Here is a 57,671-nt window from a genome sequence, read left to right on the forward strand (position 1 = left end):
CAGAAGCTGGCTATTGACCTCTTAAAGCAACAAAAAGACACACAGGAAGTTCAGCTTAAAACGTTGCTGCTCAAAAAAGAACGCCTGGTGTTAAAAGCACCACAGGATGGCAAGGTTACTTCGATTAGTACCAAAGTCGGCGAAAATGTGGCGCAAGGGGCTCCTGTGATTACCCTGGAAACCAATGATTTATATTACGATCTCTATGTGAATGAAGAACAAGCGGGGAAATTCAAGGCCAATCAAGAAATTAAAACTCATATCTCTGGTCTCAATAAGGACCTGAAAGGTACGGTACGCTATGTAACTGCCGCACCACAATTCGCTAATGTGAAGATGTCCCGTGAAAAAGGAGAAGCAGATACCGCTACATTCCAGGTACGTGTATATGTAACAAGAGAAGCAGCTTTGCTACCAGGCATGACAGTTGAGGTGAATACAAATGAAATCTCTTCGTGATGAATGGTCGTATCTGGTTCACTCCAAGTATCCGATCATAGCTATCATCTTCCCGTTGATTGCCGTACTGGGGTATTCACTGTTGCTCCCAAGCAGCCAAATTAACGACGCTAACGTGGTAGTGGTGGATCAAGATAACACAGCTTACAGCCGTGAGTTCATTCAGAAAATAGATGCTTCCCCGTATATGAACGTAGCTGAGATTGTTTCGTATACGGACAACCCTGAACAGTATTTTTATCATGAGCAATATTTGGCTGTTATTTCCCTGCCGCATGGTTTAGAGGATAATCACAATCGTTCCCTTTCCAGCCGCGTGGGTCTCATTCTCGATAATACCAATGTTCAATCTATTACTTCGATTCGTACAGCTATGCAGGAAATTAGCGTTTCCGAGAATATGGAACTGTCTGTTCCAGCTATGTTGAAAACCGGGATGAACGCAGAACAGGCCCAAGGGGCCCTCAATGGTATCGCCTTGGAAGTGCGTTCCCTGTTTAATCCAACGAATGACTATCAGAATACGACGATACTTGCATTCACTTGTATGTTCTCTTTTATGATACTCAATATAAATAGCTTACCTCTGGTCGCTAGACTCCGGGTTTCCAAAAGGCTGGCTGCTGAGCTGCAAAATCCGTTCAACATACTACTGCGTATGCTTCCTTATACGCTGTTTTCGACGGCTGGCTTAATCTTCTCTCTCGGGATGCTTAAAGTGTTTGGAGGAGGCCGTTTCGAGGCCAATCCAATTCTCTTTATAATTCCGGTTGTCCTGTATGTATTCGGTACCGTTTGTATCAATGTCCTGGTTGCATGGGGCGCTGCACATCCAGGAATAGCCATCGGCAGAATGGTGATGATACTCATGCCTGCTTTTGTTTTATCAGGGGCTGTTCTTTCCAGATCACTGTTTCCACCTTTAGCGATTCAAATCGGTGATTTCTTCCCCTTTGTATGGATGTACAAATTCCTTCGTACCATGGGTCTGCGTGGTGCACCTTTGCAAGAGATGCTTCCCGAACTCGGTTCTCTGTTACTATATGTGGGTGTACTCTCCATGCTGGTTATCGCCAGAGCACTGTGGGAAAAACAAAAGCTGGGCAAGCAAACTGCTGGCAATGCTTCTGAAAAGGGATCACCACATCCTGTTGTTCCAGCAAGCTCAACTGGCGGCGGGTTATCTATGCAAGGGGCACCATCCGCACCTATGCATGAGCCTATAAAAGGATAGAGTCTCGTCTATAAAATAAAAAAGGGTTAAGTGCCGTCTAACGAGCCTTAACCCTTTTTCAATAATCAGGATTTTGCGAAATCCTCAATAATATTAAATTCTCATTGTTATCAGAATAGAATTCACTTATATGCCAGACCTAATTGATAAGCGTGCTCCAGTAATCCTTCAATGTATTCTTTCGATTCGGACAAAGTATCATAGAAGAACTCCACCTTGGACTCTCTTACTCTTGCGTAACCAGCAATGGCTTTATTCAAATAATTAGTAACCAAATCGTGATATTCATACTTGATCAGATGTTCTTTCGTCCCTCCCGCCAAGCACATCCACAGAACCTGCTTTGTCGTGAACTCCTGAAGTAAACCTATGTTCCACACTTTATCCAGGTATCCTTTTAGCATGGACGGGACACTATACCACCATAATGGAAACACAAAGACTAGAGCATCCGCAGCCACTATTCTATCCATCTCTTTCCGTGTTTCAGGAGCATATTGTTTATGGGGCGTATTCCAATCCAGCTCATCTGCAGCGCTGTACACCGGATTGTATCCATCCCGATCCAAGTCCAAAATATCTACCTCGTGCTTATTCTCTTTCAATCCCTCTACAAAACGATTCATGACCGCAAGAGTAAGTGAATCTTCTCTAGGATGCGTGACGACCAATAGAACTTTCATGTATCCGTAACCTTCTTTCTCCTCATAATTGTTGAACCCTGTCTACAGATGCTATTATGGATGTTATACATTAAAGTGTGAAGTACGCACTTCAATGTACTGTAGGTACTTTAAGGTTCCTTAGTGCCTTTTGTACTACAGGTCGGAGAGGGGGAAAGTCTATGGAAGACAAAGCCAAAACCTATATGCTCGGGATCGATGCAACTTTGGAGGTCATCAGTGGAAAGTGGAAAGGCATTATCCTACATCATTTAACCAGCGGCAGAAAACGTACATACGAACTTCGTCAACTCATTCCGAAAATCACCCAAAAAGTGCTCACCCAACAGCTTAGAGAGCTTGAAAAGGATGGAATCATCCACCGCATCATTTATAACCAAGTTCCCCCCAAAGTGGAATATGAGCTTAGTGAATATGGATGGGATTTTAAAGATCTGCTTGATCGTTTTTGCTTATGGGGAGAAGATCATTTGGATAGGATCTATGGAGATAAAACAAAGGTACTGGAAGAGTATTCTGTGAAGGAAAAAAACGCCAAACAAGCACCACCTCTTTAAGGAGGCGTGCTTGTTTGAAATACTATAGCTGTGCACCTTGTTTATTCACCAGTCTCCGCAAATTTCCGAATACGAGCCCCAACTTCATCCCGTACACGCTGGAACACGCTCCATTTCTCTTCTTCTGTTCCTTGTGCTTTAGCCGGATCATCAAACCCCCAATGTTCACGACGAACGTGCGGAGGTGTGATAGGACATTTATCAGCAGCATCTCCGCACAAGGTCACAACGAAATCCGCGCTGTTCAGCAAAGCAGGATCTATAATATCTGAAGTTTGACCGGAGATATCGATCCCTATTTCATTCATCGCTTGCACCGCTTTAGGGTTAAGGCCGTGTGCTTCAATGCCCGCACTGTATACATTCCAACGGTCTCCCAAGTATTTTTTGGCCCAGCCTTCTGCCATTTGACTGCGACAAGAATTACCAGTGCACAAAAAGTAAATTTTCTTCTTTTCCATCATTACCGTCTCCTTCAATGTTCAATTATGAAATGATTAACCACAGATATAAGCCCAGTAGGGTCATAAAAAGTGTAGGAATAGTTAAGATGATACCCGTTTTAAAATAAGTCCCCCAAGAAATTTTCACGTTTTTCGAACGAAGCACATGCAGCCACAATAATGTGGCTAACGAACCGATTGGGGTTATCTTCGGCCCGAGATCCGACCCAATGACGTTAGCATAAATCAGTGCCTCTTTGACCATACCTGTTGTATGGGTGGCATCTATAGCAAGCGCATTAATCATGACTGTAGGCATGTTATTCATGACCGACGAGATAATCGCCGCAATAAAACCCATGCCCATGGTGGCCACAAACATACCTTGATTGGCAACCGCTTGAATCACATGGGCCAGCAGATCCATCAAACCGGCATTACGTAGACCATACACCACAACATACATTCCAATGGAGAAAAATACGATAGCCCATGGAGCGCCCTTAATGATTTCTTTCATCGGCACTGCAGGGCTTCTACGCGCCATCAATAAGAAAAAGATAGCAATAATACCGGCCACCACCGAAACGGGAATATTAAAAAATTCGCATGCAAAGTAGCCAACGAACAAAACCGCGAGAACGATCCAGGACATACGGAACATCTTTGGATCTTTAATCGCTTCCGCAGGCCTGATTAATTGTGTCGCATCAAACGTTTTAGGAATCCTTTTACGAAAAAAGAGATACAGTACTCCTATACTGGCTGCTAAAGAAAATAAATTAGGTATAATCATGCGACTCGCATATTCCATAAAGGTGATCCCAAAGAAATCGGCTGACACAATATTAACCAAGTTGCTGACCACAAGCGGAAGCGACGTCGTGTCTGAAATAAAACCGCTCGCTATGATAAAAGGAAACACCATTTTCTCATCCAATTTAAGTGCCCGAACCATCGCCAGTACAATCGGTGTCAGTATTAAGGCGGCACCGTCATTCGCAAAAAAAGCAGCAACAACGGCGCCAAGAATGGTCACATAAACAAACATCCGGGTTCCGCTTCCTTGCGCAGCTCGTGCCATGTGAAGCGCCGCCCATTCGAAGAAGCCTATTTTATCAAGCACCAACGAAATCAGAATAATGGCTACAAAAGCCAGTGTCGCATTCCAGACAATATGAGTAACTTCCCAAACATCATGCAAATCGACGACACCCACCAGCAAGGCGAGTATGGCACCGCCGCAGGCAGACCATCCGATGGACAAATTTTTAGGCTGCCAGATCACCAACACTAAAGTGGCTAAAAATATAATGCATGCCAACAAAATCAATGTTTTAAACCCCCATTACATTACCTTATAAACATATACTTATATTAAAAACACCGTTTATCCCCAAGGATATAAACGGAGTAGCCTTTAGGATGAACAAGCTGAGGAATCCGGTCCACAAGATGCGATCGGCTCCTCTTTATTCAGCCCTTTTAAAATCTGCTTAGAGTCTGGCATACTCTCAAGAACAGCTTGAATATGCGGCTTATCGTCTACATTTAAGGAATAGTATACCCACTGACTTCGTCGTTCTTCTTTTACAATCCCTTGCGACTTTAATTTTCTCAAATGTTGGCTAATTGCTGGCTGCGACATATCAAAGATATCTACAAATTCGCAAACACACCATTCTCTTTCTCTTAGCAGGGAAAGCATGGCCAAGCGGTTTTTATCTCCCAGTAGCTTTAAATGATCGGCTACATAACCAAGTTGCTCCAAAGTGTGACCCCCTTCCGGTTATATAACTACATGCTTATATGCTAATGGAGTTCAATCTTAATATCAAGAACCGAATAATACTTATTCGTTTACCAATTGCAGAATCCAGTCTTTTATATCCACAATTCGCAGTGTTTTGGGGCGTGTATTCGTTTCGGAAATAATTAATGGGACAAGGGAATCCTTTTCGTGCAGCGATCCATGAGCACCTCCACCGATGTGGGTGGGAGAACTTTCACCGACGAGTTCATATCCGGGTTGGACCGTGACGACAACATATCTTCCTTCATGTGAATTCATTGCCCCGTGTAACCTCGCCAAAACGTCTGGATATTTTCCATATTTGATCCGGTTGTTGTTTATCGTAATATCCACTAGATTTGTTTGACCCGATAATGTCCATGATTGTCCATATTCATCGGTCAATTTCCCACCGGGACGATAAGAAAACAGGCCACCATTTTTCCCCTTTGTAACATGAATATGGTTTGTACCATCTTTCATAGCGATAATGTCGAGCTTGTTCTCCTTTTGTAAAGACTTCACCACATCGGATAGCTCTACGTTATCGTTTATTGCATAGATATAGGCCATCCGTTCATTAGCGGCAATCACGATTTGGTCATCGTTTCTTACTGGTTGATTTAATTTTGCAATCCGGTAATGATTCAAAAGCGACTTTAAATCAACCGTTGCTACCTGTCGATCATTATAAATAGCGCTTTGCGCACTGTCACCCATGACAATCCATGTCGCATTGTTTACAGCCTGTTCCCACGAACCATATGCATTCAACACAGTTTGCAGTGCTTGATCCGCTTTTTCGATTCCCTCCAGTTGAGTCGGGCCCTTTCTATGCGCCAAATTATCATTCTCTGGAAAGTATGTGATGGTTACGTCTGGAAGTTTCTTCTGGCTTATTAGAAAAGCGGTATCTTTTGCGGAAAATTCGTCGTTCATCCCAAATTTTTTCCACAAAGGAGTATTCCAGCTATTTTTCGGATTCAATTGTGCCAAAGCTGCATAAGATAACCATTTAGGCCCTGTTACTATCATTTTTTCTGGCACCCTGCTGCTATTCGCTATGAAGTCAGGCACTTTTAAGGCATGTTTCGTTTTCCCTCTGAAGACAATAGCATTGATGGACGCGGATTCTTTTCCTTTGTCAGCCAATTCCTCATGTATGGTTTTCGTTTTTTTATTCAAATGAACTTGGTTTAATTGGTAAATTGCGTCTAAGAATACTTGCAGTTGGTCTATCTTCAAGGCTTCTTTGGCACCATTGCCGTAGAGAATCATGCGTTTCTTTTGGTCGCTGTACCAAACGAGTCCGGGCACATGATGTTGGTCGGCATACGTTCCCGTTAATAATGTACTGTCGATTGTCACAGACATCGTGGGAAATGAACTCACTACTTGCGGGAAATATTGCCCTTGATGAAGGAGATATTGCATCGCGGGTGCACGGCCTTCTTGAATCGCATCTTGCAAAGGCTTATCCATTAATGAATCAATCAAGATCACAATGACAGGTTTTTTGCCCATTTGATTTACTATGATAGGTGACTTCACACTTTGTTGTTTTAGCTGTTGACTGGAGTCCGCTCTACAGCCCAAGATCATCAACAATAAACTTAGCACTAGTGCTATGGTAACTTTATTTTTCATGCCCATGTATGTGTCCCTTTCTTAGAAAAACTTGATCCTCTTATTTTTTTCTTGTACTAAAAATATTATTCCTGTATTGGATCATCGGGACAAAGGTATTTCATACAAGCAATTAAAGTTACGCCTCCATGAATTTTTTGGATCTAATAGGCCAAATTTAAGATCAAACCATTCAGGGAGGGAGCATAACCATGGCTACTACAAACATAAACGAATACTCTATGCATTACATGGATTCTGGTGAAGGAATGGCCATCCTATTCATTCACCCTCCAGTACTCACAAGCTTAAATTTTACATACCAATTCCAAGAGTTATCATCCGATTTTCGAACTATAGCTTTTGATATCAGAGGACACGGTAAAAGTCAGCCTTCCGAACAAACGGTTACTTATCCTCTCATCGCCCTGGATATTAAACATTTGATGGACCGGATGAGCTTAGATAAAGTATTTTTGTGTGGATATTCTACCGGAGGCTCGATAGTACTTGAGTTCCTCTTGACTTATCCAGATCGGGCATGGGGAGGAATTGTTATCAGTGGAATGTCGGAAGTAAACGAATGGCGACTAAGAAACAAAATTTCTTTGGGCATTGCTCTTTCCAAAATCGGCGCAGTCGGTACGCTTGCCCTTTCTATTGCTTGGTCACAAACGAAACAGCTATCTTTGTTCCGTAAGTTATTCAACGATGCGAAGCAGGGAAATCCCAGGAATGTCGAACAATATTACCGTTACAGCTTGAAGTACAACTGCACCTCTCGGCTCAAGGAAATCCAGCTTCCTGTCCTGCTCGTTTATGGTGAAGAAGATAAGCACTTTCATCCCTATGCCAAAATATTGCATCAACAATTACCAAATAGTGAGCTGGTTTTCCTTAAGAAAGCTGATCATCGCCTTCCTACGAAGGCCGTCAGATTATTGAATGAACTGATCAAGCAGTTCGTAGATCGCTTTTAACCACTGAGGCCAACCCTACGAATAAATCCATATACACCTATGCATCCACTCTAAAAATATAGTTTTATCCCATGTGAATATACATTTTATACTAAAATCATATATAGTTTAAGAAGGATAGAAATGTTTCTGCTACTAAATCCGAAGGGGTGTAAAAAAGAAATGCTAAAGCGTATTCAAAATCTTTTCGTTATCCCTAACTACCCATTGTTCATGATCTGCATGTTATTGCAAGGCATGGCTATATCCATCAGCGCACCTTTCTTAGCTGTATATTTTACAAGTACACTTGGCGTATCTGTGGGAACCTTTGGTGTGTTTACAGCGGTGACTTTGATTTGTGGCATATGGATAAGCTCTCTGATTGCCAAACGTTCTGATACCGGATTAGATCGTAAACAAATTTTGGTGATTTGTACGTTATTTAATGCCGTAGCATTTGCAGGATATCTTGTAATCCAAAATTTTTATGTACTTTTTGTTTATATGACGATCTTTACGGCCATTGGTGCTCCTGGGATGCCGCAGTTATTTGCCAGTGCACGTGAAGCAGTAGATCGCAGTAAATCTGCGGATCACGCCTTTGCTAATTCAACGCTTCGGTCTATGTTTTCTCTTGGCTTTATTACCGGGCCGCTTTTTGGTTCCTTTTTGATTGCACATACGGGCTTTAAGGGTATCTTTATGGGAACGACCTCTATTTTTGTTCTTATTGCTGTTCTTTTATTCTTTTTTATCCAGCAGCCTCCCGCTCAGCTTAAACATAAGAATCAACTTTCACTTCATCACATTACATTACATAAAAATATTGAGATTCTGATCCCCTTTTTAGTTCTTACTCTGCTCTATACGTCTCACTGGATGAACAGTTTAAATATTTCTTTGTTCATCATTCACAATTTAAAAGGTGACACGAGTGACGTTGCTCTAGTATCCAGTATTTGCGCCATTTTAGAAATCCCCTTGATGCTCATGCTAGGCGTACTAGCAGCTAAATACTCCAACCGTTTGCTTGTATCTTTAGGGGCATTAACAGGAGTTGTCTATTATATCCTTGTTATTATGTCTACGGAGATGTGGCAGCTATTCGTGGGGCAGCTTCTTCTAGCCTTTTTTGTTGCAGTGATTTCTGCCATTGGCATTAGTTACATGCAGGATTTGTTGCCCTCTCTTCCAGGGTACGCATCGACGCTATATTCCAATGCGACAACCATCGGAAGACTGGTAGGGAGCTTGATGGGCGGATTAACCGCTCAATGGATTGGTTACCGAAACACCTATTGGGTATGTTTGGCCCTAATCATCTGCTCCCTTGGTCTCCTGGCAATTTCGAAGAAATTAGAGTTTGAAAAATCTGCTGCTTTAAAAGAAAGGAATCACAGTATATAGACTGCGCTTATTTTTCTATGGTGGAGAAATGACTCATAATTGTATCTGCCGCATGTCTGTACCCACCAGCCTGGCGTAATGATTCGCCGATCACACGAGCCTGTTCTTTATAGGTTGGATGACTCAATACCTCTAATAAGGCAGCTCTCAAACTAGCGGGTGTAAGCTCATTTTTATCCACAACAACACCCGCTCCCAGTTCCTGCACCCGACTGGCTACGATCGGCTGATCCGATGTTAAAGGAATCATGACCTGCGGTACATTGTAATATAGGGCTTCACTTGTACTGTTCATCCCCGCATGTGTAACAAAAGCGTCCACATGCTGAAGCATTTCCAATTGCGGAATATAAGGCTTGATTATAAAATTGTCAGGGATACACGGGGCCAATGGCTCCATGTCTGTATAATTGCCTGAAGACAGCACAAACTGCACAGGCAAATCGCGAAATGCTGCAAAACAAAGCTTATAAAATTCTAAGTCTTTATTCAATATAGTACCCATTGAAATGTAAACCGCCTGTGGATGCAGAACACGAAGTTGTTCGAACGGGAAAGATGGAGCATCTTTACGCGGTACAATAGAAGGACCTGTAAAAATAAAACTGTGATCCAGTTTTTCGGCTTGCGGTTGAAAATATCGGCTTGTATAAACTATTCTTAAGCGCCCGCCATGAGGAGCAATCTCTTCTATAGCCGGAGCGTCAACCTGAAGCTCATTAGCTAGTTGATGCGTTATTTGCATCGTAGCCGTGTACAACTTTTTCACCTCCGGATCATTGTCATTCATGCCTTGTCCCGATCCCAACGGCTCTACGAAAGCAAAAGAAGCGATAGAGCACACAGCAGGGATTCCTAGCTTCTCTGCAATAATCGTGCCTCCCCAGCCCATCAAAGAATCATAGATTAAATAATCATAGGTTCTATTTTCAATAACTCTCAAAACCTCTGGAATAATCGGAAGAATCATACCTTTTACCATCATGTACACAAATTGATAATGATGTTTGTATTCTGCTGGCTTTAAATCAGAGTCTTTAGAAAAAGCATCATCAACAAAAGGGTAGGTGATCATCTGTGCTCCTGTCTGTTGAATTCTCGTACGATATTCTTCCGTACACACATAGTCAACATCCTCCCCACTGTCTACCAACCTTTTCACTAATCCTAGTGTCGGATTAACATGGCCTTCAGCAGGCGTGATCACTACTAACACACGTGCCATACCTTACACCTCCAAATCAATAATAAATTACAATTTGAAATAAATGCACTTTTAACATAGCAAACATTTACCATATAAACAAGTATTTTCAACACCGAAAATTAAGTATGTATCCTCTACTCAAACTATAGAAATAAGCGAGGCTGAACGCTAGAAGCGCTTGCCCCGCTTAACCATTGAACATCAAATTTAAAGACGCCAATCCCAATGGTCTGTCCCGCTCAGAACAGCTTCAACGGTGTACTGGCTTGCTTCATCGGCGGTAAGCTGTTTGGCCCAAGGTACACGCCCGCTACTTTCTGCACCTGGCCCAAAGTTGTCAAACTCTCCAAATCTTGCGGTCTGCTCATTGGATTCCTTGCCCCAATTGTTCCAGCCGCCCGGCTTGATATGGTCATCCATATAGGTCTTCAAAAAAGTAACATGAGCGTAAGGGCGCCATGGCCGTCCGAGATCCACCTTGCCTGTCAAGCCATTTTCTGTTGTCAGCCGACATTGAATAAATACAAAGCCCGGCTTGTTCTCTTCTGTTGAAGCTGCTGTCACATATCCAGCACGCAGGCTGTGTATGATCGAATTATCAAACACGGCAGGTGCATTGCCAAATATAAAATCTACACTGCCACTGATGTAGCTGTCCTTGAAATACTGTCTGCCACGGTTCACAAGCAACGTATCCTGTAGGCCGGTAATTTTGACATTGTGATACTTACCACGATCGCCTTCGGCATATAACGCTACAGCCTGCACCTGCCCAGTTCCTTCTGTATTGGCAACCGTGACATTCTCCAACACAAAATCGGGACTTTGCACACGCATTGTATAGCTGTTGCTTGTTCCTAATTCTTTTCCGTCCACCACGGTTTTGGCCGTATCATCAAAAGAAATGATCGTTTTGTCGCGATCTTCTCCGATAATGCTCAGATTTTTTTTGGAGGAATTCACCTTTATTTTTTCACGATACGTACCGTTTTTGAGATGGATAACTGTCCTTGTGTTGCTGTCGTCAGGGACTGCGTCAATAGCTGCCTGAAGAGATCTAAAGTCAGCAGGGCCATAGGTCGCTACCACCACACTAGTGGGATGAGTTCCTCCTGAGTCTGTCAGGTTGCGGATGGTGACATTGCTGAATTCCGACGTATTGTAATTCCATACATCGTTTTGTTGTTTGGATGCATCGGTAGCCAACCCGAACAATAACGGCTGATTTTCCGGCACATCTATAACAGTTTCACCAACCTTCTCCCAGTTCGTCACACCATCTGCGGATACCCAGCCGGTAACCTTTTGTCCTTGTCGTACAAGACGAACCGAATATGGCGTTGTAATAAAAGCCTCCATTGACGCGCGTTTCGTCTTACCATCGGTTTGATCACGACTGATAAGAATACCCTGTTTGCCATATTTAACAAATGCTAAAGACATAAAAGCCATTTTTGATCCAGGCTTCAGCGATTCACGAATCATTACACCCGCTTCGGCATTATCATCCACCGGGGTAATTTGTTCCACACGGGCTGTGATCTCAGTGTCACCTTCCCATTTTTGATAAGCATAATGGAAAAGATCTGCCTTACCGTCAACGTCTCCCGCTGACTTCAGTCGTATGCTGCTGCCGCTTGCATCTTCTTTTAAGACCTGAGTATGCCCTTTTATATAACCATCGTTGCCCTCAGAGCCAATCTCTTCGCTGAGCCAACTTCCCGATGGCGCAGTCGTATTGACGTGAATGGTAACAGGATTGGAAAATACAGCAGTCCCCTTGCGGTCGGTCACCCGTACAATAATATTGTGGGTACCATCTGTTACATGATTCCAATCGAGATGATAAGGTGCGGTCTCTACTTTACCAACAAGTTTGCCGTCAATGATAAATTCAACGTGAGCAATACCATCTTTGTCCTTGGCTGTTGCTGTTATGGTCGCATCCCGGCCTGCTTCCAAAATATCGTTATGCTTTAGTGAACGTCCGTTTGCATCCGACACCTGAACGACGGCCTCTGGATTATCCACCTCATTTCCATTCGCTAGCTTCTCAATAAGATCATTTAAATAGACCTCAAGATTCGTATAACCCTTGGCAAAATGAGCATACGCCCCTGTACCGGCAAGCCCCTGACCGTCACGGTCATCTGCATTATTGGGGTCCAGCCCATTGGCACGTTCCCATTCATCTGGCATTCCATCATGGTCACTGTCAGAAAGCTCCGTCGTCGTTACGTTATAATCGTCATAAATCCACCCTGCTTCACGCGGAGAGTTAATAAACGCACCCGTTCCATTGTTCACATCATTCATAATTCGAGCGTCCACCGCATCTCTTCTTGGCAGCGTGGCTCCTGAGCCGGCAAGCACCTCAGTATATGCGGTTTGTGCATCTGTCGCTTGATATGGACCATACGCATCTGGTGAGATTCCGTTGTCGTATTCCCCTCTAACTTCAATCGGCTCCGCCAAACGGGTGGAAGGATCAATAATTGACCCAATGGATGTTCCAAGCTGCCAGTTGTCTTTTGTAACCGAGTCATTGCCGTACATGTAGTTACCACCAATAAAGATGCGTGTTTTATATTTTTTACTACCCACGTCCACAAAGATTTGACCGCGAACGTCCTGATATGTGTTGGGGCCATACTTATAATAGTTATTTAGCACATTATACGATCCTTCACCGCCGCCGTACGAAGAGAAAAACCCCCAGTTATAAATGACATTATTGGTCATTTCCACAGCATCGATTTGTTTTTTATCGGTTGGAAAACGCGGATTACGGCTTGCATTGTGAGCCAACAAGTTATGATGATAGGTGGAATTTCGTCCGCCCCATATGCCGCCATAGCCGTGGCGACCTTTCTGGTGAGTGGTCATTAGCATACTTTCGGACGCAATGGACCATTGTACCGTTGTATTGACGTTGTCATACAGGCTCAGTACCTCATCCACCGACCAGCTAAAGGAACAGTGATCAATCATTATGTTTTTATGGTATCTGGCCCCTAACGCGTCATCCTCACTGGGGTAACGGTCGGTCAATCGGAAACGCAGGTAACGGAGAATGACGTTATCTGCATCAATCCCTGTTTTGTAATCGCTTACAGTTATACCGTCGCCAGGAGCTGTCTGACCAGCAACCGTCAGGTTGTTTCCCAAGATTTTAAGTGGCTCCTTGAGATGAATCGTTCCACCCACCCGGAATACGACCGTCCGATTATCGGAGCTGACCGCTGCGCGAAGAGATCCGGGTATGATCTGTTCCCCTTTGCCGTAGTCTGCCAGCGTGGTGACCTCATACACTTCACCTCCGCGTCCACCGGTAACATATTTACCGCCACCCTCCGCCCCCGGAAACGCCGGAATATCCGTCGCCACTTTTGCCACCTTTGCGATCTCTGTTCCTACCGCAGGCTCCGCTTGGATTAGTGGTGGGCACAAGGTCAACAACAATGAACCCACAACCACATTACATAGCACCTTTTTCCATGTACGCTGCTTGCTCATATTCTGTTTCCTCCCTAAGATTTTCTTCCACATCAGCGCATATTTTTATAAAAATACGATCCGAGACGTTCAGAAGCGCCTTCACCTCCTTTCATCAATCTTTTCTGCTTTTATCATTGGCAGGTTGTCATATATACTGTTGGTATATGAATGCGCTTACTTATCTTAATTTGTAAAGGAAGAAGCACATGAATGAAATGAAAGAAGATAAATATGTCATTGGCGAACAACAATTCTCCATTCATCACATCTATCGTACCGGTTTCACAGTTATGCCCCGGCCTCATGTCCACGAGAACTATGAGCTGTATCTCTTACTGCGAGGCGAACGCATCTATTTTATGAATGGCAAGGTATACACCGCTCGCAAGGGAGATCTGATATTCATCCTTCCTCATGACTTGCACTCTACCGCCAGTACGCAATTGCAGGAAACAGAGCGCATCTTGATTCATTTTTCTCCGACGTTTCTCCCACAGCAGGATCATGACATTCTTGACCTGCCGCCGTATCAGCAATCCGCGTTGCTTCGCTTACCTGCGAGAGAGCAAGTGGAGGTTGAACGTTTATTCCTACAGATGAATACCGAATGCAGGAATAAGCAGCCTCTGCATGACCGTTGCGTACAGCATTTACTGTTGGAAATGCTTATCCTGGTGCACCGATCGGAATCGATCGAGCGAAGTGAACCTGTTTCCTCTCATCCCATGCATCAGAAAATCACGGAAATTTCTTCTTTTATTCAGGATCATTACAATGAACCGTTAACTCTCGAACAAGTGGCCGCCTGCTTTTTCATTAGTCCAGCGTACCTAAGCCGTATCTTTCTAAAGTTGACTGGTTTTCATTTCAGCGAATACATCCGCGTAGTGAGGGTCAGAGCGGCCCAAACAAGACTTCGAACCACCAAAGACAAAATCCAGCATATTGCAGAGGAAGTTGGGTTCGGTCATGCTTCCCACTTTAATAAAATCTTCAAAAAAATAACTGGGCTCTCCCCTCTTCAGTACCGCAAGCAGGTTCGGTAGATATTCAGTGTAAAGAATTAGACGCCGATTTTATACATCCGCTCTTGTCTTGTTTTTCCATTTTTATATCCACTTGCTCTTTCATGGAACTAAAGACAAGCCGCTTTGGAATAAGTAAAATGCACAAAAAAACCATACTTCGCTGCAATGCATGCAACGAAGTATGGCTATTCCATAGTCATTCTCCATCTTTAAAATTATAAATTACTCTTTCTATGACCTTTATCGCAATGCTTTAATATCCTGAATCAGCATTTCAACATTTTCTTTCTTCGTAGCCCAACTGGTACAGAATCGAACTGCACTATGTGTATCATCAACCTTTTCCCAAAAGGAGTAAGTATATTTTTCACTCAATGCCTTTAGTATACGATCTGGTAAAATCGGAAACTGCTGATTGGTTGTAGAACGGTATTGAAAAGAAAACCCTTGCTCAGATAATCCGTTTTGAAGCAGCATGGCCATATCTATAGCGTGTTTGGAGATTTCAACGTATAAACCGTCTTCAAACAAAGTTTCAAATTGAATGCCCAACATTCTTCCCTTAGCCAGCAGTCCTCCTTTTTGCTTGATCATATATCGGAAATCTTTTTTCAATGTATCATTTAGAATGACTACTGCTTCTCCCATCAAGGCTCCAATTTTGGTCCCGCCAATGTAAAACACATCGCAAAGCTGTGCTATATCTGCTAAAGATGCATCGCTATCTTCGGCCACCAAGCCATAGCCTAATCGGGCTCCATCTATAAACAGTGGTAAACCACACTCTTGACAGACTCTACTTAATGCTTCTAGCTCTGATTTGCTATAAATCGTTCCATTTTCAGTAGGTTGGGAAATATAAACCATCCCGGGCTGTACACTATGCTCAGGAGCGGCATCATTCCAGTGAGCGTCATACAGCTCCTTTACCTGCACGGCCCGGATTTTCCCATCATCACTTGGCAAAGTAAGTACTTTATGCCCAGTAGCTTCAATCGCTCCGGTCTCATGTACGGCAATATGTCCAGAAACTGCCGCAACGACGCCTTGATGCGGACGCAGAATAGAAGAAATGACGGTGGTATTGGTCTGTGTACCTCCAACCAAAAAGTGTACATCCGCATTTGGGGAGTCACATGCTTCTTTAATATATGCTCTGGCTTTTTCACAATGATCGTCGACACCATAACCTGGAGTTTGTTCATCATTAGTCTCCAGTAGTCGCTTTAATATGCGCTCATGAGCACCTTCGGTATAGTCGCATTCAAATCGTATCATTCTGTATCCTCTCCAAATTATCCAATTTCTTCTGAATTAACAACATAGAAGCATGTAATTCCTTTATCTCTTCTTCTGAAAGTCCTTGAACTAATTTTAGAATTTGTTCATCAGACCTTTCATTCAGTTGGTTATAGAACTCCTTTCCTTTAGGAGTCAAACGAATCAGATTTGTTCTATTATCCAACGTTGAATTTTCCTTAACAAGAAAGCCCTCTTTGCAAAATTTAGCAATGATCCTACTCATATAGCTGCGATCAATTTTAAGAGATTCGACTAGAGAATTCGCAATACATGGCTCGATCAACCCGATCTCTATAATGACACGGGCCTCGGTAAAGGAATATCCGCTATCCAGCACATGTCTATCTAAAACACCCAGTATATTCGTATAGAACCGATTAAAACGCCTCATATCCGCTATAATATTAGCATTTATATTGATCATAACTCCCCCAATTTAGTGGACTTTTGCAACAATTATAGTAATGATTTTTGTGGACTCTGTCAATGAAATAATAATCACAAAAGAAAAAATCGTACATTAAGACACTCGTCTAATGTACGATTTCATAATAATAAGGAAAAATGAAGTATATTCTTTTCTATATTTACCTACAAGGTCATTGAGCTATCGCTATTTATAGCCTTTTCCTTCTTATGCTTCCGTTTCAGCTTCAGATGAGCTACGACCATATACAGAGTTGGAACTACAAACAATGTTAAAATAGTTGAAAAAATCAGTCCGAAAATAATGGTCGTTGCCAACGGTTTGAACAAGATCTCCCCTATTGTGGCAATGGGGATCATACCCACAATCGCAGTTAGCGAAGTAAGCAAGATCGGACGGAAACGGGCAGAGCATGCCATTAGAATCGCGTCTGTTAAATCAGCGCCTTCACGCCGCGCATCTTCAATAAACTCTATTAACACAATACCGTTACGCACGACGATACCAGCAAGTGAAATGATACCCATAATACTCATGAATCCAATGGGCATCCCTGAAATAAAACTTCCAAGGATTCCTCCTGCCGCTGCCAGATAAACAGTGGTCATAATAATTAGCGGTGTGGAAACCGAGTAAAACTGCATGGTGATTAAGAGGAGAATAAGAAAAATAACAATCACAGCTAATTTGCCCAAATCCTTAAACATATCGGACTGCGCGGATGTTTCCCCTCCCATCTCCCATGTGTAGCCTGGCTCAAACTGTGTATTGGTAAGTTTGCTACGGATGTCCTGAGTGAGTTCTGTAGCTGTACGCCCATTTGCATCGGATGAGATCGTTACCGTCCGTTCCAAATCATAGCGGTGGATTTGCTGGATGGAAAAGTCCGGTTTCATCGTGGCTAATTGGGATAAGGGGATTTGCTCCCTTGCCGAATTGTTCACGCTTAATTGTTGGAATAATACCTCAGGATCATTGTTTGGTTTGTTCATATATACATTTATATCAAGCAATTCTTTACCCGTATCAAAATCCGTTACATTCACACCGTCACCCATTAGTAACAAGGTACGCGTTAAATCGGAATAGCTAACCTGATATTTATCCAGGGCTTGCTGATTGATTTGGAAATTCAGATTATAGCTTTGCATACCCATATTATCGGTCACATCTACAGCTCCGGGGGTCCCCGCAACAATTTCTTTGACTTTAGTTGTCATGTTTTGCAGCTTATCCATGTCTTCTCCTTTAATACGGATAGACACCGCACTGCCGACCGGAATACCTAATTGGGGAACACGAATGCTGATTAATGCAGATGGATATTTAGCTTGTAGCGTATGGGTCCAGTTATCCACTGTTTTTTTGAGATCAAATAGCCCCTCTTTTCCAACGACAGCAATTTGGCCGTTTACCGCTCCCCCAGAGCCGTGACCACCTGCAACATCGCTGTACAGCTGAGGTGCTCCTCCACCTGCCGTTGCCGCCAGTCGCTCTGTTTCTGGCTGTTTTTTGACCCAGCTCCCAATCTCGTTAATAACCTGATTGGTTGCCTGCAACGACGTTCCTTCTGGCATCGTTACGCTGATCGTAGCATCCGCTTTATCAGAATCCGGAAATAATTCAATGGGAACAACAGCAAGTAGTCCATAAGCTGCTGTACCCATCATAAGACCAATAAGCGCTGTTAACAGTGGACGTCGCAGGATCCTTGGCATCCAGTTTTTAGAGTACACATTGGATAGAGACTGGATTTGATTCCCCAGAAGTCCAGGTGGCTTAACTTTCTTACTACTCTCTTTTCCTTTACGACGTTGATCGTACCATTGACGGAAAATAGGAATGATCGTTAGCGACATAATCATGGAAGCCAGCATCGTTAACGAAATAACGGTAGGTATCGGTTTAATAAAGTCACCAATGGTGCCCGGCAGGAATAAAAGCGGGGCAAATGCTGCAACCGTAGCTAGCGTAGCTGTAATGATCGATAAGGATACCTCTTTCGTCCCTTTAATAGCCGCCTCCGTAGCATCTTCCCCAAATTCAGTGCGTCGGCGTTCAATATTGTCATTGACCACGACGGCATCATCAACCAATATCCCTAGCACAATGATTAATCCGATGACTGAAATTTGATTCAGCGTGATTCCTGTTGTGGGCAAGAAAATAAAGCCGATGGCGATGGAAACAGGAATGGCCAAGGCAACAAATGCAGAAGTCAGCAAATTTAAACCTAATGTACATATAACAATGACCGATATAATAGCGATGATCATCTCTTTGGTCAGGTTTCCAAACATTTCATTGACTCGATCATTTTGTGCAAAAAGCAGCTCAAAATGCACATTCTTCGGTAAACTGCTCACAAGTTCATTAATTTTGGCTGTTGTCGCTTTAGATACCGTTGGCACGTCTGTGCCCGTATCTCCACTCACACTGATTGAAATAGCAGGCTTGTTATTCACATACGTATAACTAGCCGCTTTTTTAAAAACAAGTGAGGCTGTCCCTACATCTTTGAGAGATATCGGGAATCCATCGTCATTGCTTGAAATCTGGACGTTATTTAGAATAGATGGATCGGTAGAGGCATTTACCGTCAGCTGATAAGTACGCTCATTGAAATCCATACTTCCTGTAGGAACTCTTTCATTCTCATTTTTGATTGCTTGAACGACCTGCTCCCAGGAGATGTTATATTGTTGCATCTTTTGTGTGTCTAAACTGATTCGTACTTCTTGATCTGGTATTCCTTGAATATTAACTTGCGAAACACCCGAAACCGTTTTTAATTGATCCTTCCATTTGTTCATCAATTCATTTAACGAGTATAAATTCTCAATTTTATCAGAAGTAATCGCATATGAACCAATGAAAGAGCTTGTCATGCTATCATTGATAATAGGCTGCATCGCATCATCTGGAAGCTCGGACTGTGCATCCTGTACCTTTGTACGAAGATCAGCCCACACCTTTGTCGGGTCCGCATCTTCAAAAGCTTCTACAGTTATACTGGATTGGCCTTTAGATGAAGTGGAAGAAATCGTTTTGACACCTTGTACTGCTTTAATTTTCTGTTCCATGACCTTAGTAATGGTTTGCTCGATTCTTTCGGGTGAGGCGCCCGGATAGATGGTTGTAACACTGGCTGACAAGGGAATAACATCGGGCTGCTCCTGTTTAGGTAACGATGTAAAATTGTAGAGCCCTAGCACAATGCACATGCCAAAGAAAATGAGTGTAATTTTCTGCTTTTTAACGATATATTTAATCATTCGGACGACTCCTCCGATTTCCCAAGTACATCATTCCCAATTAAATCACCATTAAATAAGGTGCCTGCTCCTTGCGTAACGATTTGATCGCCTGCCTGTAGTCCAGAGACAACTTCGAGCTGATTATTAGTCACTTTTCCCAGTTTAATCACTGTTTTAACGGCCTTTCCATTTATAGCTTTAAAGACATAAGGGTCATTTCCCGTACTAATTACGGCCTCTACGGGCACTAAAAGTGCTTCGTTTTGATCCATGCTTTTAGATGCGCTTATGACTTGACCAGGCTTCCAATCCAGTTCAGGATTGGCAATGCTAACTTCCACATTGATGCTCCCCGTTTTGGAATTAGTCGATGGATAGATCTGGGTAACAGTCCCTGTTCTGATTTCATCATAGAGAGATATATTTACTTTTTGGTTTTTCTTCCACGATAAGATTTCACTGTCCGGTACGGGGAGAAGTACTTTTAAAGTCTTGATATTTCCGACAACAAATGCCTCACTCCCGCTGGAGCCCAATTGACCATCAGATATCTTTTTTTCAATCACAACACCAGTGATCGGGGAGGTTAAAGTAGCTTTTTTCAGTGACAAGGATGACTGTTCATAAGCAGCCAGTGCATCCTCATAGGTAGCCTGCGCCTGGGCTTTGCTGGCTATCCCTTGTTGCCTAGTAGCCCTAGCTGACTCCAGCCCTGCTCTAGCCTGATCTACCCCAGCCGAAGCTTGTGCACGTTGTTCTTGGGATGCCCCTGCAAGCAAAAGAGACAATTTCTCTTGCGCATCACTTAAACTTTCTTGTGCGTTCGTTAATTCCAACTGTGCATTCTCATTTTCCGTTAAGGATACTGCACCTGCCTGGAATAGACTTTGGGACCGTGCGGCATCCGCTTTCTTCTTGTTGTAATTATTAGTTGCTACAGTAACCGCATTTTGAGACTGTGCAATCTCCTGCTTTTTGGCGCCATTGTTCAATTCCTGCAATTTGGATTGGGCCGCATTGACCTGGGATTGTGAACTATGAATGCCCGCCTGTGCCGATTGAACAGAAGCCTCCGCTTGGCTAACACCCGCCTGTGCCTTTTCCATGGTTGCCTTTGCCCGATCCAGCTGTAACTGATAAGCAGATGTATCTAACTTCGCAAGGACACTCCCTTTTTCTACTGAATCTCCAACCTCGACCATGGTGTTCAATATACGTCCATCCGCTTCAAAGGAAACATTGGCCTCATTACTTGCCTGCAATGTCCCCGCCAAATTAAAATCATTGGTCAAAGGTTTCATTGCAAGTTTCTCCACTTTTACCGGGTGACTGGCTTGTGTTACAGAGTTCTCCGTTGCACTGGAGCAACCAGAAGCTACTATAGCTAATGCAACCCCTGCAATCATTATTCTGATTCCTTTTCTCTTCAACTAATGTCATCCTCTCTGATTCCCTCTTCTAAAGGTGCTATCAGCAACCCGTGGGTCAAGTAAACTTTTTCATCCTTTTTTCATGTTATAACAATGAACAAACAAAAAAATCGTACAAAGGGGCAAGCACCTTATGTACGACTGGGCAAATAAATAACATATTTTCAGTTATTATTTCTAAAGCTGTAAAATACCACGTTCCAGCGAAACAGCAACAGCTTCCGATCTGGAATCAACACCAAGCTTGTTATAAATATTCGTTAAATGTGCCTTTACGGTACGCTCGGAAATTCCCATATCAAACGCAATTTCCTTACTTTTATAACCATGTGCAACAGACTTTAATATATACTTTTCCTTATCAGTCAGAACTAAGTTTCTTTCGTGTGACTCTATCTCAGCTTCTCTCTTATTCGTGGCAGCGAATACCCTTGCTGTTATTTCTGGCTGAAGCAGCGTTTCCCCCCTTAGCGCAGACTCAATAGTGCGAAATAAATTTTCTCGACTGGTATCTTTTAATAAATATCCTTTTGCTCCCAAAGAGAGTCCCTTAATCATTAAATCATCTTCGTTATAGGTCGTCAGGATAATGACTGGTGTTTCATTTTGTTTTTCTCTGAGGGCTTTCATGGTTTCCAAACCACTCATTTGTGGCATATATAAATCCAACAATATGACATGTGGCTGAAGTTCTTCAATCAATTTAAGAGCCGTTACACCTTCTCCGGCTTCACCAATAACCTCATAACTGTCATTGGTCTCCAGCACCAGCTTTAATCCTTCTCTAACTACCCAATGATCGTCGACAATTAAAATCTTGTATTTCATGATAGGTCTCCTTTAGTAAGAGGCGCCTCTATTTTTATAGCTGTACCTTCTTGAAATATACTGCTAATATTGATTTTTCCACCCAGTATCCGTACACGTTCATGTATACCTATTATTCCGTAATGCCCTGTTTGCTTGGCAATAATATCCGTATCAAATCCCTTTCCATCATCGCGAATCTCGATTTCAATCTTGCCTTCGTTATCTAAAATATTAATCCATACGGTATTAGCATGTGAATGCTTCGCTACGTTGGTTAAACACTCGCTTATAATAAACAATCCATGTTCGAACACCAGTCTGGGAACTGAAGCTTTAATTTTGATGTTGCGTATTACACGAATGCTCGTAGCCATTGTAAATCGCTGTATTTCTTCCTCCACTGCTTCTGCAAAATCAACTTCCGAGATGGTTTTCGAACGCAGATTGTCTATAGCTCGCCTTGAATCAGACAATGTTCTTCGCACTTGTGACATCGATTGTTGGACGATCTCCTGAGCTCTTTGCGTACTTCCTTTTGTCAGATGGGCATCAATGGCTTCAAGTTGCATGATTAGCCCAGCAAGCCCTTGAGCCAGCGTATCATGAAGATCACGGGCCATACGTTGTCGTTCGTTAGCAATTGTAAGTTCTTCGACCTTTTGATGTGCAATTTCAAGTTCTTTAAGAACGTTTTGCGTTCGGATTCGTGCTTTGACTTGTTTGAGAAAAAGAACGGCATAAGCTACTATAACAACTGCAATTAGAAAAAACAGCGGGATGAACAACACAAATTGCTTGCCATCATTATGCCAGACCACAGCCACACAAAAAAGTACATAGGAGATCAAAAATACAAGAATAACCTTAAGCGGCTTGTAATAAATGCCTATACTCTGACCCACCAAAACTGGCATTAACCCAACCAGTACAATGGAGAAACTTTCAGGTAGAAGAAATGCACTTGAAAAGATCAATCCCCCTTGCACAACAAAATAAGCCCATGAAAAATATTTTGCAACTCTTTGAGCATGCAAGTACAAGAGGATGTGCAATATGATGATTACAGTGAATAAGACACTTTGCGGCAGATTTAGACCGCTGGACAAATGTTGAAGAATGACAGACTCACTATAAATTATAAAAATCCATATTATAGTTAACACTTTTGAAATATCTTTCTTCTCAAATTCACCTTCACTTTCACTTATTTCTGGATCTAGATTTTGAATCTGTTCATTGAATACATCAATCATAATTCCCTCCTACAATTCTGAATTCGGCTTTTCAACTTATTAGAGACAACGCCGCTATGAGAGCGCCTGGTCCATTTAGTTTGAACAGAAATCATTTATATATTATTTTACAAAAAAACAAACAGAAAAAAACGTACACATGGGCAATATCATTTGTACGTTTGGGCATTAAATACTATTTGCTTTTTAAGAATCATCTTCATTTCGGTATAAAAGCTTAATGCTGACTCTCCTCTGCACGTTACCTGCAGCTTCATTGTCTTCAGCAATCACCTGCCACTGTCTGCCGATGAGCCCTTGTAAAGTATCAATTTCGATAGGATCAAGATACAGATTTTTCAACGTGATCCCATCTTGCTCATAATCGCGATCTAGGGCTCGATCCAAACGAAAATAAAGCAGCCTTTTCAATCCATTGATGTGTAAAAACTTAAATTCATAACCACTAAGGATCGCTTCTTCCCACTCGTCTCCTATGTCTTCTGCCGTTTGACAACGTTCTTTGAAATCCATTGTTTTTTCTTTAACCTTGTCGAGCAAAGGAGTGAAATCCTGTTTTTTGATACATTCAATGATGACGTCTTTTGGTTCACCACTCGTACATAAGTTCTCGATCAGAAAGGCCACTGGGATGGACAATTTCACTTTACTCATTGGAGTATACTCCTTTACTCAAGCAGGAATTGAACCAAGCCACCACTTGTTCAAAGTTATCCACACGAAGGGACGGTTTACCGCTCTTTAGCAATGAATGATTGGACCCGGGATATCGAATGAGGCGTGTTATTTTACCCAACCGCTTAAGAGCCGTAAACAACTCATCCCCTTGGCTAACAGGACAGCGCAGGTCTTCCTCGCCGTGTAAAATCAGCAACGGAGTTTCAATGCTATTTACATGTGCCAATGGGGATTTGGACCAGAGTAGCTCAGGATCTTCCCACGGGTTAGCCCCAACGATTCCCTCTGTGTAGGAAATACCAATATCGCTCAAGCCATAGAAGGAGAGCCAGTTGGAGATGCAGCGTTGCGTAACGGCAGCTCGAAATCGGTTCGTGTGAGAAATGATCCAGTTGGTCATCAGGCCGCCATAACTGCCGCCAGCCACCCCGAGCCTGGTTTCATCTATACAATCAAACTGGCTCAGCACAAAGTCCAAGGCGTCCAGCAGATCACGATAATCTCCTCCCCCAAAGTCCCCCCGGCAGGCCTGAGCAAAATCCTGACCATAACCAAAGCTACCGCGCGGATTGGTCATGAGCACGGCATATCCCTGCGCAAGGAGCGTCTGCATTTCATGGCTATACGTGCCGGTATACATCGCATGGGGTCCGCCGTGAATTTGTAAGATCAAAGGAACCTGATCCCCCGGTACCATTCCGGCCGGTTTGAAAATCCATCCTTGTACCTTGAAGCCATCCGAAGCCTCAAACCAAAACGTCTCTGGTGAACTCACTTGCAAGGAAGCCATATGATCGTCGTTATGGTGCGTAAGTCGCTTCTCTTCCCCTGTCTCCAGATTCATTTGATACAGCTCGCCTGGCCGGTCCACATCAAGTGCAGCAAAAACCAAATAGCGGCCGTCAGCAGATAGCGTGTACTGATAGATATCTCTATCACTTCCGCCAGTCACCGCTTGAACATCCCCGTCCATTGTGATGCGGTATATATGAACAGCACCCTGCAACGTCCCGAGCACATACATCGCTGGCTTCAATCGTGCAGGAGCATATAACGGAGATGGAGACGGACCAAATGATTTCATATCGCTTAAGGCGAAGTTGCCGATTTGCATGTCTAATTCAGGAACCAATAGTTCCGGGGCTCCCCCCGTAACAGGCACGGTGTATAGTCGATTCTGGCTACCACTTCCATAAATGCGATCACTGGCGATCAGAGTCAAAGATTTGCCGTCTGGGGCATACGAAAATTGGCTAATCGCCAAGCTGGAATCCGTAACTTTCACCAGATTACCGCCGTCGCAATCGATCGTATACACATCCGAAAACGAAAGCATGTCTGCATCCTTCATGTCGTCGTCTACACGTTTGGACAAGAAGGAAATCTGCTTGCTGTCCGTGGACCATACAGGGTAAGATGCATTCCAAGGTCCCGACGTTATTGGCGTGATCCGGCCGTTTTCAAGCTCCAATACATATAAATGACTAAATAGACCATTCCACCAGCCCGATCCTTCAGCTTTGGGAGTGGTACGATCCACGATACGTCCCCGCTCACCGGATTGCTTGCTATATTCCTCAAGCCCCATGGCTTCCCGCTCAGCGTGTATACTCACCATACTTGTGAATACAATATACTTTCCGTCCGGTGACCAGACGAATGCACCCACTCCCCGCTTCACCTCCGTCTGCTGCTGTCCCTCTCCACCTTCAGCCGGAACCGTCCATAGCTGTTTGCTTCCATTCGCCAGACGTAAAAAAGCTAGCTGTAATCCATCGGGTGACCAAGCTGGAGCCGAATCCTTGTGGCCACCGGTCAACGGCTGATCGTCGTTCCCAAGAAGGGATGCGACACGGATGTGTGTTTGGTAGTCATTCTTTGGGCGATCTATGCTTTTATTGACGTAGGCAATCGTTCCATCGGGGCTTATTGTGGGATCACTGATCCACTGATATCCGTACAAATCCTCCGGTACAATTGATCGTTTATTCATGAGTAGCCTCCTTTTTTTGGTTAACGCCTACTTCCAAAAGTTCATCTATTCGTGAGCCACCTGCTCATGCAGGGGAAAATGACAGGCAGCAATATGTCCTGGAGTATGCTCTTCGAGCAATGGACTCTGTAGTCGGCATATCTCTTGTGCATAGGGGCAACGCGTGTGAAAAGTACAGCCCGAAGGCGGATTGGCAGGATTGGGGATTTCCCCCGTCAATGTGATCCGTTCTTTACGCAGCCTCGGATCAGGAACAGGCACTGCCTCAAGCAATGCTTTTGTATACGGATGTTGCGGTCTTGCAAACAACTCGTCACGATCTGCAAGCTCCACGATTTTGCCCAAGTACATCACCGCGATGCGGTCGCTAATATGCTTGACGGAGGGCAACCCGTGGGCAATAAAAATGTAGGTAAGCTGGAACTGCTGCTGAAGCTCCTTTAACAAATTCAAAATCTGAGCCTGAATTGACACATCCAGCGCGGATACAGGTTCATCACAAACAATGAGCTTCGGTTTCATAGCCAGTGCTCTCGCTATGCCAATCCGTTGACGCTGCCCGCCACTGAATTCATGGGGATGCCGATCCGCTAAATGCGCGCCTAACCCTACCGTTTCCAACAGTCGAAAAACTTCAGCTTTAAGCTCCTTGCCTCTAGCAATCCCGTGTACCTGCAGCGGTTCCGCGACGATATCAAAAACCTTCATTCTTGGATTTAAAGAGGAATACGGGTCTTGAAATACAAATTGTAAATCTCGTCTGACTTTACGGACTTCTTCGTCTGTTAAATCAGACAGGCTTTGCCCTTGAAAACGAATTTCGCCTGCCGTGGGTTCTAGCAGTTGTGTAATCATTTGTCCTGTTGTTGATTTGCCACACCCTGATTCCCCTACAATACCTAAGGTTTCTCCTGGCATCACCTTAAAGCTCAAATCATCAACCGCCCGTACATAACCGCTCTTTCTGGAAAACCAGCCCTTGTTCATCGGAAAATATTTCTTGAGCCCATTCACTTCGAGAAGCGGTGTTTTCTGTGCTGTCTCGTTCATACTGACACCTCCTCCATCCGTAAACATCTGACATAGTGTCCTGGATTCTTAGCCTGTATTTCAGGATGAATCCTTGTGCACTGTTCCTGGGCATAAGGACAGCGGGGATGAAATGGACAACCACTTGGCATCTGCATCATATTAGGAACGGTACCGGGAATGGAATCCAGCCATTCTCTCTGTTCCGTAAGCTTAGGGAGTGATCCTAGCAGTCCGATCGTATAGGGATGGCCCGGCTTTTCGAACAATTCAAATACGTCCGCTTCCTCGACTACTTCCCCGGCATACATCACGACTACCCGGTCAGCCATTTCCGCGACGACACCTAAATCGTGGGTAATAAGAATGATGCCTGTATTCTCTTCCTTGCTCAGCTTGTGGATTAAATTCAAAATTTGAGCCTGTATCGTTACATCCAGAGCCGTCGTCGGCTCATCAGCGATGAGCAGTTTTGGCTGGCAGGCCAAGGCCATTGCGATCATCACCCGCTGACGCATTCCTCCCGACAACTGATGTGGGAAATAACCTACCACTTTCGACGCGCCAGGTATACCTACCCTTTCCAGCATCTCTATACTTTTCTGCCGTGCTTCGGGTTTGCTCAGCTTCTGATGCTGCCGGATGACCTCACTGATTTGGTTGCCAATCGTAAATACAGGATTCAACGAACTCATTGGCTCCTGAAAAATCATGGATACCTCGTTTCCCCGATATTTGCGCATTTCTCCCTTGGACAATTGGAGCAAGTCTCGTCCTTCAAGCAGAATCTCCCCGCCCACGACTTTACCTGGTGCTGCCACTAAACCCATAATAGACAAGGAGGTTACACTTTTACCGGAACCGGACTCTCCAACAATAGCTACTGTTTCGCCTGGATTCACAGTGAAGCTGACACCGTTGACCGAAGGAACGATGCCATCCTCCGTTTTAAAGTAGGTTTTCAAATGATTCACTTCAAGCAATCTCGTGGTCATCTTTTCCGATCCCCCGCTTTCTGCTATTCTTTCGCTTTCATATGGGGATCTAACACGTCGCGAAGCCAGTCACCTAGAAAAATGACGCCCAGGACTGTGATGGTAATCGCCAGACCGGGAAACGTTGCCACCCACCAGCTCGTGGCTATATACTGTCTCCCATCGCTCAGCATGCCACCCCAGGACACTGCCGGCGGTGTAATCCCTAACCCGAGGAAACTAAGAGAAGCTTCCATAATAATCGTCGTTGCTACATTCATACCGGAAATGACGATAAACGAAGACAGGACATTCGGTAAAATGTGCTTCAACAAAATCCTACTATTTTTAGAGCCAATCGCCTTGGCTGCTTTAACAAAGTCTCGTTCCTTGATACTCAATACCTCGCCCCGGACAACTCTCGTATAAGAAACCCAATTTGTAACGCCAATGACGAAAATGAGCGTAGTCATGCCAGGCCCTACCACGGCCAAGACAACCAGCATCAGCAGAATAGCCGGAATAGCCAAAAAGGCGTCGGCAACTCTCATTATGGTGGCATCCACCCATTTACCATAAAACCCGGCGAGGAGGCCGAGTATTGCGCCAATGGTGCCTGAGATCAGAACTGCACCAATACCGACGATAAGCGAAACTCTCGCTCCATATACGATACGACTCCACATATCTCGTCCTAGGTTATCTGTACCAAGCCAATGTTTCGGCAATCCACCATCCAGCCACATAGGCGGTTTCAGACGGTTAAGCGGGTCAATTTCCGCAGGATTGTGACTGGCCAGCATAGGGGCACATAATGCCGTTAAACTAACGAGCAGTAAGATTACTGCGCCGACCGTTCCGGTTTTACTTCGTAATAGTTGCTTCCATATGCGTCCGATACCGGACGGTTGTGTCTGCTTTTTGCCATCCAGGTTTAGATCTGGACCAAGGGCTTGTACATCATGAATGCCTGCCACGCTTCCCCCTCCCCTCTCTAGTTGTATTTAATCCTTGGATCAAGCAGTCGGTAAACGACATCGGTTAAAATATTGCTGACCACCACAATAAAGGCAATCACAAATACAGCAGCCTGAACGATAGCCATGTCGTGCGTATTCACAGCGACGACAAGTAACTGTCCCAAACCCGGCCATGCAAATACCGTCTCTGTAATCAGTGTACCTCCGATCAAGCTCGTAAATTGCAAGCTCATAATCGTAACGACCGGAATCAATCCATTGCGGAAAGCGTGTTTTCCGATAACCACGATTTCTAGAATCCCTTTACTTCGGGCTGTTCGAATATAGTCCTGATTCAAAATGTCCAGCATACTGGAGCGAATGAGTCGGGTCATCTGTGCAGAAAGGCCGACACCCAGTGTAAAGGCCGGGAGTATTAAATGATCCATCCCGCCCCGGCCGGACACCGGAAGCATCCCTAACATGACGGAAAATAATAAGATGAGCATAATCCCCATCCAAAAGTTAGGCATGGCCTTTCCGACTACGGATAAACTGGAAATGATTAAATCGGTAAAGGTATTCCGTTTGACTGCTGAGATGACGCCCAACGGCACAGCAATGATGACCGCAAAAATCATGGCGGCTACTGCCAATTCAAAACTGGCAGGCAGCCGTTCCAATACTAACGGCAAAGCCGATTCACCATAGCGAAACGAGGTACCAAAATCTCCTTGTAAGGCACTGCCAATAAATTTAATGTATTGCGTATATAAGGGCTGATCTAGCCCCAGCGCCTGCGTTAACACTGCACGATCCTCAGCTGTAGCGGTCTCCGGCAGCATAAGCGCCACAGGGTCCCCGGTTACCCTCACCAGGATGAATACAATAAGGGAGACAATCAACAGTACAGGAATAACCTGAAGCAGTGATTTAGCGATATACGTTTTCAATCTGTCACCTCCGTAACCAGCAGGCTTTTTTTAAAAGGACGGGCAGGAACCTTCATTGAGGTCCCCGCCCGTTCATTTCTCATCTTTATTTAGCAGGTGTAATATCCTCTGCATAGAACATTTCATCGCTTCTCGGTTGGAAGTTCACACCGTTACCGGTGCCATAAATCCCTTCCATTTGGAACAAATATACGGCTGGACGATCTTCAGCCAAAATCTGTTGCACTTGCTGATACTCTTTTTCACGCGAGGCTGTATCCAAATTCGTCAGCGCATGCTGCAGCAGCTTCTCTACCTTCGGATTGTTATAATCCGTTTCGCCTTTTGCCTCTTCTACCAGATAGCGATTATAGTTGTTGGAAGCATCAAATAGAGAATTACCAATGCCGATCATAAACATTTCTTTGAAAGATTTGGAACTGTAACGCTCACTGAAAGCACTTGGCTCCAGCACGTCCAATTTAATGTTGAATCCTTCTTTATTTAACATGGCGGCTACGACCTCGGCATACTCTTTGTATATTGAGGATACTGAAAGGGTCAATGTCGGGCCTGCGCCAGCATAACCGGCCTGCTTCAGCAGTTCCTTGGCTTTAGCCGAATCATATAATGTTTTCTCATATAAGGAAGGATCGGCACCAAAGTTGCCTGGTGTAACGGAAGTACGGGTTACAATCCCAGCACCGCCTGCGATGCTGTCTACGATTCCTTTTTTATCAATCGCGAGATCTATCGCTTCTCTCACTTTGGAGTCAGCCGTAATACTTCCCTGACTTTGACGTAAAATCAATTGCAGCACACGCTGGATCGGAGCCTTAACGATTTTTTTACCCTCTTCGCCTTGAACACGTTCTATATCCGTGGAAGGGATACCAGATGCAATGTCAATCGAGCCTGCGAGCAGTTCAGATACACGCGTAGAGGCTTCTGGAATGGAGCGGAAGACAACTTGATCCCATTTGGGCTGACCTTCGTAATACTTATCGTTTTTAACGAGTACCACCCGGTCATCCTTGATCCATTGGCTAAATTTATAAGGGCCCGTACCTATCGGATTCTTAAGGAATGCCTCTATCCCATTTTTCTCAATATACTTGGAAGGTAAGATGCCAGCTCCCATTTTGGATAAACGATTCAACAGCAACGGATCAGGTCCATCGGTGATGATGTCTGCCGTATGTTCATCTACCACTTTCACTTCTTTGATATTTTTAAAGTAGGAATTTTGTTTGAGTGTGTTATCCTTTGCCACTCTTTCTATCGTGTACTTCACATCTTCGGCTGTGAATGGATCACCGTTATGGAAGGTTACCCCTTCGCGCAGATGAAAACGCCAAGTGGTATCATCTACCTTTTCCCAGGAAGTAGCGAGTCCAGGTACTTTCTTTTGCTGACTATCATTTTTCAATAAGTAGTCAAATACGTTAACCAGAACAGCTTCACTCGCCGTATTGTTATTGTTATGTGGATCAAAACTTTCAATATCCGTAGCATTAGCAATTGTCAGTACTTTACTGTCGGTCGATGTTGCGCTGTCTTTACTATCGCCTGTGGATTGGGTACCGCAGCCTGCCAGGATCATCGCAGCAATCAGTAACGTAATCCCGCCTCTAAACCACTTATGTCTATTCATCTTGTCCACTCCACTCCATTAAGGTTGTATATTGCCACACAGCTGCATTTGAGCGTCTTAATCCCAATTTTATGTTGTCTTCAAAAAATTCAGCGCGATGGCCGACATCATGGCTACCCCATAAGGCAGTACCATTTCATCTAAATCAAATCTGGGATGATGTAATGGATAGCTAGTATCTTCATCACCTCTCCCACATCCCAGCCGGAAAAACACGCCGGGTACCTGCTCACAATAAAAAGCGAAATCCTCCCCGCCTGTTGACGGTTTGATGTAGTCCCACTCCTTGGAGCCAAACAATTGCTCACTCGTTTCCGTCATCAGATCGACCATATCCGGGTCGTTCTGCACAACCGGGTAGCCCTGCTGATAACTCAGCTCATATCCAGCTCCGAACGACTCACATACCCCACGGACCACCTGTTCGATCAGCTCAGGCATCCGGTTACGCAGTTCCGCAGATAGGGTACGCACGGTACCGATCATCTCTACTTCCGGTGCAATGGCCGCTCCCATATACCCGCCACTAATTTTGCCAATCGTAATGACCATGGTTTCAAGGGGATCAACCATACGACTTGAAATGTTTTGCAGGGCAGAAATAACCTGCGCGGACACGGCAATGGCGTCTATTCCCTCATGTGGACGGGCAGCATGACCGCCTTTGCCTAGAATCTTAATGGTTAAGCTATCTGCCGATGCAAAAGCGACCCCTTTGCTGACCCCCAGTGTTCCTGTCTTCAGACCCGGGAACATATGTAGTCCTGCCATCGCATCCACTTTTGGATTCTCCAATACACCGTCATCGATCATAGCCTTGGCCCCTGCCAAACCTTCTTCAGCCGGCTGAAAGACAAATTTGATATTTCCTCTTTCAGGTCGCTCCAAATGAGCAAGTAACTGTGCAGTTCCCATCAGTATGGCTGTATGGGCATCATGCCCACATAAATGGGCCTTACCTGGGATCTCCGAACGATAGGGAACCGTTTTTTGATCCTGAATCGGTAATGCATCCATATCTGCCCTTAGACCGATGGTAGGCCCTGGGCTTTTTCCCCGTAACAGAGCCACAACCCCGGTTTTCCCTACCTGGGTTGTCACCTCCAACCCGAGACTACGCAAGTGCTCGGCTACAATGCCCGATGTTCGAATCTCTTCATAACCCGTTTCAGGATGGCGATGAAAATCCCTTCGCCATGTGATCAATTGCTCTTGAAGTGGTCTAGATAAAGCCAAAAGCTCGTGTATGTTCATGTTTGCACCCTCCCCACTCGAATCGTATTCTTTTCTGTATGATATCGTTAGCCTTTTGCAACCACTCTTGCATAAATGGCATCTGCGGAATGTCCGATATGATGCTTCATCATTTCCCGCGACTTCTCAGCATCTCGTGCCCGAAGTGCACTCAAAATTTCTGTATGGACGTCGTAATTCACCGTCCGAATCTGATCATCATAGGGCATGAGATCAAGTGCCGGGTTAATCTTGGTGCGAATCTGCCTAACCGCATCTTCACAAAATGGATTGCCAGATGCTTTGGCAATGGCCAGATGGAATTTAACATCCAAGGCCCGAAACCATTCTCGGGTACAGTCCGCTTCAATACTCTGTTCCAGGTAATGCTGAAGCAGGTCCAGTTCATCCGTGGTGATCCGCGCAGCCGCTAAAAAAGCCCCCTCCGGCTCCACAATCATCCGATATTCAAAGACCTTCAGCATGTGCTCCCAATCTTTTGCAATTTCTTCCCGGGTACGTTTATGAGAGTTTGCTGTCACTGGAAGAACAAAGGTCCCTCCCTTGGCACCTACTCTCTTCTCAATGAGTCCCTTGGATTCCAATTGAGATAACGCCTCACGAACTGTAATTCTACTGGCATTAAATATTTCTGCGAGTTCCCGTTCTGTCGGTAGTTGCTCCTCGCTAAGCAATTCCTTTAAAATAATAGCCTCTTCCAACTGCTCTCTAATAAAATCACTCACTTTTTTAGCTGATACTTTTTCAAAGCGCAGAGGAGTTTGGATTAACATATGAACACTCCGATCATAAATCTTTAAGGTCTAAACCTTATACCATTGTAAAAAACAAAAAAATATAAATCTGTTGTTATCATAATACCTAGTAAACCTATATGCAATACTTTTTTTAAAAATATTTATGATGCTTTCGAAACAATAAAAAGAAGCAGCCCCTTACAGAGCTGCTAAATCTTTGGTTATCCTTATGCATCATATAAAAAGCACGCAACAGGTTATCCTGTGCGCGCTCGGTCATTCTCTATTTCTCCTCCAACTCATCCGGTACATCGTATTTATTGATATGTGAGGTCATTGCTGCAACTGCTTCGCTGGCATCCGTCGTGGCCGGCACTTCTCTAACCACATCATCCGTCTGGTCACGAAAATTCAAACGGTCTGCCTCGACTACTTTCTGTTGATTTGGTTTCATTTTTCATATCGCTCCTTTCTTATTCCAGTACCTGATCTCTTTCCGTTAACGTGTACAAAGGTACTTCCCGTTCCTCTTCTGGATGGTTCAGCGCATAAATGCGTGCCGTCTCACTCTGCTCGTTCACATGCTGAATATAAATGGGTAACCCATCACACAACACATTCGCCATTATGGAAGAGGACGCTATTTCTTGCGCTCTTTGAACATTCACTTAGAAAAAACCTCCCTTGCTAAGTAGAGTTCCCCCTTACTATGCACGAGGTAAATATTTGTTATACACATTTCATGCCAACATGTTTTTCATGATCATGAAAGGATATCATTTGAAAAAATAAATATTATTGTTATTATGGATTGAGAGATTCAGTGAAAACTGCGATCTTAATTGTAGAGAAAAGGAGTAATGATGAATGTTAAACATATTAATGGTTAACTTTCCGGCAGAAGGACATGTAAACCCTACGATCGGGATGACGCAAGCCTTTGCAGCACGAGGGGACCAAGTACATTACATTACAACTGAGAAATACAAGGACAGACTCGAAGCCGTTGGAGCGAAGGTTCACCTGCATTCTGATCTGGTCAGGACTGCTTCCATTAATACCAATACTTCGGCAGGACTGAACGCATTTATGAATATCCATATCCAGACTTCAATGGACATCTTAGCCATTACCCAGCAGCTGTCTGAAAGCATTGATTTTGACTTTGTATTCTATGATAGATTCGGAGCTGGCGAGTTAGTTAGAGACTATTTGAAAATCCCTGGTATTGCTTCCTCCCCATCTTTTCTGATTTCGCAGAATCGGATGGCTACCAATCTCTTTCGCTCTAATAGAAATGAGCCGTTTCAACTTGATGAACAGGCCACGACCTCACTGCAGCTCATGAAAGAAAGGTTCGGTGTTGCTCCCAAAAATATGGTTCAATTTATGAGCAATACAGGGGCTTTGAATGTTGTATATACCAGTCGATATTTCCAACCAGACGCTGACAGCTTTGGTGAAGAGAATCTCTTTATTGGTCCCAGCTTCCCAGAACGCAAAGGGGAAAATTCATTTCCTTTGGACGCACTACAAGATAAAAAAGTTCTGTATATTTCGATGGGAACGGTTTTGGATCATGTTGAGGACTTTTTCAACACCTGTATTGAAGCTTTTTCCGATTTTGAAGGTATCGTCGTGATTGCAGCTGGCGAGAAAGCTGACTTTACGAAAATCAATCCAGCCCCAGAGCACTTTATCATCTCGCCCTATGTTCCCCAATTGGAGGTACTACGTCATTCAGATGTATTTATTACTCATGGTGGAATGAACAGTGTGAATGAAGGGATTCACTTTAATGTACCCTTGGTTGTACTGCCTCAGGACAAGGATCAGCCCATGGTCGCGCAGCGGTTAACAGAACTTCAGGCTGGCTATCGAATAACCAAAGACCAAATCAATGTCCAATCGTTAAGAGGTGCCGTAGATGAGGTAATGTCGAACGCGGCGTATAAAGAGGGCGTACAAAAAATAAATGATAGCTTCCAGCAATCTGGCAGTACAGAAGAAGCCCTCGCAAAAATTGATGCCTATCTTCAAAATAAGCTTGTGTAAATCACACGATTACAATTCTACAAAAAACAGGAGCCCTGACCATCAATGGTCGGGTTCCTGTTTGTCATGCATTTCCTATGTGGATATATCCCACTTCTGAAACGAAGCAATCGTACACTTTCCGCTCGCGAACGCTCGAATGCCCGTAGATTCCACTCCCGGATACACTCTTCCTGTGAGGACGTATTCACCATCGCCGATGAATATTTCCACCGAGCTTTTATCGACAAAAACCCGAAGCTCCAGACGGCCCTCGTTTAAGTCCAAAGGCACTCTTCTCTCTCCTCCTGGGCCTATACCAGCACGTTCACGGTTGAAACGGAACAGACCGTCATCGGGACGATACGACAGTACAGTCTCCTCTTCGCTACCCACCCGCAGTTTTAAACCGAATTCATCGGTGTTACTGGCCTCAAACTCAAATACGACCTTCAGTTCGTAGCTATCTCCGCGCGTGTCCATAATCTGCTCACCTGTCAGTAAGATATCCCGCTGCTCGAACAGATTGCATCGGTAATTCTTTACCTCTTCAAGCGGACGGAACAGCAGCCTGGCGCCGTCGATAACCACTTCCCGCGGAAGACTCATCGCACCAGCCCAATGGTGCCCCTGCTGGGTCGGCATCTCCGACTCCCACATATCCATCCATCCGATGACGATACGCCGCCCTTTATCATCCAAGGTTGACTGTGGGGCATAGAAATCGAATCCGTGATCCACCTGAGCATACCTCTCTGCCGTAAATGTTCCGGCAGCGGAATTGAAATCACCTATACCGTACATGGTGGAATGCAGATTGCGGTAAGCCTCCCCCTGCGCAGGCATGCGCTGCGGGGACAGCATAAATACGTGCCGACCACCGAGCGGGAACAGATCCGGGCACTCCCAATTATCGCCGAAGCGTCCGTCACTCACGGCTAGTACATTGACATACGTCCAGCTTTTCAGGTCTTCAGAACGGTAAAGCAGTACAAGTCCGTTCCCTTTCGCATCATTAGAACCGAGAACGGCGTAATATTGACCTTCGTGTCTGAACACCTTAGGGTCACGGAAGTCTTTACGGCTGATCGTGTCCGGTATGGCGTCATAACCGATGACCGGGTTGCCCTCCCACTTTTCGAACGTTACTCCGTCTTCTGATACTGCGATTCCCTGCGACTGCTTGTAATCCTGATCTTTGTCAGGCCCGGTTACAACATGTCCGGTATACATCAGGACAAGCTTCCCGTCCTGCTCAATCGCACTGCCGGAGAAGCAGCCATCCTGGTCGAACTCACCGTCCGGTGCCAAAGCGATCGGCAGATAATCCCACTTCATAAGATCGCGGCTGACTGCATGTCCCCAGTGCATCGGTCCCCATACTGATTTATACGGGTAATGTTGATAGAACAAGTGATACTGCCCGTGATATTGAATGAAGCCGTTCGGATCGTTCATCCAGCCGAATTCAGCCATTAAGTGGTAGTTCAGGCGATAATCCGGCCGAAGCATATGCTTCGATTGGGAAATAAATTGATCTGCACGCTCTCTCGTATACGCTTTAGTCTGTTTGATAAAGCATCCTTCCCCTGCAGTTATTTAATCGAACCTTGCATAACACCCTGAATAATATACTTCTGGGCGAACAGATAGATGATAATGATCGGAAATATCGTCAGTACCAAACTTGCCATCAATGGACCATAATCCACTGTATAGGTTCCATAAAAGTTGTACGTGGACAATGGAAGTGTCCTTTGCTCCGGATCGACCAGAATGAGGGAAGGCAGCAGAAAATCATTCCAGATCCACAGCACATTGAGAATGGAAATGGTGGCCGTCGTGGGCATTAGTACCGGAAACACGATCCGGAAGAATGTCTGAAACCGCGTGCATCCGTCAATTAGCGCCGCTTCCTCCAGTTCCTTTGGAATACTCTTTACAAAACCATGATAAATGAAGACGGCCAGCGAGCTGCCAAAACCGATATACATGTAAATCAGCGACCACTTACTGTTCAGCAGATCAAGAGACCCGTAGATTTTCACCAATGGAATCATGATAGCCTGGAATGGAATGATCATGGATGCAACCATCAACATAAATGTATATTGGTTGAACTTGGTGTTGTTTCTGACAAAATAATGAGCCGTCATCGCCGCGAACAGTGAGATAAACAGAACACTTAACACCGTTATGACCAATGAGTTGGTAAAGGCAGCGATGTAATTCATTTTATCGAATGCATTCATATAATTGACCATACTGAAGCTCTCTGGAAGCGATAACGGATTTGAGGTGATGGCCATGTTTTCCTTGAACGAATTGATCAGCAGAAAGACGAACGGTACGATGAACAATATGAGTATGACTGTCAACACAATGAATTTGATCACGGAGGAAGCAACTCTTTTTCTTGCCATTACGCCTCCACCTCCAACTTCTTGCTAAAATAAACCTGAAGCAGAGTGATGAGAGCAACCATCAGGAACAACACGAATGCTTCTGCCTGCCCCACACCATAATCACGGGAAAGGAATGCCTTTTCATACACATGCATCGACACCATTTGAGTACTGCTGAACGGCCCACCTTTCGTGAGCGCAAGGTTCACGTCATAGACCATAAAACCGCGCTGCAAGGACAAAAATATACATACGATGAAAGAAGGAACCATCAAGGGCAGCACCATTTTCCGCAGTCTGGTCCAGCTGTTCGCCCCATCAATGCTTGCGGCCTCCATAATATCATTCGGCACACCCGTCAATCCCGCGATGTAAATGACCATCATGTAACCCGCGTTCTGCCACACGGTTACAATCACGAGTGCCCAGAACGCTTTGTCGGGATCAGCCAGCCAAGTCGTGCTGAGCGACTGTATGCTGGCATGTTGTCCCAAATAGACAAGCACGTTGTTGAATATAAACTGCCATATAAAGCCGAGTACAATGCCGCCGACAAGGTTGGGCAGGAAAAATCCCGCTCGGAAAACACTCTGTCCTTTTAACCCTTTAGTCAGCACATAAGCCAGCATAAAAGCGATCACATTAATAAGAACAACGGTATAAAACACATACTTGAGCGTCAAGCTGAACGATTTCCAAAACTCAATATCTCTAAAAACAGCCAGATAGTTTTGGATGCCTACCAGCGATAGTGTGGTGGAAATACCATCCCAGTTTGTGAACGTCAGATAGATGCCATACAAAAATGGAATAATCATTACCGTTATGAAGGCAAACAAGGTTGGGCCGGTAAACAGTAGCCGCGTCCGCAGCCGGTTCCATACTCCTTTTTCCGTAATCATGATGATCCCTCCCTTTGTTCCGGGTTTCTCTCTCTATTCCAGGTAATTTGAAAATAACCTTATTTAACCGTTTTCCAGTAGTTTTCGATTTCTTTAACCAGTGTTGCACGATCGCCCTGTTTCGCCAGATACTTTTGCATGGAAGATCCTGTCTTGGACCAGTGGTCGGCAGGCAGCATGCTCATCGACTGCTCTGACTTGCCTTTTGCAATATAATCCTGGATGGACTTGCCAAGCGGGTCGGCCGCAGGCAGTGTAATATTTTTGAACGCCGGGATAATGTTCGCTTGGTTCACGAGGAAATCCTGGCCTTTCGCATCATATACGATCCAGTTCAGGAACTTCTTCGCCGCCTCTTGCTGTTCCGGAGTAGTCTTCTCCTTGTCAATAACAATGCGCTTGGATACAGCGGACGAAATCTCCTGATTGCCGTAGTCATCGGCATTGTTACTGATGGGTACAGGCAAGAAACCATATTCTTTATTAGCGGTATCAAAACTGTTGATTTGCGGCCATGCCCAGTTGCCCATGAACCAAATGCCAACTTCACCTTTGCCGAGCAGCTCCGGTCCGCGTTCATAAGCTCCTGCTAGCGGAGAAGCCTGATCGATGTTGTATTTCATCATGAGGTCGAATGTATCCATAAGTCCGTTAAATACAGGATTATTAGCCAAGCTAGCCTGGCCCGCTTTTAGTGACGCCATGAATTTGTCCACTTCAGCCATGTCTTTGTTCTGGCCTGCATAAGCAAGAGGCAAATAATGAGCGCCCAGAGACCAGTCCATTGGTGAAATCACCAATGCTTTCTTACCAGATGCCTCGATTTGCTGAAACAGTTTTTCAAGGTCATTTCGGGTTTTAATTGTGGTGGGATCAAAGCTTCCGCCTACCGCTTTATCTACAACGGCTTTGTTGTAAATGAATCCGTAGCCTTCAACAGCCAGCGGAAACGCGTAATTTTTACCATCAAATGTCGTAGCAGTGGTAGCATTTTCAACAGTGTCCGCATTCCACTTTTCCCCGCTTAGATCGAGGATACGGTCCTTGAATTTCTCAACATCACCTGTATCTAGCATGGTCATGGTCGGCGGGTTTCCTGATGCATACAATGCGGAGGCACGCTCAAAAGGAGAACCACCAGTCGGAACCGGCTGGATTTCAACAGTAATGCCCGGATTGTCTTTCTGGAACGCCTTAGCGGCTTCCTCCAGCTGTGGAAGGATTTCGCCTTTGGAGTTCAAAAGCGTAATTTTCACATTTTTTGAATCCCCTGATTCCCCTCCAGAAGCCGAATTACCTTCTCCTCCGGAGCCACTGCATGCAGACACCACCATAACCAAAAGAAGTAGCATTACCATCCATTGAACTCTTTTGAATTTCCTCATTGTTGTCATCCCCTTATTTATATAATGGCTCTGAACACTTAAATAAAACGCTTACAAACGGATTATATGTCAAAGGTTTAACTTGTGTCAATCGTTTGACATGTTGAATTTTTAACATGTACTAAAAAAAATCTGTTCCCCTTGTTAGAGGAACAGATTTTCATTCAGGTCGTTGCACGCTCAATTAGTTCAACAGGCAGCAGATTGACAGGTTGCACCTGCTCCCCTTCCGCCTGCCTGCGGATCAGCTCGACCGCCAGTCTGCCGATGTCTGCAATCGGCTGTCTTACCGATGTAAGTTCCGGCGTCAGCCAGGAAGCAACGCTTACATCATCGAAGCCTACAATGCGCACATTCTCTGGCACATGCCTTCCAGCGCGAATATATTCTTTCAGCGCAAAAGCGGCAATAATATCACTTGTTGCGAACACTCCATCCACATCCGGATGTTCATGAACGAGTTTTGAAATGATTCGCTCGTACTCCTTCTGATCGAACACATTCAAGTCTGTTTGAACGATCACATGCTCGACACCATTCCTGCCCACGACATCCCGGAATGCTTTGGTCCGCTCATTGGACAGCATGTTCAGCTCCAGATTTCCGCAGATATGCGCAATTTTCTGGCAGCCTTTGCGAATGAGCAGCTCCGTAGCCAGCTCGCCTCCGCGATAATTATCCGAGGATATGTAAGGAATATACGGGTCGATCTGCCTATCAAACGTCACGATCGGTGAATTCAAATGTCGGTACTCTTCTACTTCTAATGTATGGCTACCCATAATGATGCCATCCACCCGGTTCCGCTTCAACATATCGATATATACTTTTTCCTTCACGGGATCCATATGTGAATTGCACAGCAGGACCTTGCAGTCATGCTGATAGGCATAATACTCGACCTGATTGGCAAGCTCACCGAAGAAAGGATGCGAGACATTGGGAATAATAAGGCCAATAATATTGGACTGCTTACGTAGCAGAGATCGTGCTATTTCATTCGGTTGATAATTAAGCTCCTCCATTGCGTCAAACACTTTTTTGCGTGTAGTTTCGCTGATATATCCTCGGTTATTCATTACACGGGATACTGTAGTGACTGACACGCCCGCTTTTAATGCTACATCATGAATTGTCGCCATATTAACCTCTTCCCGCACAAAATAAATACATACAAACTATACTCTCTCCTCATCATTTCAACAACCTTACATAACGGAAGGCCTCAAAATGACCGTAAATGTTAGGTGACTGAACTTTGCGAATCCCAAATTAGAGGTTACAATTGCTCTAAACCATAATGGTAGCAAGACCCCCTTAAAAAGGTCTTGCTATCTTTTCTTTAACCATCCTTCTTGGATTCAACTTCCCCGACGTAGGGGCTCTAGTTATCGGGGTGAGTAGCGGCCTAGCGGTGCATTTTTAAACCACAACTTGATAAAATTTAGGTTTTTTTAAATTATGTTTCAAGCGTTAAGTTTGCTATAGTCTACGCCTCAATTTCAAGCTACAATGAAGATACCAAATATGGAAGCGTTTTATATTTTTCCGGTAAGCCGGTCAATACTTGAAATAATGTATCATTGTCAGCCGTTTCTTTCATGTTTGGTCAATCTTTTATGGAGGTGTAAAATGAAGAAGAAATCTTGGTTTACTTTACTGGCAACTGGAATTGTCTCTCTGTTTTTTTCGGTAAGCGTTTATGCGGGGAATGTTTTTTGGGAACCACTTAATGGTTTCAATTCTGGTGCATGGCAAAAAGCGGATGGATATTCCAATGGGAACATGTTTAATTGCACTTGGCGTGCCAATAATGTCAATTTTACGAACGATGGCAAAATGAAGCTTGGCTTAACAAGTTCTGCGTACAATAAATTTGACTGCGGAGAGTATCGATCGACGAACACTTACAGATACGGCTTATACGAGGTCAGCATGAAGCCGGCTAAAAATACAGGGATCGTATCTTCCTTTTTTACGTATACGGGACCTACTGATGGCACGCAATGGGATGAAATAGATATTGAATTTTTAGGCAAAGACACGACAAAAGTGCAATTCAACTATTATACAAACGGGGTCGGTGGTCACGAGAAGATTGTAGATCTGGGCTTCGATGCATCAAAAGGCTTTCACACCTATGCATTCGATTGGCAGCCAGGATACATTAAGTGGTATGTTGACGGGGTTCTAAAGCATACGGCAACTACAAACATACCAAGCACGCCAGGCAAGATTATGATGAATTTATGGAATGGCACTGGCGTTGACGACTGGCTAGGTTCGTATAATGGAGCGAATCCGCTATACGCTGAATATGATTGGGTAAAATACACGAGCAATTAGCCCATAGTACCAAAAGCAGCCCTGTAGTGGCTGTTTTTTTTGATGATGCATTCGGCCATGAATAAAATCGCTGGAAATCTATTCAAAGCTGGCGATCACCGATGCGCAGCTGAATATAATCAGGTATTTAATAAATCCCCTGTTTAACCCATATGTTTGCGGATGGTTAGCATTTTCCTGCTTCAATTACTTTAAAGATACCAATACAGGAAAGGGGTCATGTAACTCCAATCGGTTTATAACTCAGGAACCAACTTTAATGAAGGGAAGTCAGACAACAAGTATTACGTTTGAAGGAATCATCCCCGGTTCAGCTTCAAGTTCAAGCTTATATTGCTGTCCATTCCACCTTAGGATACTCACGCTCGCGTTTTCTATTTTCTTTCCTGACCATATACTGCTTATTGACATCTGCTTAGCGACTCGCTTTGATACATTAACATGTGCCTTTCAAGGCTTTTTGGACGTTGGCTTCAATTATGAACAGGCTAGCTTAGGTTTGAAACATGTCCCTAGCAATTCATTGACCAGTAAAAGTATGGATGATATAATCATAAAAGGAAAAAATCATTGGTATAGAGCCCTGTGTGAATGGGCTTTTCTCATAATTTCTTTTGTAAGCGCGTACAATGATTATTTTCCATATATACCACGGAGGAGGCGATCAAAGAATCCATTTTATCAAAATAAATGTCTTCTTTTTTTTTGTTTTTAATGCAACCGGTTGCATTATCTATTCCACTAAATATTATCAGGAGGTTGTTAACTTGCTAGGAAAAAAAACTGGGAGTTTTATTTCTTGGTTGATTATTTTGTCGCTTTGCTTCAACTTCTTCGGTTTACCCGGCGTAGCTTCGGCCAGTAGCACCGATTATACAGCCACCTACACGAATTCCACAGCGACTACCCTTCCCTCTACAACCGCTTCGATCACGTCTACCGTTACCGCAACGTATGCACCTACCACAATACCTAAATCAACTCAAACTGGGTTAACGGTTCACTTTAAGAAACCTTCAAGCTGGAATTCAGCGATTCGAATCCATTACTGGAATCTGAATCCGACAACCGTTCCGATAAGCGGAGCGTGGCCGGGAATCCTGATGAAGTCGGATGGAAACGACTGGTACAGCTACACCATTGCCGAGGCCACAGGCTCAAGTCTCATCTTTAATGACGGTAGCGGCAAACAGACGGCCGACTTGTCCCGCAGTGTGAAAGAGGGCTGGTATTACACAGATAACACATGGTATGATACCAGCCCGGAAATGCCTAAAATTCCGGCGATTTCCGCCTCTCCTGTACCCAAAACATATGATTCGTCCCAATCGGTGACGCTTTCCAGCACCAACAGTGACGATAAGATTTACTATACGATAGACGGCTCGACACCTACGACATCCTCTACCTTGTATACCTCTCCAATCCAAGTTGCTTCCTCTTTGACCATTAAGGCCTTCGGTGTCAACTCAATCGGTCAAACTGGAAATGCATCCTCTTTCGCTTATATGATTGACCTGAATTCAGATCTGCAAGCTCCGACAATCACAGCGAATTTGCCTACCAGACATTCCGATTCCTCGGTGACTGTATCCTTCAACCTAAATGATAACAAGGCGGCAACGACCAAGGCATACTACACGGACGATGGTACGGAACCAACCATAAGCTCGAAAGTATATATCCTCGGCAACGCTATGGCCGGATTGACCGGACCGTCCATCCTTATCTCCAAGACCACGACATTAAAATTTCTCGTTATAGACGGCGCTGGCAATCAAACCAAACAAAGCTTTGTTTATAATATTGGAAATAAAGGTGATTTTCGGGAAGATACTATTTACTTCGTGATTACTTCCCGGTTCTATGACGGTGATTCGAGCAACAACATGCACGCATGGGATGATGCCAAGGCGCGTAATCCGGATTCGGACCCGGCTTGGAGAGGGGACTTTAAGGGGCTGATTCAAAAGCTCGATTATATCAAAGCCCTCGGATTCAGCGCCGTCTGGATTACACCTGTTGTGCAGAATGCCAGCGGTTATGATTATCATGGTTACCATGCAATAAATTTCGCCAAAGTAGACCCAAGATATGAATCAGCGGGAGCTTCTTACCAGGATTTGATCAATGCGGCCCATGCCAAAGGGCTGAAGGTTATTCAAGACATCGTTGTCAATCATACCGGTAATTTCGGTGAAGAGAATCTGTACCCCATGTTCAAGAAAGATCCGGCTAAACCGGATACGGCTAACAACTTGGTGAAAACTACGGATAAGCTGCCGTCAAACTATAATACTATGACACCCGATCAGCAGTATCAGGCAAGGCTCGCTTTAATGAAGAACGCGGAAACGAACAATAACATTTACCATACAGAGAAAAGCCTCTCCTGGGAATCCTATACTGTCCAAACTGGTCAGATAGCGGGAGATTGCGTGGATTTGAACACGGAAAACCCTGCAGTTAACGATTATTTAATTGATACCTACAATCACTATATAGACATGGGTGTTGACGCTTTCCGTGTCGATACGGTGAAGCATGTGGGCCGGTATATTTTCAATAAATACTATATTCCTGCCTGGAAGACAAGAGGCGGCTCGGATTTCTATATTTTTGGAGAAGTAGCCACCCGTTACAGAGATGTCTGGAACAGTGGAATTCCGGCGATCTCGACGCCATTCTATACTTGGAAAAGCTCGAAATCGTATCCGGGCGATGGAAAGAATGATTACGCCTCCAATAAAGTGTCGGTTGAACAAGAGTGGGCGGACAACTCTACTACAGCAGGACAGCCAACCTCGAACAATGCTCTCTTAAACGGAAATACCTATCATACGCCTGACTATTCAATGAAATCGGGCATGGATGTGATTGATTTTCCGATGCATTGGGCATTCAAGACCGCGCAGGAAGCATTCAATATGAGAAGTGGCGATCAATACTATAATGATGCTACCTGGAATGTAACCTATATCGACTCGCATGACTATGCGCCCGACCAGGCTCCGGAAAATCAAAGATTTGCGGGCACACAGGACACTTGGGCCGAGAATCTCGATCTGATGTTCACCTTCCGCGGAATACCCGCTATCTTCTATGGTTCCGAAATCGAATTCCAAAAGGGGGCTGTCATTGATCCGGGTCCAAACGCACCGCTAAGCAAAACGGGACGGGCATATTTCGGCGATCACATGGAAGGCAATGTTACAGTACAAGATTACGGCAAATACACAAATGCTACCGGCACGCTTGCGGAATCGCTCAACCATCCTCTGGCCAAACATATCAGACAGCTTAATTTAATCAGAAGAGCTGTTCCCGCCTTGCAAAAAGGACAGTATTCCACAGAGAATGTAACGGGCAATCTGGCGTTTAAGAGAAGATATACCGACAGCGCCAAAGGCATTGACAGCTTTGCATTGGTCACGATTTCAGGAAACGCCACATTTACCGGAATTCCGAACGGAACCTATGTGGATGCGGTGACTGGTAATTCCAAAACCGTTACTGATGGCAAGATTACCCTGACATGCTCCGGCAAAGGAAACGCAAGGGTATATGTATTGAATGGCAGCGGTGGAATTGGAGAAACGGGAACCTATCTGAAGTAAGCGGCAGTATGTCTTAGTTAACTGAAGCAACCTCAGTTCGGTATTGCACCGTGCTAAGGTTGCTTCCAATTAAAAAGTATATCCAAGAGAGAGAGTCAGGATATTGCTCTGGACTAAATTTTTAACGGATGGGGAGTGAACCAAGATGCACCAACGACAGCCTCTATGTGCGTACATTCCACCGTATATTTAATGACCAACAACCATCAAGTATTAACGGGTTCTGGCCGGTCATCCGGATATGTTCTACCGCATACAACGGTACAAGCGTTAGACCAAAAGTACCTAAAGCATAGGATAATTGAGGATGTCCTTCATGAATGTATAATGCTATTGCCATAATAATGATAGGCAAAACTGTAATACAATCATTATAGTTGTTTCCTCCATTTGCATTGTATTTCACACACGTTTCTTTAACAATTTTTTCAGCTGTGTGTTCGGGTCAGCAAAAGACTGAATAATCTCCTTCATGAAAATATCTAATATATCCCTTAGCTTAGGGATAGCCCAGGTGATTTGTATAAATTTAACCCACGAATTTTTCCTTCTAAGCAACGACTTTGATTTGAATTACGGATATGAGATTATAGGGGGTGTAAAAAACACCGGTGACCTTAAGCAGGTGACCGGTGTTTTCATATTAGCGTTTCGGCATTTTGCTCTCATCCATGTACAGCAGGTTCCAGCGGTGACCGTCCAGGTCGGCAAATCCTGCGCCGTACATCCAGCCGTCAATTTCACTCGGTTTGCCAAAGATGTTTCCTCCGGCAAACTCTACTTTTTGAATAAAGGCATCTACTTCTTCTCTGCTTTCAGCGCCAATGGAAAATATTACTTCTGCGGTATGGGAAGTATCTGCGATTTTTGAACCTGTAAATTTCTCAAACGCCGCATCCGGGAACAGCAGAATCGTTGTTTGGCCTATGGCAATCTTGGCTCTCTCGTTACCAACGCTAGCCGCATGTAATCCAATCTCATTGAAAAAGGCAGTTGACCTCTCAACATCTTTGACCGGCAGATTAATCCATATCTCCTGTGACATGGCTGTAGCCTCCTGGAATATATTTTCAACTACTCCTACTATACTCTACTTCTGGCAGCAGAAGCGAATCTTATAAAAGAAACCGCTAGGTATGATAAGGCTATGCCCGCAGATCGGTACAACAGCTCTCCGGCTAGAATACCGCCAACGACATCCGCTAGTACATGCTGCTTGACCAGCAAAGTGGACGCTATAATGACAATAGACATCGCGGTGACTGCCCAGCGAATCGTTCTTCCGAATACCCTTGCTCCACGAAGCATCAGGTAGCTGGTTAGCACATGAATGCTCGGGAAACAGTTAAACGGCTGGTCATGGCTGTACACCAACCAGACCAAACGGTTGATGACGCCTGTCTGGGCTAGATTGTCAGGACGGTGAACAGCCGTTTGGAAAAGGGCATAGACGATATAAGAAAGGATCAGCCCTCCACAGAGCGCAAGTAGCGTCCGGTAATAAGCTGTTCTGTCCTTGAACGCAAGTCCGATCAGTACAGATGCAATGAACGGGTACCAAAGAACATAAGGAATAATAAAGGACGGAACGAATGGCGTTAGGCGATCTAGATCCGTTACGAGGCTATAGACGTGTTCGGTAGGATGGTTAAGTATACCGTAGAAAATATACAATAACGGAACCACTGTAAGCCATAGAAGAGACAGCCAAGTTGAAAGGAAGGTTTGTTTTGTAGGGTGAGTCACGTTATCATCTCCTGATTAGGTTCATCTATAGCAATGAACCCATCATAATGATAAACTCTGAAGAACTTTAGAGGATTTTTCTAAAGAATTTCTTAACATTAGTTGGTAAGGGGTATTCCCTCTCGCATCTTATTTATAGGGAATCTTATCAACAATTTACGTAATAAAAAGCCTCGCCAACTTTTTTGTTGGCAAGGCTTTTTGGGTTCTTCAATCAGATCAGCTTTCTGATTTTCATGCACTTCTTGCAGACTTCGAGTCTGAATAGTGTACATATCTTCAGATTTTCTTTAGATATATCCTCGTAAAATCCTTAGATTTTTTCGTTACTATTTTTATATTGATATAAATAACAAAACGAGGAGATATGGCAATATGTTTTGGATTATTCCTTCCAGTTGTTCGGTATATCATCCCTTTATTTGTTGGGTACCCAAAAGGGAGAAATTAAATAATGGGGGAAAAACAGTTGAATATCAGTGAATGTCTACTTTTTTTGCAAGGATTTCTCACAAATCCACAACGAGTAGGAAGTGTTATACCTAGCTCCCGATTTCTAGCAGCTAAAATCGTTGAGTCTGTACCATGGAATGAGGTAAAGGCAGTCGCAGAACTCGGGTCAGGTACAGGTGCTATTACACGTTTCATGAAGCCACATTTAACCGGATCAACAAGAGTGCTATTGTTCGAAAGGGATAAGAAAATGAGAGCTACTCTGAAGACAGAATACCCGGATTTCGCGTGTCATTCAAACGCTTGCCAATTAATCAAAAAATTGAATCAAGATGACATCGGCCAGCTTGACTGTATCATTAGCGGATTGCCATTTTTTAATTTTACGAGTGAAATGCGAGAAACCTTACTTAATCAGATTATTAAGGCATTAAAACCAGAAGGAATTTTTGTCGCTTATCAGTACTCACTTCAAATGAAAAAAAAATTTGCCGAAGACTTAATCATCGAAAAAATCGAGTTCGTGCCCTTCAATTTCCCTCCAGCTTTTGTATATACCTGTCGCAAAAGGGGACGCAATAATCGGTATTAATAAACTTTTCGTAGCAATCATTAAATTTGCCTTAATTATAGAATTTTAGTAGCCGTAATCATAAAAAATAGGAAAGGGGTATCATGTAATGGATACAATACTTGTTGTAGGTGACGATACAGAGATTCGAGATGTCATTCACGTTTATTTGCGCAATGAAGGATACTTTGTCATAGAAGCTGCAAATGGTATGGAAGCGTTAGATTTAATAAGATCAATCTCTTTCGAACTTGTCATCTTAGATATTATGCTGCCACAGATGGATGGCATTAATGCTTGCATTAAAATAAGGGAAATATCGAACACCCCCATTATCCTGCTATCGGCCAAGGAAGAAGATATTGATAAAATTGTGGGTCTTACTCCCGGTGCGGACGATTACATGATAAAACCCTTTAATCCGTTAGAATTACTCGCTCGAGTAAAAGCTCATTTGCAGCGACAATCTTTAATAGGAAAAGAAGAATTTAATTCTCTTATATTCTTCAAAGATCTTGTTATCGATAAAACTAAACATTCCGTTACATTGAAAGAAAATAACATTTCACTGACCCCTCTTGAGTTTTCAATTCTAGAGTTGCTTGCAAGCCACCCTGGGCAAGTATTTAGCTTTGATAAGATTTACGAAAGCGTGTGGAAAGATCCTATTGGGTATTCCGATAATACCGTGATGGTCCATATTCGTAATTTACGAGAGAAATTAGAGGAGTTTCCCAGAGATCCTCAGTATATTAAAACGATTTGGGGAGTTGGTTATAAAATTGGCTGAACATGTGCAAAAACCAAAACGAAAAAAAAGGATGATTCAGGTCAATATTTTAATCAGAATGATGCTAAGTCTCATTATCGCCACAACCATAAATAACATGCTTATTTTACTTTTACTGGATATTGGCCATGGCATGGAATCCGAGTGGCTCCTCAATTTCATTCCGTATATTTTCCCCCCCCTGTTTATGGTTATCTTTATTATTACTTTCCTAGCTTTAACTCGACGAATCGTAAGAGACTTAATTTCGTTGGAGCAGGGGCTTCAAATTATATCCGAGGGTAATTTAAGCTATCGAGTGCCTGTTATGCGAAATGATGAGCTTGGGAGGGTTGCGTTTAATATCAACTTGATGGCGGAACGTCTACAACAGCAGATCGAAAAGGAACGTGAACTAGAAATCTCCAAGTTGGAAATGATAACAGGCATATCACACGACTTGCGTACGCCACTTACAAGCATTATTGGCTATATAGAACTCTTAAGAACAAATTCATTTCAAAATAAAGATGAATATACGCGATTTGTTCAAAACACTTATAACAAAGCTATTCATTTAAAAAAATTGCTCGATGATTTGTTTGAATATACCCGACTTACTTCGGTCGATACCCGCCTGGACCTAAATAAGATCGATGTATTCCAGCTTCTAGATCAATTAATTTTTGAATTTGAACCGATCGCTCAAGAGAACGGTATCCATATTATTAAAGACTTAGGTAACTCTCCTATTATAACCGTTATTGACAGTAAAAAAATTGCCAGAGCAATCGATAATCTACTCATGAATGCCCTTAAGTACTCTGTAAAGCCAGGAACCGTTCGTATTTTAATGAAGTTGGATAATAAGCAAATTAGTATTGAGATCGAAAATAAAGGGAATCCCCTCACACAAGAGCAAGAAAATAAACTCTTCAATCGTTTTTATAAAGTAGACCATTCAAGAAGTAGTGAAGGCATTCAAACGGGAGCAGGTCTGGGCCTTTCTATTGCTAGAAACATTATTGAGTTGCATGGAGGAACCTTAACGCTCATTCATATAAATAACATATTTAAATTTACTCTTACTTTGCCTTTCGAAGGAGTTCTGACCCGTTCCATTGGATCAGAAGAAGGCCACTCCGGCAACCTTGATGTATAAGTTAAAAAACTTAAGCCCCGAACAATACTTTGTCCCGGGCTTAAGTTTTGATTTTTAGTATCCAAATTAAACTTACTCTGTTTTTTAAGTATAATCTTTGAGAGTGCTGACAGATAATGTGTTTATGTAAAACAAAAAAGCCGCGCTTATCACGGCCGTACCATAATTAATGCTCATATATTTAGCCTGTTCATTATGCAGCTCTTTTCTCATCTACTCTCTGAAAACAATACCCCGTATATAATGCTTCAATGATAAATTCATTTAATGCCTCCAACATGTATGCAGGTGCATCCCTATCTGCTCCAAATGTTTGCCCGCTATCATGAAGAACGATAACAGCTCCACCCCTTAGCTTGGACAGCAGCCTTTGCTTAATTTTTTGCTTGCCGCCAGAGCTCTTCCAGTCACCTACAATAACAGACCAAAGAATCATGCGAAATTGCTTCATCAGAAAAAAATCAAATAGGTTAATGACTCCCCACGGGGGCCGATAATAGAAGGCTCTCTCCCCAATAATACGATTAATGACATTGGCCGTTTTGTTTACCTGCTCGCGAACCCTCTTAGGACTCATTAAAGCATTTGACCAATGTACATAATTATGGATTCCGACAAGATGTCCTTCATTGTGCATCCGTTGGATTAAATCGGGATATTTCTCTGCTTTGCGACCAAGGACAAAAAAGGTACCCTTTATATTATATTTCTTTAATAAATCAAGCAAAAGAGGCGTAAATTCTGGGTCCGGACCGTCATCAAAAGTTAACGCAATGGGCTGCTCGCCCGTTCCCCTTTTATAAACTCCGATTCCAAATAGTCGGATTATAAGGGTCGGGATAATCGTGTAGACGAGTAATGCACTAATGAGAATTATGAATGTCTGCTTCATGATCCTGCTCCTTTTTAACAGTAATAAATCCATGCTTGCCTTTTTTCTAGGAGCATATCTTTATTTCACTGGATCTATTATTCATTGCAATAGTTCCAAAAATAACTTCTAATGAAGCAAACGCGGACTCTTTAGGATGGAACTGTTTAGTATTTTCTATCATATGTTGAAGAAGTTTTGCATCATCTAGTAATTCCGATAGGCGCTCGGTTAGATCCCCAGATGTCTCTGCATGAATGGCTACCCCAGAACGAACTAAAAATTTGGTATTATCCTGTTCTTGACCAGGGATTGGTTTACAAAGTAGCATCGGCAGTTCCATAGCAATCGCCTCAAAAGTCGTGACTCCTCCTGGTTTGGTAATCATAATATCAGATATAGCCATTAACTCATGAACATAGTTAATATAACCTGTTAAATAGATGCGATGTTTGGAAATTTTCAGACTCTCATTCAATTTCATTCGAAGTTTTTCATTATGCCCACAAACAATGATGAATTGTACAGGCTGTGACAATAGATCAAATTTCTGAATAGTAGAGCTTCCATCGCCAATCATGCCGCAACCTCCTCCCATCACAAGCACAGTAGGCATATGAGGATCTAAACCATACTTCTTAGCTGTTTTCTCTCTTTCTATGGACTGAGAAAATTGCGGGCGAATGGGAATTCCCGTATCTGCAATCCGAGTCTCTTCAACCCCTAATTGAATTAAAGAATCACGTACACTTCTGGAACCCACAATATATTGATCTGTATATGGATAAATCCATGAACTATGATCCGTGTGATCGGTAATGATAGTAACCGTATGAATATCGATTGAACCATATGATTTCAACTTCGACATCACGCCTGCCGCCAAGGGGAAGGTGCATACTACAATAGCTGGGTGTATTTCATTAATCAATTTCATCATTCGTCCGACTCCTGTAGAAAAAACGGTCTTTATAATATAGGATAGGGTGTTTTGTCTCCGCGTTTTCTGATATAGATATCCATAAACTTGAGGGAATGTTTTTACGGCTTGGAGATAAACATTTCGACTCAAATGATTCATATAAGGATGGACCCATTCCATAAAATCAATAATGACAGGTTCCATATGAGGAAATCGAATTTGCATCGCATCTTGTATCGCTTGGGCTACTTGAATGTGACCATCTCCATAATTTCCGGTAAGAATCAACATTTTTTCTTTCGTTCCTTTTTTCATGGAACACAGCTCTCCTTTTCAAAAAATCAAATCTCAGAAACGGTTAAGAATTACTTTCCTTTATGTTAAGAGAAATCGGCATAAACTGAAGGCACAGAAAGGATGCTTTCATATGCCAAAGAAACGATTCTTATTATTGATGATGAAATGAAATTCGGGAGTTGGTGGGAGTATATCTGACTATGACGATTTATATTTTTAAATCAGCATTTCGCCTTATGTGAAAATCGTTTGAGCTGCTAGAATATATAGCAACAGTGAAATCATAACTTTGTTGTATTTCCTTTAAATCTATCAAAAGTGAACTTGCGAACCTTCGGGCAAATCAAAAATGTATTTAAACATGTGTCGGGTCAGTTTAAAAAAAGGGGAAAATAAAGGCTGGTCTAGCTTTAGAAAAAAATATCCCGCTTGTAATCGATTTACAAACAAATTGATACAAGTTATTACAATGGCGAAACTGAGATATGCAATGACGAGACTGAAAACTAATGCCAAAAAAATCTCAAAGCAAACATTTCTTTTGCCGTTTATCAGTTTCAATTTTCTACCCAACTCCCCAAACGGTTTTTATATATCGCGGCTCTCTTGGGAGATCATCTATTTTCTCGTGTAAATTCAGAATTTGAACTACTACCGTATTATCTAAATCTCCTAAAGGTTGATTCCACACATCACGCTTTGCTCCTCTTCCGACTTTTAAGAATCATGAATATGACAATTCCTATGATTAAGGCAAGTCCCACATATATACCGTAGTGATAAATCATTGTCCCGATTGTTTCCACATGACCACCTGCAAATTGGCCAACTACAAAAAAGACAGACGTCCAAACAAGACCGGCTGTATAGGAATAAAGAATATAACGGCGAAATGACATTTTATTAATTCCGACTAAATAGGGAACAATATGCCTCACCACCGGAAAAAAGTAGCTAAAACTCAATGCAATATTTCCATATTTATTTAGAAGGTGTTCTGATGTTTGTATATGCTTCCCCAAATTTTTTTTATGGCGAAGTTTATCCAGCACCGGCGAACCGAAAAACCTGCCTAGAATATAACCAAGAGATAGCCCGGAGATAACTCCTAAATAAGTGATAATAAATGCTAGGAAATAATGGAGTAATCCTACTTTGCTAACGGCTCCGCCGGTCATAACGACAACCTCGTCCGGTATTGGCATTCCAACAATTCCGAGCCATAATGCAAAGAATAAAGCAGCATAACCAAACTGCGCAATCCAATGAATTAGTGTGTCATAACTCACTTAAATCCCCCCCTTCTTACGGCATGTATAAACAAAAGCAGGAGGAAAATTGAGGGGCACAAAATCGATTTTATCAATAGCAGATCGATTTACTCGCAGTTCGATAAAGCGTGTGATAGCTCCTGTGCCAGAACCGAATTCTGCAATTGTGCTCACATCATCCCATGACACAGATTGAACCATTTTACTCGCCAGAAACTGTGAACTGGGCAAAACACTTCCAACTCGCTTTGGATTTTTAATAAATCGTTGCAAGAACATTGCATACTGATTTGAAGTCAAATGACTCTCCCCCTTTCTTCTATTTTTTTCATTTGTTCACCAGCTTATGCAGTAAAGTTGGATAATTTCGACTTGAACCACTTGGTTGTGATAAAGGTGCCAACGGCTATCATTAGAGCAACCACGGCCAATTTAGGATCGATCAAATCTAGCAAAGCCAATATATAATGTCCAAGGAACTTGCCAAAGGTAAAGAACGTAGCGGTCCAAACAAACGCGCTGGAATACGAAATCAAAGCAAACTTCTTGTATGAGGTACCGTTTAGACCAACGAATACAGGCAAAATATACCGAATGACTGGTATGAAATGTCCAAGACACATTGCGATATCTCCGTGTTGTTCAAAAAATTTCTCTGCTTTCTGAAAGTGACGGTTGTTTTGAAACTTTAGTTTAAATTTTTCTCCAAAGATTCTGCCCGCAAAATAAGCAATTGTAATTGCTGTAAATAAGCCAGCGAGAATAACAATATATACAATCCACGGGTTTAAAGCTCCGTTGTTACTCAAAATTCCACCTGTTAGTATGGTTATTTCATTTGGAACCGGAACGCCGAATGGGCCTAGGCAGAAGGCTAAGAAAAAAAAGAGATATCCATAATGATCGACTAGCTGTAAGACGATATCACTAATCATGTTCTAACCTCCTCGTTAATGTCGATGAAAGTATATTATTATAAAAATCTTAGGAGCTTATAGGGATATTTCTAAAGAAATTCTGAAGTAATACAAAAACGCCTTTAATTCTCCCCTCCAAGCCATGGCTTGACATCTTAAACTGTTTTACGCCCAATGTAGGAAAGGTCTGATCAGCTTTTAACCAAGCTAATCAGACCTCAACTTTATCCTAACACTTTGGTAATTCTACTTCTTTAGCACTGATGGAAATTGAAAAAGAGAGAGTTCACTCTCCTATTCCCACTCGTACTAGTGAAAACATAGCTTCACATACAAGTAGAAGAAAATACACGATCTCATAAACATCCCCCTCCCCAACATTATGAAGGGATACAAATTAGAGTCGCACTAGGTCTTTCTATAGCCATAAATATCATTGAGTTGCGTGGCGGAACAGTTTGCCCTTATAAAAAAGCCTTACCGACTTGGTTGGTAAGGCTTTTTGGGTTGGATGATATAGATTTTAAGCCTTCTATAGATGAATCTTTAGATTTTCTTTAGAAATATACTCATTAATTCCTTAGTTTTTTTCATTATGATTTCTGTAATGAAACAATAAAGAGGTGCAGAAATAGAGAGATTGGGCCATGTGCATCGGTATGTTCTTCCCAATCGTACGATATTTTCTCCCTATGTCTTCACTTCAATTTTTTCATTTTTAATCGTTTCGGTATCCATCCGTTTCGATAAAAGAAATAAATTTGTTTAATATTTGTGCCATATTCAGCATTGTTCCTGACAATAAAAACAGTAATGGAGGAAAATCAGTTGAAACTTAATGAATACCTTTTATTTTTGCAAAGCTTTATTCGCAACCCCAAAAATGTAGGCAGTGTTATACCAAGCTCCCGGTTTCTAGCGACTAAAATGGTTAAACAAGCCCCCTGGAACGAGATTAAGGCAGTCGCAGAACTCGGATCAGGCACAGGTGCCATCACCCGTTTTATCAACGCCCAGGTGAGTGAACCCACGAAAGTGTTATTGTTTGAGATGAATGAGACTATGAGGAATAATTTACAGACAGAATACCCAGACTTCTCCTGTCATCCGAACGCTGCTCAGTTAGTAGAAGCAATGAAGCAAGAGAACATTCATCAGCTAGATTGTATTTTTAGCGGACTACCTTTTTTTAATTTTGAGCGTGAATTGAGAGATACCTTGGTTGAACAGATCTATAAAGCACTCAAACCTGGAGGCTTGTTTATCGCCTTTCAATATTCGCTTCAAATGAAAAAGCAGCTTTCCGAAAAATTTATCATTGAAAAAATTGATTTAGCACCTTTCAATATCCCTCCCGCTTTCGTTTACGTCTGTCGCAAAAAGGAAACAATTTAAATGATGATGGCACTTTCATTCACTCCATTAAATGTTTTGCTTATGCGTATGTAGAAAAAGTGAAGACTTTACCTTATTATCAGGATATCTATACTAGTTGCGTAATTTCAGGCACCTTAAATACCTTTATTCTACCCAGTCAAAAAAGAAGGAGCAGTCAGTAATGAATACCATTCTTGTTGTGGATGATGATTCCGAGATTCGGGATGTCATTCATGTATATCTACGTAATGAAGGATACCATGTGATTGAAGCAGCCGATGGTGAGGAAGCCCTGGATGCCATAAAGACAACACCGATTCAACTGGTTATCTTGGATGTCATGATGCCACGAATGGATGGAATCAGAGCATGCCTTAAAATAAGGGAAATATCGAATACTCCGATTATCATGCTGTCAGCCAAGGAAGAAGATATTGATAAAATTAACGGACTGACTACCGGGGCCGATGACTACATGATCAAACCGTTCAATCCATTAGAATTGCTTGCTCGTGTAAAAGCGCAGCTACGTCGTCAAACATTAATAGGAAAAGAAGAATTTAATTCCCTTATTCTTATTAAAGACCTGATCATCGATAAGAGTAAACATTCCGTAAAGTTAAAGGGCAACGAAATTTCGTTGACTCCTCTGGAGTTTGCTATTCTGGTCTTGCTTGCCAGCCATCCTGGGCAGGTTTTTAGTTCGGAGCACATTTACGAAAATGTATGGAAGGCGCCATATGGATTTTCTGATAATACCGTAATGGTTCATATTCGTAATTTACGAGAAAAATTAGAGCAGTTCCCAAGAGATCCTCAGTATATTAAAACGGTGTGGGGAGTTGGCTATAAAATTGAATGAACATGTACAAAAGTCAAAACGAAAAAAACGGATTCAAGTCAACATTTTAATCAGAATGGTGCTAAGTTTTATTATCGCCATTGCTATAAATGATATTCTCATTTTACTTTTCTTGAAAATTAGCAGTACTATGGAATGGCATTGGTTTCGCAATTTTTTTCCTTATCTTCTTACCCCCT

51 protein-coding genes and 1 pseudogene (2 of these 52 cut by a window edge) are annotated in these 57,671 nt (G+C 43.2%); 15 read left to right on the plus strand and 37 right to left on the minus strand.

Annotation, left to right across the window (positions count from 1 at the left end; all coding sequences use genetic code 11):
- Window positions 1-459 carry the final stretch of an HlyD family secretion protein gene (locus tag JOE49_RS01865; protein ID WP_160789735.1) on the plus strand. 861 nt of this gene lie to the left of the window's left edge, so only the last 459 of its 1,320 coding nucleotides appear in the window; its start codon lies off the left edge, out of view; it ends in the stop codon at window positions 457-459.
- Window positions 443-1,693, plus strand: coding sequence for an ABC transporter permease (locus JOE49_RS01870; RefSeq protein WP_209940476.1), 1,251 nt, complete (start codon window positions 443-445; stop codon window positions 1,691-1,693). The genes JOE49_RS01865 and JOE49_RS01870 overlap by 17 nt, the downstream gene beginning before the upstream one ends.
- A 122-nt stretch (window positions 1,694-1,815) precedes the next feature.
- Here JOE49_RS01870 and JOE49_RS01875 read toward each other — a convergent pair whose 3' ends face one another.
- Window positions 1,816-2,376, minus strand: a complete 561-nt coding sequence (locus tag JOE49_RS01875) for an NAD(P)H oxidoreductase (protein ID WP_160789910.1) — start codon at window positions 2,374-2,376, stop codon at window positions 1,816-1,818.
- A gap of 161 nt (window positions 2,377-2,537) precedes the next feature.
- On the opposite strand from JOE49_RS01875, the gene JOE49_RS01880 reads away from it, so the two are divergent.
- Window positions 2,538-2,933 carry a winged helix-turn-helix transcriptional regulator gene (locus tag JOE49_RS01880; RefSeq protein ID WP_025721442.1) on the plus strand — a complete coding sequence of 132 codons (396 nt, stop codon included), beginning with the start codon at window positions 2,538-2,540 and terminating at the stop codon, window positions 2,931-2,933.
- 41 nt (window positions 2,934-2,974) lie between these two features.
- On the opposite strand, the gene arsC is transcribed toward JOE49_RS01880, so the two are convergent.
- The 4 genes from arsC to JOE49_RS01900 all read right to left on the minus strand — a co-directional run bounded on the left by arsC (window position 2,975) and on the right by JOE49_RS01900 (window position 6,821).
- Window positions 2,975-3,394: an arsenate reductase (thioredoxin) gene (gene arsC, locus JOE49_RS01885; RefSeq protein ID WP_160789912.1), complete on the minus strand. Its 420-nt coding sequence runs from the start codon at window positions 3,392-3,394 to the stop codon at window positions 2,975-2,977.
- 25 nt (window positions 3,395-3,419) lie between these two features.
- Window positions 3,420-4,709 (minus strand): arsenic transporter, encoded by a 1,290-nt coding sequence (locus JOE49_RS01890; protein WP_245248335.1) that lies wholly within the window; start codon window positions 4,707-4,709, stop codon window positions 3,420-3,422.
- Between the two features lie 87 nt (window positions 4,710-4,796).
- Window positions 4,797-5,147 (minus strand): ArsR/SmtB family transcription factor, encoded by a 351-nt coding sequence (locus JOE49_RS01895; protein WP_160789908.1) that lies wholly within the window; start codon window positions 5,145-5,147, stop codon window positions 4,797-4,799.
- A gap of 81 nt (window positions 5,148-5,228) precedes the next feature.
- Window positions 5,229-6,821 (minus strand): alkaline phosphatase family protein, encoded by a 1,593-nt coding sequence (locus JOE49_RS01900; RefSeq protein ID WP_209940477.1) that lies wholly within the window; start codon window positions 6,819-6,821, stop codon window positions 5,229-5,231.
- A 185-nt stretch (window positions 6,822-7,006) separates the two neighbouring features.
- Here JOE49_RS01900 and JOE49_RS01905 point away from each other — a divergent pair, with 185 nt between their 5' ends.
- On the plus strand, window positions 7,007-7,774 hold the full coding sequence (locus JOE49_RS01905) for an alpha/beta fold hydrolase (protein WP_209940478.1): 768 nt from the start codon (window positions 7,007-7,009) through the stop codon (window positions 7,772-7,774).
- A 162-nt stretch (window positions 7,775-7,936) separates the two neighbouring features.
- Window positions 7,937-9,163 (plus strand): sugar efflux transporter, encoded by a 1,227-nt coding sequence (locus JOE49_RS01910; protein ID WP_209940479.1) that lies wholly within the window; start codon window positions 7,937-7,939, stop codon window positions 9,161-9,163.
- Window positions 9,164-9,170: 7 nt separating this feature from the next.
- On the opposite strand, the gene JOE49_RS01915 is transcribed toward JOE49_RS01910, so the two are convergent.
- A complete protein-coding gene (locus JOE49_RS01915) occupies window positions 9,171-10,388 on the minus strand; it encodes a macrolide family glycosyltransferase (protein ID WP_209940480.1) in 1,218 nt (405 codons plus the stop codon).
- A gap of 189 nt (window positions 10,389-10,577) precedes the next feature.
- Window positions 10,578-13,886: a pectinesterase family protein gene (locus tag JOE49_RS01920; protein WP_209940481.1), complete on the minus strand. Its 3,309-nt coding sequence runs from the start codon at window positions 13,884-13,886 to the stop codon at window positions 10,578-10,580.
- Between the two features lie 188 nt (window positions 13,887-14,074).
- On the opposite strand from JOE49_RS01920, the gene JOE49_RS01925 reads away from it, so the two are divergent.
- A complete protein-coding gene (locus JOE49_RS01925; protein ID WP_160789022.1) occupies window positions 14,075-14,914 on the plus strand; it encodes a helix-turn-helix transcriptional regulator in 840 nt (279 codons plus the stop codon).
- Between the two features lie 222 nt (window positions 14,915-15,136).
- Here JOE49_RS01925 and JOE49_RS01930 read toward each other — a convergent pair whose 3' ends face one another.
- From JOE49_RS01930 to JOE49_RS02010, 17 genes are all read right to left on the minus strand, one after another.
- A complete protein-coding gene (locus JOE49_RS01930; RefSeq protein ID WP_160789023.1) occupies window positions 15,137-16,174 on the minus strand; it encodes a threonine aldolase family protein in 1,038 nt (345 codons plus the stop codon).
- Window positions 16,161-16,622 carry a MarR family winged helix-turn-helix transcriptional regulator gene (locus JOE49_RS01935; RefSeq protein ID WP_160789024.1) on the minus strand — a complete coding sequence of 154 codons (462 nt, stop codon included), beginning with the start codon at window positions 16,620-16,622 and terminating at the stop codon, window positions 16,161-16,163. The genes JOE49_RS01930 and JOE49_RS01935 overlap by 14 nt, the downstream gene beginning before the upstream one ends.
- Window positions 16,623-16,789: 167 nt before the next feature.
- The gene (locus JOE49_RS01940) at window positions 16,790-19,900 is read right to left on the minus strand and encodes an efflux RND transporter permease subunit (protein ID WP_209940482.1); all 3,111 of its coding nucleotides are present in this window, start codon (window positions 19,898-19,900) and stop codon (window positions 16,790-16,792) included.
- On the minus strand, window positions 19,897-21,288 hold the full coding sequence (locus JOE49_RS01945; RefSeq protein WP_076295680.1) for an efflux RND transporter periplasmic adaptor subunit: 1,392 nt from the start codon (window positions 21,286-21,288) through the stop codon (window positions 19,897-19,899). Before JOE49_RS01945 ends, JOE49_RS01940 begins: the two co-directional genes overlap by 4 nt.
- A gap of 201 nt (window positions 21,289-21,489) precedes the next feature.
- Window positions 21,490-22,140, minus strand: coding sequence for a response regulator (locus tag JOE49_RS01950; protein ID WP_069080157.1), 651 nt, complete (start codon window positions 22,138-22,140; stop codon window positions 21,490-21,492).
- Entirely contained in the window at window positions 22,137-23,375 is a 1,239-nt protein-coding gene (locus JOE49_RS01955; RefSeq protein WP_028541767.1) for a sensor histidine kinase, read from the minus strand. The genes JOE49_RS01950 and JOE49_RS01955 overlap by 4 nt, the downstream gene beginning before the upstream one ends.
- Before the next feature lie 186 nt (window positions 23,376-23,561).
- Window positions 23,562-24,029 (minus strand): hypothetical protein, encoded by a 468-nt coding sequence (locus tag JOE49_RS01960; protein ID WP_028541766.1) that lies wholly within the window; start codon window positions 24,027-24,029, stop codon window positions 23,562-23,564.
- Window positions 24,022-26,046, minus strand: a complete 2,025-nt coding sequence (locus tag JOE49_RS01965) for a S9 family peptidase (RefSeq protein WP_160789026.1) — start codon at window positions 26,044-26,046, stop codon at window positions 24,022-24,024. Before JOE49_RS01965 ends, JOE49_RS01960 begins: the two co-directional genes overlap by 8 nt.
- A gap of 45 nt (window positions 26,047-26,091) precedes the next feature.
- Window positions 26,092-27,096, minus strand: coding sequence for an ABC transporter ATP-binding protein (locus tag JOE49_RS01970; RefSeq protein WP_053326145.1), 1,005 nt, complete (start codon window positions 27,094-27,096; stop codon window positions 26,092-26,094).
- Entirely contained in the window at window positions 27,093-28,070 is a 978-nt protein-coding gene (locus tag JOE49_RS01975; protein WP_023990421.1) for an ABC transporter ATP-binding protein, read from the minus strand. The genes JOE49_RS01970 and JOE49_RS01975 overlap by 4 nt, the downstream gene beginning before the upstream one ends.
- 23 nt (window positions 28,071-28,093) lie before the next feature.
- Window positions 28,094-29,026, minus strand: a complete 933-nt coding sequence (locus JOE49_RS01980; protein ID WP_160789027.1) for an ABC transporter permease subunit — start codon at window positions 29,024-29,026, stop codon at window positions 28,094-28,096.
- A gap of 17 nt (window positions 29,027-29,043) precedes the next feature.
- Window positions 29,044-29,961 carry an ABC transporter permease gene (locus JOE49_RS01985; protein WP_023990423.1) on the minus strand — a complete coding sequence of 306 codons (918 nt, stop codon included), beginning with the start codon at window positions 29,959-29,961 and terminating at the stop codon, window positions 29,044-29,046.
- 85 nt (window positions 29,962-30,046) lie between these two features.
- Entirely contained in the window at window positions 30,047-31,594 is a 1,548-nt protein-coding gene (locus JOE49_RS01990; protein ID WP_160789028.1) for an ABC transporter substrate-binding protein, read from the minus strand.
- A gap of 69 nt (window positions 31,595-31,663) precedes the next feature.
- Window positions 31,664-32,848 carry a M20 metallopeptidase family protein gene (locus tag JOE49_RS01995; protein WP_028541761.1) on the minus strand — a complete coding sequence of 395 codons (1,185 nt, stop codon included), beginning with the start codon at window positions 32,846-32,848 and terminating at the stop codon, window positions 31,664-31,666.
- A gap of 47 nt (window positions 32,849-32,895) precedes the next feature.
- Window positions 32,896-33,621, minus strand: a complete 726-nt coding sequence (locus JOE49_RS02000; protein WP_023990426.1) for a FadR/GntR family transcriptional regulator — start codon at window positions 33,619-33,621, stop codon at window positions 32,896-32,898.
- A gap of 247 nt (window positions 33,622-33,868) precedes the next feature.
- Window positions 33,869-34,039: a hypothetical protein gene (locus JOE49_RS02005; protein ID WP_007432293.1), complete on the minus strand. Its 171-nt coding sequence runs from the start codon at window positions 34,037-34,039 to the stop codon at window positions 33,869-33,871.
- A 19-nt stretch (window positions 34,040-34,058) separates the two neighbouring features.
- Complete coding sequence (locus JOE49_RS02010) at window positions 34,059-34,253, minus strand: H-type small acid-soluble spore protein (protein WP_023990429.1); 195 nt, start codon at window positions 34,251-34,253, stop codon at window positions 34,059-34,061.
- Window positions 34,254-34,452: 199 nt separating this feature from the next.
- On the opposite strand from JOE49_RS02010, the gene JOE49_RS02015 reads away from it, so the two are divergent.
- A complete protein-coding gene (locus JOE49_RS02015; RefSeq protein ID WP_209940483.1) occupies window positions 34,453-35,640 on the plus strand; it encodes a macrolide family glycosyltransferase in 1,188 nt (395 codons plus the stop codon).
- 75 nt (window positions 35,641-35,715) lie between these two features.
- On the opposite strand, the gene JOE49_RS02020 is transcribed toward JOE49_RS02015, so the two are convergent.
- The 5 genes from JOE49_RS02020 to JOE49_RS02040 form a co-directional block, all read right to left on the minus strand.
- On the minus strand, window positions 35,716-37,131 hold the full coding sequence (locus JOE49_RS02020; protein ID WP_209940484.1) for a glycoside hydrolase family 32 protein: 1,416 nt from the start codon (window positions 37,129-37,131) through the stop codon (window positions 35,716-35,718).
- Window positions 37,132-37,214: 83 nt separating this feature from the next.
- Window positions 37,215-38,042, minus strand: coding sequence for a carbohydrate ABC transporter permease (locus tag JOE49_RS02025; protein ID WP_025723176.1), 828 nt, complete (start codon window positions 38,040-38,042; stop codon window positions 37,215-37,217).
- Complete coding sequence (locus JOE49_RS02030) at window positions 38,042-38,926, minus strand: carbohydrate ABC transporter permease (protein ID WP_053326151.1); 885 nt, start codon at window positions 38,924-38,926, stop codon at window positions 38,042-38,044. Before JOE49_RS02030 ends, JOE49_RS02025 begins: the two co-directional genes overlap by 1 nt.
- Window positions 38,927-38,985: 59 nt before the next feature.
- Entirely contained in the window at window positions 38,986-40,311 is a 1,326-nt protein-coding gene (locus tag JOE49_RS02035) for an ABC transporter substrate-binding protein (protein ID WP_053326152.1), read from the minus strand.
- A gap of 164 nt (window positions 40,312-40,475) precedes the next feature.
- Complete coding sequence (locus tag JOE49_RS02040) at window positions 40,476-41,453, minus strand: LacI family DNA-binding transcriptional regulator (protein ID WP_023990435.1); 978 nt, start codon at window positions 41,451-41,453, stop codon at window positions 40,476-40,478.
- A 490-nt stretch (window positions 41,454-41,943) separates the two neighbouring features.
- Here JOE49_RS02040 and bglS point away from each other — a divergent pair, with 490 nt between their 5' ends.
- Together bglS and JOE49_RS02050 are read left to right on the plus strand one after the other, a co-directional pair.
- On the plus strand, window positions 41,944-42,657 hold the full coding sequence (bglS, locus tag JOE49_RS02045; RefSeq protein WP_023990437.1) for a beta-glucanase: 714 nt from the start codon (window positions 41,944-41,946) through the stop codon (window positions 42,655-42,657).
- A gap of 767 nt (window positions 42,658-43,424) precedes the next feature.
- Window positions 43,425-46,274: an alpha-amylase family glycosyl hydrolase gene (locus tag JOE49_RS02050; RefSeq protein WP_209940485.1), complete on the plus strand. Its 2,850-nt coding sequence runs from the start codon at window positions 43,425-43,427 to the stop codon at window positions 46,272-46,274.
- A 643-nt stretch (window positions 46,275-46,917) separates the two neighbouring features.
- Here the strand turns inward: JOE49_RS02050 and JOE49_RS02055 are convergent.
- Window positions 46,918-47,319 (minus strand): VOC family protein, encoded by a 402-nt coding sequence (locus JOE49_RS02055; RefSeq protein ID WP_209940486.1) that lies wholly within the window; start codon window positions 47,317-47,319, stop codon window positions 46,918-46,920.
- Between the two features lie 38 nt (window positions 47,320-47,357).
- A complete protein-coding gene (locus tag JOE49_RS02060; protein ID WP_209940487.1) occupies window positions 47,358-48,020 on the minus strand; it encodes a phosphatase PAP2 family protein in 663 nt (220 codons plus the stop codon).
- A gap of 454 nt (window positions 48,021-48,474) precedes the next feature.
- Between JOE49_RS02060 and JOE49_RS02065 the strand changes: the two genes are divergently transcribed.
- From JOE49_RS02065 to JOE49_RS02075, 3 genes are all read left to right on the plus strand, one after another.
- A complete protein-coding gene (locus JOE49_RS02065) occupies window positions 48,475-49,065 on the plus strand; it encodes a class I SAM-dependent methyltransferase (RefSeq protein WP_209940488.1) in 591 nt (196 codons plus the stop codon).
- Window positions 49,066-49,153: 88 nt separating this feature from the next.
- Complete coding sequence (locus tag JOE49_RS02070) at window positions 49,154-49,834, plus strand: response regulator transcription factor (RefSeq protein ID WP_209940489.1); 681 nt, start codon at window positions 49,154-49,156, stop codon at window positions 49,832-49,834.
- The gene (locus JOE49_RS02075; protein WP_209940490.1) at window positions 49,827-50,975 is read left to right on the plus strand and encodes a sensor histidine kinase; all 1,149 of its coding nucleotides are present in this window, start codon (window positions 49,827-49,829) and stop codon (window positions 50,973-50,975) included. Before JOE49_RS02070 ends, JOE49_RS02075 begins: the two co-directional genes overlap by 8 nt.
- Before the next feature lie 193 nt (window positions 50,976-51,168).
- On the opposite strand, the gene JOE49_RS02080 is transcribed toward JOE49_RS02075, so the two are convergent.
- From JOE49_RS02080 to JOE49_RS02105, 6 genes and pseudogenes are all read right to left on the minus strand, one after another.
- The gene (locus tag JOE49_RS02080) at window positions 51,169-51,867 is read right to left on the minus strand and encodes a polysaccharide deacetylase family protein (protein ID WP_209940491.1); all 699 of its coding nucleotides are present in this window, start codon (window positions 51,865-51,867) and stop codon (window positions 51,169-51,171) included.
- A 46-nt stretch (window positions 51,868-51,913) separates the two neighbouring features.
- Window positions 51,914-53,083, minus strand: a complete 1,170-nt coding sequence (locus JOE49_RS02085) for an MGDG synthase family glycosyltransferase (RefSeq protein WP_209940492.1) — start codon at window positions 53,081-53,083, stop codon at window positions 51,914-51,916.
- Window positions 53,084-53,630: 547 nt separating this feature from the next.
- Window positions 53,631-53,756 (minus strand): annotated as a pseudogene (locus JOE49_RS02090) (winged helix-turn-helix domain-containing protein); the annotation flags it as partial.
- A gap of 1 nt (window position 53,757) precedes the next feature.
- Complete coding sequence (locus JOE49_RS02095) at window positions 53,758-54,354, minus strand: DedA family protein (RefSeq protein ID WP_209940493.1); 597 nt, start codon at window positions 54,352-54,354, stop codon at window positions 53,758-53,760.
- Entirely contained in the window at window positions 54,355-54,636 is a 282-nt protein-coding gene (locus JOE49_RS02100) for a hypothetical protein (RefSeq protein WP_202404096.1), read from the minus strand. It lies immediately after the preceding gene.
- Window positions 54,637-54,680: 44 nt separating this feature from the next.
- A complete protein-coding gene (locus tag JOE49_RS02105; protein ID WP_023990456.1) occupies window positions 54,681-55,271 on the minus strand; it encodes a DedA family protein in 591 nt (196 codons plus the stop codon).
- A gap of 810 nt (window positions 55,272-56,081) precedes the next feature.
- On the opposite strand from JOE49_RS02105, the gene JOE49_RS02110 reads away from it, so the two are divergent.
- The 3 genes from JOE49_RS02110 to JOE49_RS02120 all read left to right on the plus strand — a co-directional run.
- On the plus strand, window positions 56,082-56,648 hold the full coding sequence (locus JOE49_RS02110) for a class I SAM-dependent methyltransferase (protein WP_160789372.1): 567 nt from the start codon (window positions 56,082-56,084) through the stop codon (window positions 56,646-56,648).
- A 163-nt stretch (window positions 56,649-56,811) separates the two neighbouring features.
- Window positions 56,812-57,492 (plus strand): response regulator transcription factor, encoded by a 681-nt coding sequence (locus tag JOE49_RS02115; protein WP_023990458.1) that lies wholly within the window; start codon window positions 56,812-56,814, stop codon window positions 57,490-57,492.
- A protein-coding gene (locus JOE49_RS02120) for a sensor histidine kinase (protein WP_160789373.1) crosses the window boundary here: on the plus strand, window positions 57,485-57,671 show its beginning. The gene runs 917 nt beyond the window's last position; 187 of the gene's 1,104 nt are visible here — the first part of the coding sequence; the start codon lies at window positions 57,485-57,487; the stop codon falls past the right edge of the window. The genes JOE49_RS02115 and JOE49_RS02120 overlap by 8 nt, the downstream gene beginning before the upstream one ends.

Origin of the sequence: Paenibacillus sp. PvR133 (assembly GCF_017833155.1) — a bacterium.
Lineage (GTDB): Bacteria > Bacillota > Bacilli > Paenibacillales > Paenibacillaceae > Paenibacillus > Paenibacillus polymyxa_B.

Coding starts and splice junctions, on each gene's coding strand:
- JOE49_RS01995 (WP_028541761.1), bottom strand. CDS start 32,848: ATGAACATACACGAGCTTTTGGCTTTATCTAGACCACTTCAAGAGCAA.
- JOE49_RS02055 (WP_209940486.1), bottom strand. CDS start 47,319: ATGTCACAGGAGATATGGATTAATCTGCCGGTCAAAGATGTTGAGAGG.
- JOE49_RS01955 (WP_028541767.1), bottom strand. CDS start 23,375: ATGATTGATGTATTCAATGAACAGATTCAAAATCTAGATCCAGAAATA.
- bglS (WP_023990437.1), top strand. CDS start 41,944: ATGAAGAAGAAATCTTGGTTTACTTTACTGGCAACTGGAATTGTCTCT.
- JOE49_RS02080 (WP_209940491.1), bottom strand. CDS start 51,867: ATGAAGCAGACATTCATAATTCTCATTAGTGCATTACTCGTCTACACG.
- JOE49_RS01875 (WP_160789910.1), bottom strand. CDS start 2,376: ATGAAAGTTCTATTGGTCGTCACGCATCCTAGAGAAGATTCACTTACT.
- JOE49_RS01975 (WP_023990421.1), bottom strand. CDS start 28,070: ATGACCACGAGATTGCTTGAAGTGAATCATTTGAAAACCTACTTTAAA.
- JOE49_RS02040 (WP_023990435.1), bottom strand. CDS start 41,453: ATGGCGACAATTCATGATGTAGCATTAAAAGCGGGCGTGTCAGTCACT.
- arsC (WP_160789912.1), bottom strand. CDS start 3,394: ATGGAAAAGAAGAAAATTTACTTTTTGTGCACTGGTAATTCTTGTCGC.
- JOE49_RS01965 (WP_160789026.1), bottom strand. CDS start 26,046: ATGAATAAACGATCAATTGTACCGGAGGATTTGTACGGATATCAGTGG.
- JOE49_RS01960 (WP_028541766.1), bottom strand. CDS start 24,029: ATGAGTAAAGTGAAATTGTCCATCCCAGTGGCCTTTCTGATCGAGAAC.
- JOE49_RS01900 (WP_209940477.1), bottom strand. CDS start 6,821: ATGGGCATGAAAAATAAAGTTACCATAGCACTAGTGCTAAGTTTATTG.
- JOE49_RS01920 (WP_209940481.1), bottom strand. CDS start 13,886: ATGAGCAAGCAGCGTACATGGAAAAAGGTGCTATGTAATGTGGTTGTG.
- JOE49_RS01915 (WP_209940480.1), bottom strand. CDS start 10,388: ATGGCACGTGTGTTAGTAGTGATCACGCCTGCTGAAGGCCATGTTAAT.
- JOE49_RS01870 (WP_209940476.1), top strand. CDS start 443: ATGAAATCTCTTCGTGATGAATGGTCGTATCTGGTTCACTCCAAGTAT.
- JOE49_RS02030 (WP_053326151.1), bottom strand. CDS start 38,926: ATGATTACGGAAAAAGGAGTATGGAACCGGCTGCGGACGCGGCTACTG.
- JOE49_RS02115 (WP_023990458.1), top strand. CDS start 56,812: ATGAATACCATTCTTGTTGTGGATGATGATTCCGAGATTCGGGATGTC.
- JOE49_RS02025 (WP_025723176.1), bottom strand. CDS start 38,042: ATGGCAAGAAAAAGAGTTGCTTCCTCCGTGATCAAATTCATTGTGTTG.
- JOE49_RS02035 (WP_053326152.1), bottom strand. CDS start 40,311: ATGAGGAAATTCAAAAGAGTTCAATGGATGGTAATGCTACTTCTTTTG.
- JOE49_RS02065 (WP_209940488.1), top strand. CDS start 48,475: ATGGGGGAAAAACAGTTGAATATCAGTGAATGTCTACTTTTTTTGCAA.
- JOE49_RS02000 (WP_023990426.1), bottom strand. CDS start 33,621: ATGTTAATCCAAACTCCTCTGCGCTTTGAAAAAGTATCAGCTAAAAAA.
- JOE49_RS01990 (WP_160789028.1), bottom strand. CDS start 31,594: ATGAATAGACATAAGTGGTTTAGAGGCGGGATTACGTTACTGATTGCT.
- JOE49_RS02005 (WP_007432293.1), bottom strand. CDS start 34,039: ATGAAACCAAATCAACAGAAAGTAGTCGAGGCAGACCGTTTGAATTTT.
- JOE49_RS01950 (WP_069080157.1), bottom strand. CDS start 22,140: ATGAAATACAAGATTTTAATTGTCGACGATCATTGGGTAGTTAGAGAA.
- JOE49_RS02105 (WP_023990456.1), bottom strand. CDS start 55,271: ATGATTAGTGATATCGTCTTACAGCTAGTCGATCATTATGGATATCTC.
- JOE49_RS01880 (WP_025721442.1), top strand. CDS start 2,538: ATGGAAGACAAAGCCAAAACCTATATGCTCGGGATCGATGCAACTTTG.
- JOE49_RS02015 (WP_209940483.1), top strand. CDS start 34,453: ATGTTAAACATATTAATGGTTAACTTTCCGGCAGAAGGACATGTAAAC.
- JOE49_RS02070 (WP_209940489.1), top strand. CDS start 49,154: ATGGATACAATACTTGTTGTAGGTGACGATACAGAGATTCGAGATGTC.
- JOE49_RS02020 (WP_209940484.1), bottom strand. CDS start 37,131: ATGCTTCGGCCGGATTATCGCCTGAACTACCACTTAATGGCTGAATTC.
- JOE49_RS01945 (WP_076295680.1), bottom strand. CDS start 21,288: ATGATTGCAGGGGTTGCATTAGCTATAGTAGCTTCTGGTTGCTCCAGT.
- JOE49_RS01910 (WP_209940479.1), top strand. CDS start 7,937: ATGCTAAAGCGTATTCAAAATCTTTTCGTTATCCCTAACTACCCATTG.
- JOE49_RS02085 (WP_209940492.1), bottom strand. CDS start 53,083: ATGAAAAAAGGAACGAAAGAAAAAATGTTGATTCTTACCGGAAATTAT.
- JOE49_RS01905 (WP_209940478.1), top strand. CDS start 7,007: ATGGCTACTACAAACATAAACGAATACTCTATGCATTACATGGATTCT.
- JOE49_RS01970 (WP_053326145.1), bottom strand. CDS start 27,096: ATGAACGAGACAGCACAGAAAACACCGCTTCTCGAAGTGAATGGGCTC.
- JOE49_RS01925 (WP_160789022.1), top strand. CDS start 14,075: ATGAATGAAATGAAAGAAGATAAATATGTCATTGGCGAACAACAATTC.
- JOE49_RS01930 (WP_160789023.1), bottom strand. CDS start 16,174: ATGATACGATTTGAATGCGACTATACCGAAGGTGCTCATGAGCGCATA.
- JOE49_RS01940 (WP_209940482.1), bottom strand. CDS start 19,900: ATGATTAAATATATCGTTAAAAAGCAGAAAATTACACTCATTTTCTTT.
- JOE49_RS01935 (WP_160789024.1), bottom strand. CDS start 16,622: ATGATCAATATAAATGCTAATATTATAGCGGATATGAGGCGTTTTAAT.